The sequence below is a fragment of the Streptomyces sp. SP18BB07 genome, from assembly GCF_036322545.1.
In the GTDB taxonomy this organism is placed as follows: Bacteria; Actinomycetota; Actinomycetes; order Streptomycetales; family Streptomycetaceae; genus Streptomyces; species Streptomyces deccanensis.
Genome location: NZ_JAQYWT010000275.1, coordinates 1 through 57,671, shown reverse-complemented (window position 1 = coordinate 57,671; position 57,671 = coordinate 1). Strand labels below are relative to the sequence as shown.

General features: G+C 71.3%; 48 protein-coding genes, 1 pseudogene and 1 riboswitch (1 of these 50 running past the window's edge). Of the genes and pseudogenes, 10 read left to right on the top strand and 39 right to left on the bottom strand.

Going from position 1 to position 57,671, the window contains the following annotated elements:
- The 3 genes from PUR53_RS13895 to PUR53_RS13885 form a co-directional block, all read left to right on the top strand.
- Positions 1-632: the final stretch of an ABC transporter permease subunit gene (locus tag PUR53_RS13895; protein WP_329908462.1), read on the top strand. It extends 1,135 nt beyond the left edge of the window; the window shows 632 of its 1,767 coding nt (coding positions 1,136-1,767); its start codon lies beyond the left edge, outside the window; the stop codon is at positions 630-632.
- A 121-nt stretch (positions 633-753) separates the two neighbouring features.
- Positions 754-1,842: an ABC transporter ATP-binding protein gene (locus PUR53_RS13890; RefSeq protein WP_329908452.1), complete on the top strand. Its 1,089-nt coding sequence runs from the start codon at positions 754-756 to the stop codon at positions 1,840-1,842.
- A complete protein-coding gene (locus PUR53_RS13885; protein ID WP_329908451.1) occupies positions 1,839-2,537 on the top strand; it encodes a dipeptide/oligopeptide/nickel ABC transporter ATP-binding protein in 699 nt (232 codons plus the stop codon). Before PUR53_RS13890 ends, PUR53_RS13885 begins: the two co-directional genes overlap by 4 nt.
- Here PUR53_RS13885 and PUR53_RS13880 read toward each other — a convergent pair.
- The 8 genes and pseudogenes from PUR53_RS13880 to PUR53_RS13845 form a co-directional block, all read right to left on the bottom strand.
- Positions 2,534-2,863, bottom strand: a pseudogene (locus PUR53_RS13880) (TetR/AcrR family transcriptional regulator); the annotation flags it as partial. The gene PUR53_RS13885 and the pseudogene PUR53_RS13880 overlap by 4 nt on opposite strands.
- Before the next feature lie 205 nt (positions 2,864-3,068).
- Positions 3,069-5,996 carry a helix-turn-helix transcriptional regulator gene (locus PUR53_RS13875; RefSeq protein WP_329908450.1) on the bottom strand — a complete coding sequence of 976 codons (2,928 nt, stop codon included), beginning with the start codon at positions 5,994-5,996 and terminating at the stop codon, positions 3,069-3,071.
- Between the two features lie 314 nt (positions 5,997-6,310).
- On the bottom strand, positions 6,311-7,900 hold the full coding sequence (serA, locus tag PUR53_RS13870; protein WP_045562451.1) for a phosphoglycerate dehydrogenase: 1,590 nt from the start codon (positions 7,898-7,900) through the stop codon (positions 6,311-6,313).
- Positions 7,901-8,129: 229 nt separating this feature from the next.
- Positions 8,130-9,131 (bottom strand): ketol-acid reductoisomerase, encoded by a 1,002-nt coding sequence (gene ilvC / locus PUR53_RS13865; RefSeq protein ID WP_033526863.1) that lies wholly within the window; start codon positions 9,129-9,131, stop codon positions 8,130-8,132.
- Between the two features lie 118 nt (positions 9,132-9,249).
- The gene (gene ilvN, locus PUR53_RS13860) at positions 9,250-9,777 is read right to left on the bottom strand and encodes an acetolactate synthase small subunit (protein ID WP_239757428.1); all 528 of its coding nucleotides are present in this window, start codon (positions 9,775-9,777) and stop codon (positions 9,250-9,252) included.
- A 25-nt stretch (positions 9,778-9,802) separates the two neighbouring features.
- Positions 9,803-11,650, bottom strand: a complete 1,848-nt coding sequence (locus PUR53_RS13855) for an acetolactate synthase large subunit (RefSeq protein ID WP_329897024.1) — start codon at positions 11,648-11,650, stop codon at positions 9,803-9,805.
- Between the two features lie 246 nt (positions 11,651-11,896).
- A complete protein-coding gene (locus tag PUR53_RS13850; protein WP_329908449.1) occupies positions 11,897-15,025 on the bottom strand; it encodes a putative bifunctional diguanylate cyclase/phosphodiesterase in 3,129 nt (1,042 codons plus the stop codon).
- A gap of 392 nt (positions 15,026-15,417) precedes the next feature.
- On the bottom strand, positions 15,418-16,419 hold the full coding sequence (locus PUR53_RS13845) for a 2-hydroxyacid dehydrogenase (RefSeq protein ID WP_329908448.1): 1,002 nt from the start codon (positions 16,417-16,419) through the stop codon (positions 15,418-15,420).
- Between the two features lie 76 nt (positions 16,420-16,495).
- Here PUR53_RS13845 and PUR53_RS13840 point away from each other — a divergent pair, with 76 nt between their 5' ends.
- Positions 16,496-17,494 carry an aldo/keto reductase gene (locus PUR53_RS13840; protein WP_329897021.1) on the top strand — a complete coding sequence of 333 codons (999 nt, stop codon included), beginning with the start codon at positions 16,496-16,498 and terminating at the stop codon, positions 17,492-17,494.
- 184 nt (positions 17,495-17,678) lie between these two features.
- Positions 17,679-18,845: a PQQ-dependent sugar dehydrogenase gene (locus PUR53_RS13835; RefSeq protein WP_329908447.1), complete on the top strand. Its 1,167-nt coding sequence runs from the start codon at positions 17,679-17,681 to the stop codon at positions 18,843-18,845.
- Positions 18,846-18,853: 8 nt separating this feature from the next.
- On the opposite strand, the gene PUR53_RS13830 is transcribed toward PUR53_RS13835, so the two are convergent.
- The 17 genes from PUR53_RS13830 to mnmA all read right to left on the bottom strand — a co-directional run bounded on the left by PUR53_RS13830 (position 18,854) and on the right by mnmA (position 39,855).
- A complete protein-coding gene (locus PUR53_RS13830) occupies positions 18,854-19,057 on the bottom strand; it encodes a DUF6191 domain-containing protein (RefSeq protein ID WP_329897019.1) in 204 nt (67 codons plus the stop codon).
- Positions 19,058-19,138: 81 nt separating this feature from the next.
- Positions 19,139-22,225, bottom strand: coding sequence for a helix-turn-helix transcriptional regulator (locus tag PUR53_RS13825; protein WP_329908461.1), 3,087 nt, complete (start codon positions 22,223-22,225; stop codon positions 19,139-19,141).
- A 110-nt stretch (positions 22,226-22,335) separates the two neighbouring features.
- Positions 22,336-22,551: a hypothetical protein gene (locus PUR53_RS13820; RefSeq protein ID WP_239757420.1), complete on the bottom strand. Its 216-nt coding sequence runs from the start codon at positions 22,549-22,551 to the stop codon at positions 22,336-22,338.
- 205 nt (positions 22,552-22,756) lie between these two features.
- Positions 22,757-23,353: a hypothetical protein gene (locus PUR53_RS13815; protein WP_329897018.1), complete on the bottom strand. Its 597-nt coding sequence runs from the start codon at positions 23,351-23,353 to the stop codon at positions 22,757-22,759.
- 35 nt (positions 23,354-23,388) lie between these two features.
- Positions 23,389-23,964, bottom strand: coding sequence for a GNAT family N-acetyltransferase (locus tag PUR53_RS13810; RefSeq protein ID WP_329897017.1), 576 nt, complete (start codon positions 23,962-23,964; stop codon positions 23,389-23,391).
- Entirely contained in the window at positions 23,942-26,215 is a 2,274-nt protein-coding gene (locus PUR53_RS13805) for an MMPL family transporter (RefSeq protein WP_329908446.1), read from the bottom strand. Before PUR53_RS13805 ends, PUR53_RS13810 begins: the two co-directional genes overlap by 23 nt.
- A 223-nt stretch (positions 26,216-26,438) precedes the next feature.
- Positions 26,439-27,953: an Asp-tRNA(Asn)/Glu-tRNA(Gln) amidotransferase subunit GatB gene (gatB, locus tag PUR53_RS13800; RefSeq protein WP_329897015.1), complete on the bottom strand. Its 1,515-nt coding sequence runs from the start codon at positions 27,951-27,953 to the stop codon at positions 26,439-26,441.
- A 16-nt stretch (positions 27,954-27,969) separates the two neighbouring features.
- Positions 27,970-28,212 (bottom strand): hypothetical protein, encoded by a 243-nt coding sequence (locus PUR53_RS13795; protein WP_239757415.1) that lies wholly within the window; start codon positions 28,210-28,212, stop codon positions 27,970-27,972.
- Positions 28,209-29,705: an Asp-tRNA(Asn)/Glu-tRNA(Gln) amidotransferase subunit GatA gene (gene gatA, locus PUR53_RS13790; RefSeq protein ID WP_239757414.1), complete on the bottom strand. Its 1,497-nt coding sequence runs from the start codon at positions 29,703-29,705 to the stop codon at positions 28,209-28,211. The genes PUR53_RS13795 and gatA overlap by 4 nt, the downstream gene beginning before the upstream one ends.
- 7 nt (positions 29,706-29,712) lie before the next feature.
- Positions 29,713-30,009 carry an Asp-tRNA(Asn)/Glu-tRNA(Gln) amidotransferase subunit GatC gene (gene gatC / locus PUR53_RS13785; RefSeq protein WP_005480000.1) on the bottom strand — a complete coding sequence of 99 codons (297 nt, stop codon included), beginning with the start codon at positions 30,007-30,009 and terminating at the stop codon, positions 29,713-29,715.
- Positions 30,010-30,285: 276 nt separating this feature from the next.
- Positions 30,286-32,703: a putative bifunctional diguanylate cyclase/phosphodiesterase gene (locus tag PUR53_RS13780; protein ID WP_329897014.1), complete on the bottom strand. Its 2,418-nt coding sequence runs from the start codon at positions 32,701-32,703 to the stop codon at positions 30,286-30,288.
- Between the two features lie 228 nt (positions 32,704-32,931).
- The gene (ligA, locus tag PUR53_RS13775) at positions 32,932-35,151 is read right to left on the bottom strand and encodes an NAD-dependent DNA ligase LigA (RefSeq protein ID WP_329908460.1); all 2,220 of its coding nucleotides are present in this window, start codon (positions 35,149-35,151) and stop codon (positions 32,932-32,934) included.
- Positions 35,152-35,165: 14 nt separating this feature from the next.
- Complete coding sequence (locus tag PUR53_RS13770; RefSeq protein ID WP_329908445.1) at positions 35,166-36,182, bottom strand: methionine synthase; 1,017 nt, start codon at positions 36,180-36,182, stop codon at positions 35,166-35,168.
- Between the two features lie 209 nt (positions 36,183-36,391).
- Positions 36,392-37,081: an SDR family oxidoreductase gene (locus PUR53_RS13765; RefSeq protein WP_329897012.1), complete on the bottom strand. Its 690-nt coding sequence runs from the start codon at positions 37,079-37,081 to the stop codon at positions 36,392-36,394.
- Positions 37,082-37,121: 40 nt separating this feature from the next.
- Entirely contained in the window at positions 37,122-37,661 is a 540-nt protein-coding gene (locus tag PUR53_RS13760; RefSeq protein WP_184899694.1) for a TIGR00730 family Rossman fold protein, read from the bottom strand.
- A 9-nt stretch (positions 37,662-37,670) separates the two neighbouring features.
- The gene (locus tag PUR53_RS13755; protein WP_329908444.1) at positions 37,671-38,600 is read right to left on the bottom strand and encodes a class I SAM-dependent methyltransferase; all 930 of its coding nucleotides are present in this window, start codon (positions 38,598-38,600) and stop codon (positions 37,671-37,673) included.
- Positions 38,601-38,724: 124 nt separating this feature from the next.
- Positions 38,725-39,855, bottom strand: a complete 1,131-nt coding sequence (gene mnmA / locus PUR53_RS13750) for a tRNA 2-thiouridine(34) synthase MnmA (RefSeq protein WP_329908443.1) — start codon at positions 39,853-39,855, stop codon at positions 38,725-38,727.
- Positions 39,856-39,915: 60 nt separating this feature from the next.
- On the opposite strand from mnmA, the gene PUR53_RS13745 reads away from it, so the two are divergent.
- On the top strand, positions 39,916-40,635 hold the full coding sequence (locus PUR53_RS13745; RefSeq protein ID WP_329897009.1) for an N-acetylmuramoyl-L-alanine amidase: 720 nt from the start codon (positions 39,916-39,918) through the stop codon (positions 40,633-40,635).
- 583 nt (positions 40,636-41,218) lie between these two features.
- On the opposite strand, the gene PUR53_RS13740 is transcribed toward PUR53_RS13745, so the two are convergent.
- From PUR53_RS13740 to PUR53_RS13730, 3 genes are all read right to left on the bottom strand, one after another.
- Positions 41,219-42,388, bottom strand: coding sequence for a cysteine desulfurase family protein (locus PUR53_RS13740; protein ID WP_329897008.1), 1,170 nt, complete (start codon positions 42,386-42,388; stop codon positions 41,219-41,221).
- Between the two features lie 72 nt (positions 42,389-42,460).
- The gene (locus PUR53_RS13735) at positions 42,461-42,745 is read right to left on the bottom strand and encodes a DUF4190 domain-containing protein (protein WP_329897007.1); all 285 of its coding nucleotides are present in this window, start codon (positions 42,743-42,745) and stop codon (positions 42,461-42,463) included.
- A gap of 106 nt (positions 42,746-42,851) precedes the next feature.
- Positions 42,852-43,016 (bottom strand): hypothetical protein, encoded by a 165-nt coding sequence (locus PUR53_RS13730; RefSeq protein WP_184899684.1) that lies wholly within the window; start codon positions 43,014-43,016, stop codon positions 42,852-42,854.
- A 120-nt stretch (positions 43,017-43,136) separates the two neighbouring features.
- On the opposite strand from PUR53_RS13730, the gene PUR53_RS13725 reads away from it, so the two are divergent.
- Positions 43,137-43,763 carry a TetR family transcriptional regulator gene (locus PUR53_RS13725; protein ID WP_329897006.1) on the top strand — a complete coding sequence of 209 codons (627 nt, stop codon included), beginning with the start codon at positions 43,137-43,139 and terminating at the stop codon, positions 43,761-43,763.
- Positions 43,764-43,835: 72 nt separating this feature from the next.
- On the opposite strand, the gene PUR53_RS13720 is transcribed toward PUR53_RS13725, so the two are convergent.
- From PUR53_RS13720 to PUR53_RS13670, 11 genes are all read right to left on the bottom strand, one after another.
- Positions 43,836-44,225 (bottom strand): hypothetical protein, encoded by a 390-nt coding sequence (locus tag PUR53_RS13720; protein ID WP_329897005.1) that lies wholly within the window; start codon positions 44,223-44,225, stop codon positions 43,836-43,838.
- Positions 44,226-44,392: 167 nt separating this feature from the next.
- Positions 44,393-45,247, bottom strand: a complete 855-nt coding sequence (locus PUR53_RS13715; protein WP_329897004.1) for a thioesterase family protein — start codon at positions 45,245-45,247, stop codon at positions 44,393-44,395.
- Between the two features lie 77 nt (positions 45,248-45,324).
- On the bottom strand, positions 45,325-45,960 hold the full coding sequence (locus PUR53_RS13710; protein ID WP_329897003.1) for a trimeric intracellular cation channel family protein: 636 nt from the start codon (positions 45,958-45,960) through the stop codon (positions 45,325-45,327).
- 62 nt (positions 45,961-46,022) lie between these two features.
- Positions 46,023-47,294 carry an ABC transporter ATP-binding protein gene (locus PUR53_RS13705; RefSeq protein WP_329908442.1) on the bottom strand — a complete coding sequence of 424 codons (1,272 nt, stop codon included), beginning with the start codon at positions 47,292-47,294 and terminating at the stop codon, positions 46,023-46,025.
- Positions 47,291-48,385, bottom strand: coding sequence for an ABC transporter ATP-binding protein (locus PUR53_RS13700; RefSeq protein WP_192334432.1), 1,095 nt, complete (start codon positions 48,383-48,385; stop codon positions 47,291-47,293). The genes PUR53_RS13705 and PUR53_RS13700 overlap by 4 nt, the downstream gene beginning before the upstream one ends.
- A complete protein-coding gene (locus PUR53_RS13695) occupies positions 48,382-49,389 on the bottom strand; it encodes an ABC transporter permease (RefSeq protein WP_329897001.1) in 1,008 nt (335 codons plus the stop codon). Before PUR53_RS13695 ends, PUR53_RS13700 begins: the two co-directional genes overlap by 4 nt.
- Positions 49,390-49,458: 69 nt before the next feature.
- The gene (locus PUR53_RS13690) at positions 49,459-51,213 is read right to left on the bottom strand and encodes an ABC transporter substrate-binding protein (protein ID WP_329897000.1); all 1,755 of its coding nucleotides are present in this window, start codon (positions 51,211-51,213) and stop codon (positions 49,459-49,461) included.
- Between the two features lie 56 nt (positions 51,214-51,269).
- On the bottom strand, positions 51,270-52,268 hold the full coding sequence (locus tag PUR53_RS13685) for an ABC transporter permease (protein ID WP_329896999.1): 999 nt from the start codon (positions 52,266-52,268) through the stop codon (positions 51,270-51,272).
- 316 nt (positions 52,269-52,584) lie between these two features.
- Positions 52,585-53,334 carry an enhanced serine sensitivity protein SseB C-terminal domain-containing protein gene (locus PUR53_RS13680; protein ID WP_239760538.1) on the bottom strand — a complete coding sequence of 250 codons (750 nt, stop codon included), beginning with the start codon at positions 53,332-53,334 and terminating at the stop codon, positions 52,585-52,587.
- A gap of 251 nt (positions 53,335-53,585) precedes the next feature.
- Positions 53,586-54,362, bottom strand: a complete 777-nt coding sequence (locus PUR53_RS13675) for an enhanced serine sensitivity protein SseB (protein WP_329908441.1) — start codon at positions 54,360-54,362, stop codon at positions 53,586-53,588.
- Positions 54,363-54,436: 74 nt separating this feature from the next.
- Positions 54,437-55,114 (bottom strand): AAA family ATPase, encoded by a 678-nt coding sequence (locus tag PUR53_RS13670; RefSeq protein WP_329897044.1) that lies wholly within the window; start codon positions 55,112-55,114, stop codon positions 54,437-54,439.
- A gap of 190 nt (positions 55,115-55,304) precedes the next feature.
- Positions 55,305-55,403, top strand: a riboswitch (glycine riboswitch).
- A 168-nt stretch (positions 55,404-55,571) separates the two neighbouring features.
- Between PUR53_RS13670 and gcvT the strand changes: the two genes are divergently transcribed.
- The 3 genes from gcvT to PUR53_RS13655 all read left to right on the top strand — a co-directional run.
- On the top strand, positions 55,572-56,699 hold the full coding sequence (gcvT, locus tag PUR53_RS13665) for a glycine cleavage system aminomethyltransferase GcvT (protein WP_329908440.1): 1,128 nt from the start codon (positions 55,572-55,574) through the stop codon (positions 56,697-56,699).
- 120 nt (positions 56,700-56,819) lie between these two features.
- On the top strand, positions 56,820-57,197 hold the full coding sequence (gene gcvH, locus PUR53_RS13660; RefSeq protein WP_045562486.1) for a glycine cleavage system protein GcvH: 378 nt from the start codon (positions 56,820-56,822) through the stop codon (positions 57,195-57,197).
- Between the two features lie 18 nt (positions 57,198-57,215).
- On the top strand, positions 57,216-57,671 hold a 456-nt coding region (locus PUR53_RS13655; RefSeq protein WP_329896996.1), incomplete at its 3' end, for an aminotransferase class I/II-fold pyridoxal phosphate-dependent enzyme.

The following is a 57,671-nucleotide window of genomic DNA, read 5'->3' as shown; positions in this document are numbered from 1 at the left end:
TCGGCACGGCGATGGCGGTCTGCGCGCTGAGCCTCCTCGTCTCCCTGGCCCTCGGCTTCCTGCCCCGGGTCGCGGCGGGCGCGGCGGACATCGCCAACGCGCTGCCTCCGGTGATCGTCGGCATCCTCGTCGCCGCGGTGGCCGGCCCCGGCACGGGCGGCGCGGCCCTCGCCGTGGCCCTGATCTCCTGGCCCGCCCTGTCCGCACACGCGGCGGCGCTGGTGCAGGAGGTCCGCGCGTCAGGGTTCCTGACCGCGCAACGGGCGATAGGTGCGAGCCCGTGGTGGATCCTCACCCGTCACGTCCTCCCGTCGGTCGCCGCTCCCGTCGCCCGCCACGCCGTCCTGCGCCTCCCGGGCATCGCCCTGGCCCTCGCCTCCCTCGGCTTCCTGGGCCTCGGAGCCCAACCGCCCACCCCGGAGTGGGGGTTGCTCCTCGACGAGTCACGTGCCTACGTGGAACGCGCGCCGTGGGCGGCCCTGGCACCGGCGGTCGCCCTGGCCCTGCTGGCGGGCCTCGCGGTGTCGGGGGCGGCGTACGCGCAATCACGGACGGCCCGCCGCACGCGGAAACCCGGTCGGGCCCACAGTGCGAAGGGGAGGACGTCCGTTGAAGTCACAGCCGAGGTCTGACGTGCCACCGAAGTCTGAACCGCCCCCGAGGCCCGACGTGCCGCCTACGTCAGACGGCCCGCCGCCGGACGGGCCACCGCCGTCAGATGGGCCGACGTCAGACGTGTCGCCCAGGTCCGACGTGTCGCCGACCTCCGACCTGCCACCTGGGTCCGACGCAACGCCCGCGTCCGACGTCCTGCTCTCCGTGCGCGGGCTGCGGGTCGCGTTCGGTGGGGTCGAGGCCGTGCGGGGGCTGTCCTTCGATGTCCGGCCGCGCGAAGTGCTCGCCCTGGTGGGCGAGTCGGGCGCGGGCAAGTCCCTCACGGCCCGGGCACTGCTCGGGATGCTGCCCGAGGGCGCGACGAGCAGCGGAACCGTACGGCTGCGCGGGGACGCGAACCTCGCCGCCCAGCGGGGCCGACGTATCGCCCTGGTCCCCCAGGACGCGTTGTCGGCGCTCTCCCCCGTGCACCCCGTGGGCGACCAACTCGCCGCGGCCGTACGGTCGGTGGCGCGCGTCTCCCGCAAGGAGGCACGCGCCCGGGCGGTCGCCGCGCTCGACCGGGTGGGCATCCCCGATGCCGTACGCAGGGCGCGGGCGTATCCGCACGAGTACTCCGGCGGCATGCGCCAGCGGGCCGTGATCGCCATGGCGACGATCAACGAACCCGAGGTCGTCGTCGCGGACGAGCCCACGACCGCGCTCGACGCGGAACTCCAGGAACAGGTGCTGCGGGTCCTCGCCGCCCAGCGGGAGGCCGTCGGCGCCGCGCTCGTGCTGGTCACCCATGACCTGGGCGTGGTCCGGGAACACGCCGACCGTGTGCTGGTGATGTACGCCGGACGTCAGGTCGAACAGGGCCCGGCGGCGGCCGTGTGGGGCCGCCCCCGAGCGCCGTACACGGCGGGCCTGCTGGCGTCCCTGCCACCGGACGACGGCGACCTCGGCGGAGGCAACGACGGCTACCGCGACCACGCCGACGCCGGTGCCAGCCCCGCCGGTCGCCGTCGCGGTCGCCGTCGGCTGCCCGCCATCCCCGGATCCCCGCCCGCCCCCGACGCCCTCCCGCCGGGCTGCGCCTTCGCGCCGCGCTGCCCGCTCGTCGAGGACCGCTGCCGCCGCGAGGAACCGCGCCCGTGGACGGCCGGGGACGGCCATGAGGTCTCCTGCCACCGCTGGGACGAAGTCCCGCACCCCGCGACCGAGTTGTTCCTGGAGCCCGCGTGAACCCGAACGCCCCTCTGCTCGACGTGCGCGATCTGGTCGTCCGCTACGGCCCGGTCACCGCCGTCGATCGGGTCTCCTTCACGGTGGAGGCGGGCGAGACCCTGGCCCTGAACGGCCCGTCCGGCTGCGGTAAGTCCTCGACGGTCGCCGCCGTGCTCCGGCTGCGTCGCCCGGACAGCGGCGAAGTCCACTTCGAGGGGCGGGAGTTGACGTCCCTCACCGAACGCGAGCTACGCCCGCTCCGGCCCCGTATGCAGCCGGTCTTCCAGGACCCGTACGGCTCGCTCAGCCCTCGCCACCACGTCCGGGAGGCGGTGGCGGAACCCCTGCGCGTGCAGGGCCGCTGGGACGCCACGGGCCCCGCCCGGGTCGCCGCACTCCTGGACCGGGTCGGCCTGAGCCCGGCCCTCGGCGACCGCTTCCCGCACGAGTTGTCCGGCGGTCAGTGCCAACGGGTCGGCATCGCACGGGCGTTGGCGTCCGAGCCGCGCCTGCTGGTCCTCGACGAGCCGGTGTCCGCCCTGGACCCCTCCATCCGGGCGGGCGTCCTCAACCTGCTCGCCGACCTCCAGGACGAGCTGAACCTCGGGTACCTCTTCATCTGCCACGACCGCGCGGTCGTACGCCACTTCGCGGACCGCTCGATCGAGATGCGCGCCGGAAGACTCGTACCGGCCCGGACCGCGACGTCCTAGACGATGCCGTCCCGGTCCTTCGCCGCGACGCCACCCTGGTCCTTCGCCACCTCCATCACCTGGCGGAGCCCCTCGGTGAGGGCCTCGGCGTCGGGTGCGGTGTCGGGGTCGAAGGTCCACTGGGCGACGAGACCCAGCAGAAGGGTCAGATAGAAGCGCCCGAGCGTGTCCGCCACCGCGTCCGTGATCTCCTCGTCCCGGCCGCCCATGAACAGCGTCACGATCCCGCGCGCGGCCTCCCGCTGGGCCCGCGCCAGATGCTCGCGCACCTCCGGCAGCTGGTCCCCCATGGCCAGCACCTCCATGCTGAGCCGCCACATCGCCCCTTCTCCAGCAGACAGCGCTTGGCGCCTTCGAGCAGACGTGCGTTTTACACGCGTGTCCCACCCTCGCGATCCAAACGACCGCCGCGGCGGAACCGAAGCCGGTGACAGCGGCCGAAGCCAGGACGAAGCCGGGCGGCGGAGGGCGGAGCGGCGGCGGACGCGGCGGGGAGTGGAGCGGAGGCGGCCGTGGAAGGGGCCGGCCGGGTCAGGTCGGTGAGCCGGTGGTGATCAGTCCCTCCCGGTACGCGATGGCCACCGCCTCCGTGCGGCTCGCCGCCCCCAACTTGGCCAGGATGTTGGAGACATGGACGCTCGCGGTCTTCCCGGTGATGAACAGCTCGTCGCCGATCTGCCGGTTGGTCCGGCCGAGCGCGAGCAGCCGCAGGACATCGCTCTCCCGCGCGGTCAGCGCGGGCACCTCCCCGCCTCCCGGTGCCTCAGCCAACCGCCCCCGCCGGACCAGCGTGTCCAGGGCGGCGCGCAACGGCACGGCGCCCAGCCGGTCGGCGGTCTCCCCCACCGCCCGCGCCTCGGCCACCGCCTCCTCCCGCGCCCCCGCCGCCAGCAACGCCTCCGCCAGCCGCAGCCGGCACCGCGCCTGCTCGTAGGGATCACCGAACGCGTCCACCGCCCCGCGCCAGACGTCCACCTCGGGGCCGGTACGCACCCGCGTCCACTCCGCCTCGGCCCGCGCCAGCCAGGCCAGCCCCTCGGGGCCCTGCTCGCTCCCGTCCTCCCCCACGGCGGCCGTGTCCCGCGCGGCCCGCACCAACTCCTCGGCCGTGGCGGCCCAGCGCCGCACCGCCTCCTCGTCCCCGGCCGACCGCCGCTCCGCCACCGCGTCCGCGATCGCCCCGAGCGTGAGCGCGGCGAGCCGGACGGTCGCGTCGGGCCGGGCCCCGACCTGCTCGGTGAGGGTGGCGACACTCGTACGGAACTGCGCGACCGCCGCCTGGGGATCGTGCCGCAGGACGGCCGCCTCGACGAGCGTGATGCCCGCGACCAGGGCCGCCATGAAGTCGTACTGCCCTTCCAGGAGCGCCCGCGCCCGGTCGACGGCGCTCTCGTCGCCCCGGGCGAGGGCGACGTACAGGGCGGGGCCCACCGCGTAGCCGGCGTCCGCGGGCAGCCGGTCGGCGTCGGCGGCCGAGCGGAGGCACTCGTCCCAGCGGCCCAGTGTGTAGAGGCAGAGGGAGTGGACGTACCGCATCTCCACCGGGTACGGGGAGGAGAGCAGGCCGGCGCGGCCCGCACGGTCCAGCCCCTCGGAGAGCCAGGCGAGGCATTCGTCGAGGTCGCCGGATTCGAAACAGCCGACGGCCAGGTTGAACAGGGCCCGCATCTCCACCGGGACATTGCCCGCGCCACGGGCCAGCTCGCGGGCGTCGCGCAGCCGCGCCCGGCCCCGCGCCGTACGCCGGTTGCTCCGGGGGTCGAGGCCCACCGCGGAGATGACCAGATCGGCCTGTGCGTCGGCCAGTTCGAGCCGCTCGGCCACGGCGAGCGCCTCCCTCGCCACCCGCCCGGCCTCCTCGTCCTCCCCCACGTACCGCGCCGCCATCACATGCGTGGCCGCCGCCCACACCCAGGTACGGGACGGCGGCTCGGCGGGGATCATCGCCAGCGCCTCGCTGCTGTACCGGAACGCGGCCTGAAGGTGGTCCACGCGCATCAGGTCGCCGGCGAGGGTGTAGCGCACCCGGGCGGCCAGCTCGGAGTCCGCGTCCGGGCCGGCTCCGGCGAGCGCCGAACGGGAGAGGGAGACCGCGCGGTGGTTCTCCCCGGCGCGCGCGGCGGCGGCCGAGGCGCGCAGGGTCAGGGTCACCGGGTCCAGGTCCCGGGGCCGGGCCCCGGCGTCCACGGACGACCACAGGTCCAGGGCGCCCTCCAGCTGCCGCAGTTCCTCGGCGGGCGCCCCGATGCCGTGCGCGTGGTCGGCGGCCTCGACGGACGCCGTCAGCGCGTCGGCGAGGTCGTGGCTCTCACGCGAGTGGTGGGCACGCTCGGCGCTCTCCCCCGCCCGCCCCCGACGGGCCAGCAGCTTGGCGAACACCCCGTGCAGCCGGACCCGTTCGCCCGGCAGCAGATCCGCGTAGACGGCCTCCCGGGTGAGGGCGTGCCGGAACTCGTACGTCGATCCCTCGCCCGGCAGCAGCAGTTGTCGGCCGACCGCCTCGCGCAGCGCCGACTCCAGTTCGTCGTCGGGCAGTTGTACGGCGTCCCGCAGCAGCTCGTGCTCGACCCTGCGGCCCGCGACCGCGGCCGTGCGCAGCACCTGCTGGGCGGCGGCGGGCAGTTGCTCGATCCGGATCAGCAGCACGTCGGCCAGCCCGCTCGGCAGCACCGCGCCGGGCTCCTCCGCCGTCGCGGCCAGCAACTCCTCGGCGTAGAACGCGTTGCCCTCCGCCCGCTCGACAATCCGGCCCACGGTGGCCTCGGGCAGCGGCTCGGCGCGCAGCGAGCGCACCAGCCGGGCCACCTCCGTGTCCGGCATCGGCCTCAGCTCCAGCCGTTCCACGGCGGGCAGCCGCACCAGTTCGGCGAGCAGGGGGCGCAGCGGGTGGCGCCGGTGCAGATCGTCCGCGCGGTACGAGGCGAAGACGGCGAGCCGGTGGGCGGGGGCGCCGGGGGTGGGCCGCTGGAGCACGGGCCGGCTGAGCAGGAAGCGCAGCAGGTCCCGCGAGGACTGGTCGGCCCAGTGCAGGTCCTCCAGCACCAGCAGGACGGGCGTCGTGCCGGCGAGGTCCGTCAGCAGCGCGGCGACGCCCTCGAAGAGCTGGAGCCGGTCGCCGCCGTCCGCTCCGCCGCCGAGGAGGCGTGCGGTGGCCGGGTGCGCTTCCAGGAGCGGTGCGAAGCGCTCGTCGGCGGCGAGGGCGCCGAGGATCTCGGTGAACGGGAGATAGGGCAGACCGACGTCGCCGAGGTCGACGCAGTGGCCGGTGAAGACGACGGTGCCGTTGCGCGCCGCGTACGCCGCGGCCTCCGCCAGGGTCCGGCTCTTGCCGACCCCCGCGTCCCCCGCGACCAGCACGGCCCGGGGCTCCCCGGCGCCGGCCCGGTCAAGCACGTCCCGCAGCCGGGCCATCTCGGTGTCCCGCCCGACGAACGGCGCGTGAACGATGCTCTGAGCCACGCCGCCATCCTGACACGCCCGCGCACGCCCCCCGAGGTGCGGTGCGTTGTCGGGTGCGGCCCGGTGGGGACTTCTCGCACAGTTCCCCGCGCCCCTGAAAAAGCGGGGCTGCGCCCCTGCTTTTTCGCCCCGAAATGGCCGTAGGCCTTTCAGGGGCGCGGGGAACTGCGCGACCAGCCCCCACCGGACGGACGTCTGGGGGTCAAAGGGGCGCAGCCCCTTAAGGATGGGACGGGTAGGGGCGGCGGGGGCGCAAAAAGGCGGGACCCAGCCACCCACAGGTGACCAGGCCCCGCCCCGGCGGAACAGCAACCTCAGACCAGGTTGACCGACCGCGCCGACGTCGCCCCGATCTCCTCGGCAACCTCGGCAAGCACCGCCGGCGGAACCGTGTCGTCCACCGTCAACACCGCCAGCGCCTCCCCACCGGCCGCGGAGCGGGCGACCTGCATCCCGGCGATGTTGATACCGGCCTCACCGAAGACCCGACCCACGGTGCCGACGACACCGGGCCGGTCCACGTAGCTGAGGACGACCATGTGGTCGGCGAGGGCGAGATCCACGTCGTACTCGCCGACCGCGACGATCTTCTGGTGGTGCTTCGGCCCGGCCAACGTGCCGGACACCGACACCTCCTCGCCGCTGCCGAGCGTGCCGCGCACGGTGACGACATTGCGGTGGTCCGGCGACTCGGACGAAGTCGTCAGCCGCACCTCGACGCCCCGCTCCTGCGCGAACAGCGGAGCGTTCACGTACGACACCGTCTCGTCGACGACGTCCTCGAAGACACCCTTGAGCGCGGACAGCTCCAGCACCTTCACATCGTGCTGGGTGATCTCGCCGTACACCTCGACGTCGAGGCGGACCGCGACCTCACCGGCGAGCGCGGTGAAGATCCGGCCGAGCCGCTCGGCGAGCGGCAGACCCGGCTTGACGTCCTCGGCGATGACTCCGCCCTGGACGTTCACCGCGTCCGGGACCAGCTCGCCGGCGAGGGCGAGGCGCACGGAGCGGGCCACCGCGATACCGGCCTTCTCCTGGGCCTCGTCGGTGGAGGCGCCGAGGTGCGGGGTGCAGACGACCTCGTCCAGCTCGAACAGCGGCGAGTCGGTGCAGGGCTCCTTGGCGTACACGTCGAGGCCGGCGCCGGCGACGCGGCCCTCCTTGAGCGCCGAGTACAGCGCGGCCTCGTCGACGATCCCGCCGCGCGCGGCGTTGACGATGCGCACCGACGGCTTGACCTTCTGCAGCGCCTCGGCGCCGATCAGGCCGACCGTCTCGGGGGTCTTCGGCAGGTGGACGGTGATGAAGTCGGAGACCTCGAGCAGCTCGTCCAGCGACAGGACCTTCACGCCCATCTGCGCGGCCCGCGCGGGCTGCACGTAGGGGTCGTAGGCGACGACCTTCATGCCGAAGGCGGACATGCGCTGGGCCACCAGGGCGCCGATGCGGCCGAGGCCGACGACACCGAGGGTCTTCTCGGCCAGCTCCACGCCCGTGTACTTGCTGCGCTTCCACTCGCCGTTCTTCAGCGCCGTGTTCGCCTGCGGGATGTGGCGGGCGGTGGCGAGGAGCAGACCGCAGGCCAGCTCGGCGGCGGTCACGATGTTCGAGGTGGGGGCGTTGACGACCATCACGCCGGCCTTGGTGGCGGCGGAGACGTCCACGTTGTCCAGGCCGACGCCGGCGCGCGCGACGACCTTCAGCTTCTTCGCGGCGGCGATCGCCTCGGCGTCGACCTTGGTGGCCGAGCGGATCAGGATCGCGTCGACGTCTGCGATGGCGGGGAGCAGTTCGGCTCGGTCCGCTCCGTTGACGTTCCGGATCTCGAAGTCCGGGCCCAGCGCGTCGACGGTGGCGGGCGACAGCTCTTCAGCGATCAGTACGACTGGTTTCGAGCTCACGTGAGTCCTCACAAGTCCAATGCTGCGGACGGCCGTCCCGACGGCCGCAGGCGGTGGAGGGTGGTGTCCGCGTGGAAGACGCACGACGCTGTGGGCCCGACGCGTTTGTAGTGCAGCAGTGTAGTGGCGCCGGGGGCGTCGTCCCACGCCACCGCGGAAAGGTCACCCGGACGTGAAAACGAGGCCGGTCACGGCGCCGGGTGAACCCCGCCGTGACCGGCCCCTCGGATCACGCCTCTTCGTCGTTGACCCAGCTCATGAGCTTGCGCAGCTCCTTGCCCGTGGTCTCCAGCAGGTGCTCGGAGTCCTGGGTCTTGTACTCGTTGTACTTCTTCAGACCGCCGTGGTACTCGTCCATCCACTGCTGGGCGAAGGTGCCGTCCTGGATCTCGGCGAGGACCTTCTTCATCTCGGCCTTGGTGGCGTCCGTGATGATGCGGGGACCGGTGACGTAGTCGCCCCACTCGGCGGTCTCGGAGATCGACCAGCGCATCTTCTCCAGGCCGCCCTCGTACATGAGGTCGACGATCAGCTTCAGCTCGTGCAGGCACTCGAAGTACGCGATCTCCGGCTGGTAACCGGCCTCGGTCAGCGTCTCGAAACCGGCCTTGACCAGCGCGGCCGTACCACCGCAGAGAACGGCCTGCTCGCCGAAGAGGTCGGTCTCGGTCTCCTCGGTGAAGGTCGTCTTGATGACGCCGGCGCGGGTGCCGCCGATGCCCTTGGCGTACGACAGCGCCAGCGCGAACGCGTTGCCCGTGGCGTCCTGCTCGACGGCGGCGATACACGGAACGCCGCGGCCCTCCTCGTACTGGCGGCGGACCAGGTGGCCCGGGCCCTTGGGGGCGACCATGCAGACGTCGACGCCGGCCGGGGGCTTGATGAAGCCGAAGCGGATGTTCAGGCCGTGACCGAAGAACAGCGCGTCGCCGTCCTTGAGGTTGTCCTTGATGTGGTCCTCGTAGACCTGGGCCTGGATCGGGTCCGGGACGAGGATCATGATGACGTCGGCCTCGGCGGCGGCCTCCGACGGGGTCACCACGCGCAGGCCCTGCTCCTCGGCCTTCGCCTTGGACTTGGAGCCCTCGTGCAGACCGACGCGGACGTCCGCGCCCGAGTCGCGCAGGGACAGCGCGTGGGCGTGGCCCTGGCTGCCGTAGCCGATGACCGCGACCTTGCGGCCCTGGATGATGGACAGGTCGGCGTCAGCGTCGTAGAACAGCTCGGCCACTTTGGGTTCTCTCCTTGAGTGCAGGTGTTGCGTCCCACCGTATGACGGCAGGCGGAATGAAGGTCTGCGGGTCTCGGCATACGGGCGGCCGCGCGTCGTCGGCCGCCCGTTCGACGCGTCAGGCCGATCGGTCCAGGGCGCGCAGCGAGCGGTCCGTGATCGAACGGGCGCCGCGGCCGATCGCGATCGTGCCGGACTGGACGAGTTCCTTGATACCGAACGGCTCCAGCATCTTCAGCATCGCGGACAGCTTGTCGCTGGACCCGGTGGCCTCGATGGTGACGGCCTCCGGGGAGACGTCGACGGTCTTGGCGCGGAACAGCTGGACGATCTCGACGATCTGGGAGCGCGTCTCGTTGTCGGCGCGCACCTTCACCAGAACGAGTTCCCGCTGAACGGCGGAGCCCGGCTCCAGTTCGACGATCTTCAGGACGTTGACGAGCTTGTTGAGCTGCTTCGTCACCTGCTCCAGGGGCAGTTCGTCGACCACCGTCACCACGATGGTGATCCGGGAGATCTCGGGGTGCTCGGTGACACCGACCGCGAGCGAGTCGATGTTGAAGCCGCGGCGGGAGAACAGGGCGGCGATCCGGGCGAGGATGCCGGGGGTGTTCTCCACCAGGACGGAGAGCGTGTGCTTGGACATGGTCGGGTTCCTTTACCTACGGCTCTCAGTCGTCTTCGTTGTCGCCGAAGTCGGGGCGGACGTCCCGGGCGGCCATGATCGTGTCGTTGGAGGTGCCGGCGGCGACCATCGGCCACACCATCGCGTCCTCGTGGACGACGAAGTCGACGACGACCGGGCGGTCGTTGATCGAGTTCGCCTCCTCGATGACCTTGTCGAGGTCGTCGGGGGACTCGCAGCGGATGGCGTAACAGCCCATGGCCTCCGACAGCTTGACGAAGTCGGGGACGCGGGTGCCGCGGGCGTTGGGGTTCACGTCGTCCGGGCCGCTGTGCAGGACGGTGTTGGAGTAGCGCTGGTTGTAGAACAGCGTCTGCCACTGGCGGACCATGCCGAGGGCGCCGTTGTTGATGATGGCGACCTTGATCGGGATGTTGTTCAGGGCGCAGGTGGTCAGTTCCTGGTTGGTCATCTGGAAGCAGCCGTCGCCGTCGATCGCCCAGACGGGCCGGTCCGGGGCGCCGGCCTTGGCGCCCATGGCGGCCGGGACCGCGTACCCCATCGTTCCGGCGCCGCCGGAGTTCAGCCAGGTGGCGGGCTTCTCGTACTGGATGAAGTGGGCGGCCCACATCTGGTGCTGGCCGACACCCGCCGTGAAGATCGTGCCTTCGGGGGCGAGCTGTCCGATGCGCTCGATGACCGCCTGCGGGGAGAGCGAACCGTCGGCCGGCTGGTCGTAGCCGAGCGGGTAGGTCTCGCGCCAGCGGTTGAGGTCCTTCCACCAGGCGCTGTAGTCGCCCTGCGCGCCCTCGCTGTGCTCCTTCTGCACCGCCTGGATCAGGTCGGCGATGACCTCGCGGGCGTCACCCACGATCGGCACGTCGGCGGCGCGGTTCTTGCCGATCTCGGCCGGGTCGATGTCCGCGTGGACGATCTTGGCGAACGGCGCGAAGCTGTCCAGCTTGCCGGTGACCCGGTCGTCGAAGCGGGCGCCGAGCGCGACGATCAGGTCGGCCTTCTGCAGGCCGGTGACGGCGGCCACCGAGCCGTGCATACCGGGCATGCCCAGGTGCTGCGGGTGGCTGTCGGGGAACGCGCCGAGCGCCATCAGGGTGGTGGTGACGGGGGCGCCGGTCAGCTCGGCCAGCACCTTCAGCTCGGCCGTGGCCCGCGCCTTGAGGACACCGCCGCCGACGTACAGCACGGGCCGCTTGGCGGCGGTGATCAGCTTGGCGGCCTCACGGATCTGCTTGGCGTGCGGCTTGGTGACGGGCCGGTAGCCGGGCAGGTCCATGGCGGGCGGCCAACTGAAGGTGGTCTTCGCCTGGAGGACGTCCTTGGGGATGTCGACCAGGACCGGTCCCGGGCGGCCGGTGGAGGCGATGTGGAACGCCTGCGCGATCGCCCGGGGGATGTCCTCCGCCTTGGTCACCAGGAAGCTGTGCTTGGTGATCGGCATGGTGATGCCGACGATGTCCGCCTCTTGGAAGGCGTCCGTGCCGATCGCCTTGACCGCGACCTGCCCGGTGATCGCGACCAGCGGCACGGAGTCCATGTGGGCGTCCGCGATCGGGGTGACCAGGTTGGTGGCGCCCGGCCCCGACGTCGCCATGCACACCCCGACCTTGCCGGTGGCCTGCGCGTAGCCGGTGGCCGCGTGGCCGGCGCCCTGCTCGTGGCGGACCAGCACGTGGCGCACCCGCTTGGAGTCCATCATCGGGTCGTACGCCGGCAGGATGGTGCCGCCGGGGATGCCGAACACCGTGTCGGCCCCGACCTCCTCGAGAGAGCGGATGAGGGACTGCGCACCCGTGACGTGCTCGACGGGGGTGGTCGGTCCTCCGGATCGGGGCCGCGGCTGCGGATGGTGGGCCCCGGTGGCCTGCTCGGTCATCGGCATTCTCTTCTCGATGCTGAGGGTGTTTTGCGAGGTTCGTGCGGTGTGCGGCTAACGCCGACTGGTGCCCGTGCAACAAAAAACCCCTCCTTGCCACAAGGCAAGCGAGGGGAGCGCGCCGGGAACGGTCGCTGGGGATTCCGGAACGTGGTCCGGTGGGTCCCAGCTTCAGCCGACGCGCTTTCCAAGTACGAGGATTCGGGTGCGCATGGCACTGACCCTCCCCCTCGCGCGCACCGCGTGTCAAGCGGGTGGGACGGGAGTCTCATTATGTGAGCGAAGGGCACTTCCGCCTCCGTAAACAGCGGGTACACCACTTGTGTACACCCCCGCGCCCCGCCACGCCCGCTCACCCCCGACACGTCCCTCGGGCTCTCTCGCGCCACCCGCGAACGCGGGTTCCGCGGACCCTCCGGGCACCGGGTAGTGCCCGAGGGACAGGGCCCGGCGGAGCCGGTACTCGTCCAGTGGTCCGGAGAAGGCCGCGCCCTGCCCGTGGGTGCAGCCCATCGCGCGCAGGACGACCACCTGCTCGGGCAGGTCCACGCCGTCGGCGACGGACTGGAGCCCCAGGTCGTCGGCGATGCGCAGCAACCCCCGGGTGATCTTGTGCAGCCGGGTGGACTCCACGATGCCCTCGACGAGGCTCCGGTCGAGCTTCAGCACGTCGACGGGGAGACGGCGCAGGGCCGTGATGGCCGCGTGGCCGCTGCCGAGGCCGTCCAGGGCGATCCGGACACCGAGCCGCCGCAGGTGGTGCAACCGGCGCTCCAGCTCGTCGAGCGGGCCCTTGAGCTGGGTGTCGGAGAGCTCCACGACCAGCGAGCCGGAGGGCAGCCCGTGGCGGCTCAAGAGCGCCTCCAGCGAGCCCGGGGGCAGTGAGCGGTCCAGCAGGCGCCGGGCGCTCATCCGGACGGACACCGGCACGTTCAGCCCGTTGGTGAGGCGGTCGGCGGCCTGCTCGACCGCCTGTTCCAGCATCCAGCGGCCCAGCTCGGCGGTCTTGTCGCTGTCCTCGGAGACCCGCAGGAACTCCGCGGGCGTGAACAGCACCCCCTGGGACGAACGCCAGCGGGCGGCCGTGGCGACGGACGAGACCCGGCCGGTCTCCAGCTCCACCACGGGCTGGTTCAGCAGCATGAACTCGCCGTCGTGCAGCGCGGCCCGCAGCCGGGTGGCCAGCTCGGCCTTGCGTACGACGTCCTGCTGCATCTGGGGCTTGTACAGCTCGACGCGGCCCTTGCCGGACGCCTTGGCGCGGTACATGGCGAGGTCGGCGTTGCGCAGCAGCTCGCCCGCGCCGAGGCCGGGCTCGGCGAAGGAGACCCCGATGGAGGCGGCCACCCGGACGTCGTTGCCGTCGATGGTGTACGGCTGCGAGAGGGCGATCCTGAGGCGGTCGGCGAGCTCCAGGATGTGCTGTTCGCGGGCGGTACGGTCGCGGGAGCCGTCGCCGACGATGAGGGCGGCGAACTCGTCGCCGCCGAGGCGGGAGGCGGTGTCCCCCTGCCGGACGGCGTCCTGGAGCCTGCGGGCGGCCTGGACGAGCAACTCGTCCCCGGCCTGGTGCCCGATGGTGTCGTTGACGGCCTTGAAGCCGTCGAGGTCGATGAAGAGGACCGCCGTGTTGCGCAGGGCGGCGCCCCGGTCGGAGGCGCGGCGGCCGGAGAGCGCCTGCTGGACGCGCTTGGTGAACAGGGCGCGGTTGGGCAGGTCGGTGAGCGGGTCGTGCTCGGCGTTGTGTTGCAGCTGGGCCTGCAGGCGCACTCTTTCGGTCACGTCCCGGCTGTTGAAGATCAGGCCGCCGTGGTGGCGGTTGACCGTGGACTCCACGTTCAGCCAGCCTCCCCCGCCTGCCTTGAAGCGGCACTCGATGCGGGTGGTGGGCTCCTCGGCGGGGCTGGCGGCGAGGAAGCGGCGCACCTCGTGGACGACGCAGCCGAGGTCCTCGGGGTGGATGATCGAGGCCAGCTCCTTGCCGACGAGGTCCTCCGCGGGGCGTCCGTAGACGCCGGCGGCGGCCGGGCTGACGTAGCGGAGGATGCCGTTCGGCGCGGCGATCATGATGACGTCGCTGGAGCCCTGGACCAGGGAGCGGAAGTGGTTCTCCTTCTGGGCCAGTTCCTGGGTGAGGGTGATGTTGTCCAGGAGCATGATGCCCTGGCGGACGACCAGCGCGAGCACGACGGTGCAGGCGGTGATCAGCACGACGCGGTCGACGCTGCGGCCGTTGAGGACGTTGTAGAGGATGCCCAGGGTGCAGACGGCCGCGGCCAGGTACGGAGTGAGTGCGGCCAGGGATCCGGCGATGGGGCGGTTGGCCGGATACCGACTGTGACCTCCTCCCTGGAGGAGCACATGGACGTGTCCTCCCGGAGAACCGTCGTGCCGGTGGCCCGGGTGCGCCTCGTGACGGTGGCCCGCGTGCACGTCGTGCCGGTGGCCCGCGTACACGTCGTGCCGCTGGCCGGGGATGTGTTCGTGCACCACGCGCCCGTGCCCGCCCTCGTCCGTCTGTCCGCCGCGCTGGCCGGCCCAGGGGGCGTAGGCGAGGAGCAGGGAGCCCGCGAACCAGCCGGCGTCCAGGAGCTGACCGGACTGGTAGCTGGTGCGCAGCAGGGGCGAGGTGAACAGGGCGTCGCACATCACGGTGAGCGCGAGGGCGCCGATCGCCGTGTTGACCGCGGAGCGGTGCATCGAGGAGCGGCGGAAGTGCAGCGCGAGCACCATGCTGACCAGCGCGATGTCGAGCAGCGGGTAGGCCAGCGAGAGCGCGGTGTGCGCGGTGTTGGAGTCCTCGAGCTGGGCGTTCTGGGCGAGCGCCAGGCTCCAGGAGAGGGTGACGAGGGAACCGCCGATGAGCCAGGAGTCCAGGGCGAGGCAGACCCAGCCGGCCTTGGTCACGGGCCTCTTGGCCAGCACCAGCAGGCCGACGATGGCGGGTGGCGCGAAGCAGAGGAAGAACAGGTCCGCGTAGCTCGGTTCGGGCACGGGCCGCTCCAGGACGACCTCGTACCACCCCCAGACGCCGTTGCCCAGGGCCGCCATGGCGGAGGAGAGGGCGAACAGCAGCCAGGCGGGTCGAAAGCGGCTGCGGCGGCTGCGCGCGTAGCGGAAGCAGGAGACGGCCGCGGCCGCCGCGGCGGCGCTGAGCCCGAAGTCGCCCATGACGAGAGCGACTTGCTCATGGCCCCAGCCGAACGCGGCGCCGACGGCGTAGGCCGCGCAGAGCAGGGCGAGGACGAGCTGGGCCCGTAGGCTTCCCCCACCGCGGCCGGACGCCTGTCCGCCGGGCGACTGCGGCCCGGACAACGGCTTGGCGGCCCGGAGCGTGGGGTCCAGCGTGGAGGCGGAGGACGGGCGGGTGCTCACGGGGTCTCCCCGGTGAACGCCGCTCCCGTGTCCCGCCGGTCCCGCTGCGTCGGGTGGGTGTGCTTTCTGCGGCTGCTGTGCCTGCGGTACTGACCGTGACCGCCGCGGCCGCCGTGGCTCCCGTGCGGGTGCCTCCGCGTCGCAGTTCGCCAGGGTCGCCGTCGCCGGCTCCGCCGCGTCGGATCGTTCGTCCATAGGCCGTGCATCGCCCGTCGCCCCCCTCGCTGTCTCAAGTCCGTCCCCGGCGCCGAACGGTGCGCGGCGCAGCCCCTGTCGGGGACGATACACCAGTCTCGTCACTCAGGGACATAGTGTCTCTACGCTCAGTGACCACCTGCGGCCACACGAGCACGTTCCGCTTCCGAAGGAATGCGGAGGGTGCCCGAAGTGGATTACGCGTCGTCCGTCTCGCCTGTCGTAAGGACCACGTTGCGCAGTGGCTCCCGGTTCACGAAACGCCCCAACTGGTCCACCAACAGCCTTTTGGCACGCGGCAGGAAGGCCGACGTGGGGCCGCCGACGTGCGGGCTGATGAGCACCCCGGGCGCGCGCCAGAGCGGGTGCCCCGGCGGCAGCGGCTCGGGATCGGTGACGTCGAGCGCCGCGGTGATGCGGCCGTTGTCCAGTTCCGTCAGCAGAGCCTTGGTGTCGACGACGCCTCCGCGGGCAACATTCACCAAGAGGGCCCCGTTCTTCATACGGGCCAGGAAATCGGCGTTGACCAGGCCTTTCGTCTGTTCCGTGAGGGGCGTGGACAGGATCACGACATCCGCCTGCGGCAGCAGGGAGGGCAGTTCGGTGAACGAATGCACCGGTCCGCGCGCCGTGGTGCGCTCAGAGCGCGCGACGCGCGCCACCCGCGCCACCTCGAAGGGTACGAGCCGGTCCTCGATGGCGGCGCCGATCGCGCCGTAACCGACGATCAGCACCGTCCTGTCGGCGAGCGCGGGGCGGAAGTCGCCCTGCCAGCGCTCCTGTTGCTGGGCCCGGACGAAGTCGGGGACACCGCGCAGCGAGGCGAGGGTCAGGGTGAGCGCGAGTTCGGCCGTGCTGGCCTCGTGCACTCCGCGGGCGTTGCACAGCTGGACACCGGGAGCGACCACCGACAGCCGGGCCGTGATGTCGTCGACCCCCGCCGTGAGCGTCTGGACGACGCGCAGGTTCCGCATGGCCGCCAGCGGGTTGGCCGCCACCCCCCGGCGCTTCATATAGGGGACCACGTACAGGACGCAGTCGGCGGGGTCGCCCGGATAAGGCTGCGTGCCGTCCTCGCCCCCGTCCCAGAAGAGGTAGTTGGGGCCCTTCGGGAGCCCCTCGATCTCGTCCGGCGGGATGGAGAGCCACACGTCGGTTGTCACGTCCGGGGCCGGGTCGGCAGTCGCGTCAGCAGTCATGCTCCGGAGGCTATGTCAGGTACCCGCTACGGCAGAGGTTAGGTTGGGGGTTCGGGAGAGGGAGGGTCACGACCAGGTGGAGCGCAGGACGATCGGCGCGGCGACGCTCGAGGTGGGGGCCGTAGGACTCGGGTGCATGCCGATGAGCTGGGCGTACACCGGGTCGCGGCAACGGGGCGACGAGTCGATGCGGACGGTGCACCGGGCCCTCGACCTCGGCGTCACGCTGCTGGACACGGCCGACATGTACGGCCCCTTCACCAACGAGCTGCTGGTGGGCCGGGTGCTGAAGGAGCGCCGCGCGGAGGCCTTCGTCTCCACCAAGGTCGGCCTGCTGGTGGGCGAGCAGCACATCGTGGCCAACGGCCGCCCCGGCTATGTGAAACGTGCCTGTGACGCCTCGCTGCGCCGGCTCCAGACCGATGTCATCGACCTCTATCAGCTCCATCGCGCGGACCCCGAGGTCCCCGTGGAGGAGACGTGGGGCGCGATGGCGGAACTCGTCCAGGCCGGGAAGGTGCGGGCGTTGGGCCTGTGCGCGGTGGGGGCGCGGGCGGGGCGCCGGTCGGGAGCGGGGGTGCACGACATCACGCTCCGCCAGCTCCAGCGGGTCCAGCAGATCTTCCCGGTGAGCGCGGTGCAGGCGGAGTTGTCGGTCTGGTCGCGGGAGGCGCTGGACGCCCTCCTCCCGTGGTGTGTGGCCCGTGGCATCGGTTTTCTCGCCGCCATGCCTCTGGGGAATGGTTTCCTCACCGGCACCCTGACGCCCGGCGGGGGCTTCGAGCCGGACGACCTCCGGGCCCGCCACCCCCGCTTCACCGCCGAGATGATGGCGGCCAACCAGCCCCTCGTCGTCGGCCTGCGCCGGGTCGCGGCCCGCCACGGGGCGACGGTGACGCCGGCCCAGGTCGCCCTCGCCTGGATCCTGTCCCTCGGCCCCCACGTGGTCCCGGTGCCGGGGACGAAGCAGGCCCGGTGGGTGACGGAGAACGCGGCCGCCCACGCGCTGCGCCTGACGCCGCAGGACCTGGCCGAGGTGGCGGCCCTTCCGCCCGCGCGGGGATCCTGGGACTGAGGGAGCGACCGGCTTCGGCCCGCCGTCGGCATCGGCGTCGGCATCGGCATCGGCATCGGCATCGGCATCGGCATCGGCATCGGCATCGGCATCGGGCGAAAGATCCGCTGGTTCGGGCGGAGGTGGAACTTGTGGGGCACTCGCGGTGTAAGACAAGTAGAAGTTCCACGCCGAAGGGATCGTGATGGTGCAACGTCGAGTGGTGACGGCCGCGTTGGCCGCAGCCCTGCTCCTGGTGACGACCGGCTGCTCCTCCGACGACGGAGAGAAGACGGACGCGGCAGGCAGCTCACCCCCGAGCAGCAGCGGTGCCGGTTCGTCCCCGCCCGGCAAGGCGGCGGACGAGACACCTCCGGCGAAGGGCTCGGTGAAGGTGGTCCGCACCGTCGCCGAGGACCTCGACTCCCCCTGGGGCCTCGCGCCCCTCCCCGAGGGCGGCCTCCTCGTCTCCTCCCGTGACGAGGCCACGATCAGCAGAGTCGACGAGAAGACCGGCAAGCGGACCGAGCTCGGCGAGGTCCCCGGCGTCGCCCCGGCGGGCGAGGGCGGCCTCATGGGCATCGCCGTCTCCCCGGAGTACGCCTCCGACCACATGATCTACGCGTACTTCACCTCGGAGTCCGACAACCGGATCGTGCGGATGCTCTACGACCCCGAGAAGCCGGCCGGCGAACAGCTCGGCGCCCCCGACACCATCCTCCGGGGCATCCCCAAGGGCACCAACCACAACGGCGGCCGGCTCGCCTTCGGCCCCGACCGGATGCTGTACGCGAGCACGGGCGAGCGGTACGAGGGCCCGCTGGCCCAGGACAAGGACTCCCTCGGCGGCAAGATCCTCCGCATGACCCCGGAGGGCCAGCCCGCCCCCGGCAACCCCTTCGACGACTCCGTCGTCTACTCGTACGGCCACCGCAACGTCCAGGGCCTCGCCTGGGACCCCGAACAGCGCCTGTGGGCCTCGGAGTTCGGCCAGAACACCTGGGACGAGCTGAACCACATCCGCCCCGGCGGGAACTACGGCTGGCCGGAGGTGGAGGGCAAGGGCGGCGAGTCCGGCTACGTCGACCCGGTGGCCGTGTGGAGCACGGAGGAGGCCTCCCCGAGCGGCATCGCCGTCGCGGAGGGTTCGGTCTGGATGGCGGGCCTGCGCGGCCAGCGCCTGTGGCGCGTCCCCCTCGACGGCACGAAGACCGCCGCCGCCCCCCAGCCCTTCCTGGAGGGCGACTACGGCCGCCTCCGCACGGTCGTCTCCGCCGGCGGCGACAAACTCTGGCTGGTGACCAGCGAGACGGACGGCCGGGGCTCCCCGGAGAACGGCGACGACAAGATCCTTGAGCTGGAGGTGACGTAGGCCGCCGGTTACTCGTCGGCCGCCGTGGCCGACTCGGCCTCCTTCTCCACGGGCTCGGGCGGGCGTACGACGACCTTCCCGGACGCGAGGTCTATCGGTCCGCGTCCTGGATCGTTGTCCCCGACGTCCTCGCGGGTCAGTGCCAGCCGGTTCTCCTCGTCACGGGTGTGCTTGCGGCCAGGTGCGAACAGTTCCTCGAAGGCGTTGAACACGGTGTTCCCTCCCCCAGGGCCACGAGGCGGCGGGCGGTCGGTCCCGGTCGAACAGCGGAGCCTCGGTGGTCCTCCCTTCCATCATCCCGCTGCCAGCCGTTCTCCGGCCCCCGTCGGGGCCAGTCCCACCCGGTGGGCCACCGCCGCCGCCTCACCGCGGCTGGAGACGCCGAGCTTGGCGAGGATGTTGGAGACGTGGACGCTCGCCGTCTTGGGGGAGATGAAGAGTTCCTCGGCTATCTGGCGGTTGGTGCGGCCGGCGGCGACCAGGCGGAGGACGTCGTCCTCCCGGTCGGTGAGGCCGAGCGCGGCCACGGGATCGGCGGGCGTGAGCGCCGGCTCGGGGGCGCGGCTCAGGGTGAGCCGGGCTCGGCGGGCGAGGAGGGCGACCTCGTCGGCGAGGGGGCGGGCGCCGAGGTGGTCGGCGACGGCGGCGGCCAGCCGCAGCAGTTCCGTCGCCCGGTCGCGGGCCTCGTCGCCCGTGCCGTCGGCCAGCAGCGCCTCGGCGAGGCGGTGCCGGACGCGGGCCAGGTCGTAGGGCCGTTCCAGGGGCTCGAAGGCGGTGACGACGTCGGACCAGGTGTCCGGGGCCATGGTCCCCTCGGCGCGTTGGAGTTCGGCGCGCACCCAGCGTTCGTGGGCGAGCCAGATCGGTGAGCCGGTGGTGAGCTTCTTGGCCACGGTGAAGATCCGGTCGAGGCTCTCGGCACGGCCGGACTCGGCGGCCGGGAGTGCGCGGGCGTCGGCCTCGGCGGTGGCGGAGGCGAGGAGCAGGGGCCAGGCGTAACGCTGGGTTCCGACGGAGAAGCCGGTCTCCAGGACGCGGGCCAGTTCCGCGCGGGCGTCCGTGAGGCGGTCCTCGGCGGCGGCGATGCCGAGGACGAGACTGGAGAGCGGCAGATCGTTCTGGGGCGTGGGGTTGTGGTGGCCGTAGTGGCCGCGGGCGGCGGCCAGATGACCGCGGGCCTCGGCGATGTCGCCGCGGGCGAGGGCGATGAAGGCGTGGATGAGGGTGCTGAGGCCTCGGGGTTTCTGGCTGGAGACGACGTTCTGGGCCATGGTCACGGCTTCCAGTGCCTCGTCCCAGCGGCCCAGGGAGAGCAGGGATTCGGCGAGGTTCCCCCACACCCAGGCCTCGGACTCCAGCAGGCCCCGGCGTTGGGTGACGTCGATGCCTTCCTTCAGCAGGCGCACGGCTTCCTGGGAGCGTCCGATGCCCTCCAGGCAGGACGGGATGTTGATATAGGAGCGGCCCACGACGGCGGCGGGGCCGCGTTCGAGGGAACGGCGGCGGACGTCCTCCATCACGGCGATGCCCGTCTCGACGTCGCCGGCGTCGACCATCAGGCCGCCGAGGGTGAGGCGGGCGTTGAGTTCGATGTCCTCGGCGCCGACCATGCGCGCGTAGTCGACGGCGCGCTGGGCGTCGGAGAGCGCGTCGGGGCCGGGGGCGTGGAGCATGGACCAGCCGGCCACCCGGGAGAGCACTTCGGCGTGCACCTCGGAGGGCGGAAGGCCCCGTACGAGGTCCTGGGCGGTGGCGAGTTCCTTCCAGCCGTCGCCCCGGGCGAGGCCCTCGGTCAGCATGGAGCGCTGGACCCAGAACCAGGCGGTGCGCAGCGGGTCGCCCCCGTCCGCGAGCAGGTCCAGTGCGCGCCGGGTGATCCGCATGGCCCGCTCCCGCTCTCCGCAGAGTCGTCCGGCGACGGCGGCCTCGGCCATCAGGTCGAGGTAGCGCAGCGGGGTGGTGGCCGGGTCGCAGCCGCAGGGCGGGTAGACCTCGGTGTAGTCGATGGGGCGCAGAGCGGCGCGTACGGGCTCGGGGGCGGCGTCCCACAGCTCCATCGCCCGCTCCAGGAGGCGGAGTTGTTCGGCGTGGGCGTGCCGGGAGCGGGCCTCGGCGGAGGCGTCGAGGACGGCGGGCAGGGCCTTGGCGGCGTCGTGGGCGTGGTACCAGTAGCTGGCCAGGCGGGTGGCGCGGCCGTCGGTGGGGACGAGGGCGGGGTCGGCCTCCAGGGCTTCGGCGTAGCGGCGGTTGAGGCGGGAGCGTTCGCCGGGCAGCAGGTCGTCGCTGACGGCCTCGCGGACCAGGGAGTGCCGGAAGCGGTAGCCGTCGCCGCCGGGGGCGGCGAGCAGGAGGTTGGCGCCGACGGCGGCCCGCAGGGCTTCGATGAGGTCGTCCTCGGGGAGCCGGGCCACTGCGGCGAGCAGGGCGTACTCCACGGTGGAGCCGCCCTCGGCGACGATGCGGGCGATCCGCTGGGCGTCCTCGGGAAGCCGTTCGACGCGGACGAGGAGCAGGTCGCGCAGGGAGTCGGTGAGGCCGGGGCAGCCGCCGTCGTGAGCGGCGGCGGCGAGTTCCTCGACGAAGAAGGCGTTGCCGTCGGAGCGGTCGAAGATCTCGTCGACGCGCTCCGGCTCGGGTTCGGTGGCGAGGATGCCGGCGAGTTGGTGGCCGACCTCGGCGCGATTGAAGCGGGGCAGTTCGAGGCGGCGGACCGTGCGGAGGCGGTCGAGTTCGGCGAGGAGGGGGCGCAGGGGGTGGCGGCGGTGGATGTCGTCGGAGCGGTAGGTGGCGAGGACGACGAGGCGGCCGGTGCGCAGCGTGCGCAGGAGGTAGGACAGGAGGTGGCGGGTGGAGGCGTCGGCCCAGTGCAGGTCCTCCAGGACGAGGACGACCGTGCGGTCGGCGGCGAGGCGTTCCAGCAGGCGGGCGGTGAGTTCGAAGAGGCGTGCGGTGCCCTCCTCGTCGTGCCGGGCGCGTGAGGTCTCGCCGAGTTCGGGCAGGAGCCGGGCCAGTTCCTGTTCCTGTCCGGCGGCCGCGGCGGCGAGTTCGTCGGGCAGTCGGCGGCGCAGGGCACGCAGGGCGGTGGAGAAGGGTGCGTAGGGCAGGCCGTCGGCACCGATCTCGACACAGCCGCCGAGGGCGACGACCGCGCCCCCGCGCGCGGCCTCGCCGGTGAACTCCTCGACGAGGCGGGTCTTGCCGACCCCTGCCTCGCCGCCGAGCAGCAGCGCCTGTGGGTCGCCGCCTCCGTCTCCCTCGTTCCCCGCCGCGCGTGTGGCGTCGCCATCGGCGCGGGCCAACGCCTCGCGCAACACGTTCAGTTCGTCGACACGACCCACGAACACCGGACTGACGGACCTGGTCTCCACATCGCCGAGCATCGCACGGCCCGCGGACACTTCGGCACCGATTATCCGCAGCCCCCGGGCAGCCGGACGGCGACCGTCCGCCCCGGGGAGGGGGCCCGCGCCGGCGCGGCCGACGGTCCCCGTCACGCGGCGCGCGGGAAGCGGAGCCGGCGCGGGCGGTGGCTCGGCACGCTCCCCTCCGCGTCCTGTTCCCCCTCCCCCGTGGCGGACCTCGTCGCGGTCGTGGAGTCGTGTGCGGCCGCGCGGCGGGCGCGGCGGGCCTCGCGTACCTGGCGGTAGTGCTCGGCCTCGCGGATCAGCTCGGCGGAACGGATCTGCTGGAGCTCGTACTCGAACATCTCGTACCCCTCGTGAAGAGTCGGTCTCGGCTCGCTTGCTGCGATGCCTCAACCTTCGTCCGTGAGGGGGGTGCGCCACATCGGGAGAGTTCCGCATCTTGAAAGGCGGGAGGGGCCTTAGGACCGCCGTAGGCATCCCTACGGCGGGTCTAAGGCCCCTCAGAAGCCGCTCGGTCCGCCCTGTCCGGGCGGGCGTGCGCCCGGGTCAGGTCTTCGGCAGTGCCAGCAGGATGTCGGAGTACTTCAGGGCGGCCAGCACCAGCCCGATGAAGCCGACCGAGACACCGGCCCAGGCCACCGACTTGATCCACGGCGTCTGCACCTGGTCGGGGTCGCCGAACGCGGGCCGCACCAGCACGGCGACGCCGACGATCAGGCCGACGAGTGCGAAGATGCCGCCCCACAGGGCGGAGGCGTGCCAGGCGTCGCCGTAGACGGCCTGGAGCTGGGTGGCGACGGTCGCGTTCGTCGCGGCCTGCATCTCCAGCTGTCCGGTGATCTCCTCACGCGCGGAGGCGACGCTGCCGACCCAGCCCCCGGTCAGCGAGACGAGGCCCAGCACCACGGACACGATGCCGGCGGCACCCTGGCCGACGCCCGGCGTCGCCTTCGCGGTGGCCGGCGGGAACTCCTCGTCGAACTCCGCGGCCTCCTCGGAGTCGTCGGCCGGGGTCTGGCCCTCGGCCTCCGTCGCGGCATCCTCCTTCGCCGCGTCCTCCTTGGTGATGTTCACCGCCTCGTCGTCGTTCCTGGCCTCGGCGCCCGTGTCGGCCCCGGTCTCGTCCACTGTCTTGGTTCCCATACCTCGCACCGTACGAATGTTGTCTGAGAGGTTTCTTAACGATCCTTGTGAGCGCTGCGGGCGCGTGCCGCACGCCATTCGGGCGCCAGGACGGACCATATCTCCAAGTCGTGCCGGACACCCCGGTGGGGATATCTCTCGCGCTGCACACCGTCCCTGACCATGCCGAGCCGTCGTGCCACATCGAGGCTCGGCGTGTTGCCGGAGGCCGCGATCCACTCGACCCGGTGGACGGCGCGGACGTCGACGGCCCAGTCGATGAGGATCCGCATGGCGCGGGTGACGAGCCCTCGCCCGGTGCCGGCGGGCTCCAGCCAGCAGCCGACCTCGCAGTTGGCGTTCTCCGCGTCGAAGTTGAGGAAGAGGACCCCGCCGACGAGTGTGCCGTCGAGCCAGATGCCGTGCAGGGAGCCGGTGTCGGCGGCGCGCATGTCGGCGTACCGCTGGAGGACGTCGCGTGCCCCGTCGACGTCCGTGGCGCTCTGGCCGAAGGGGACGTACTGGTTGATGAAGTCCCGTCCCCGTTCCAGGTGGGCGAGGAACTCCTCGGCGTGCCAGGGTTCCAGGGGCCGCAGTTGGGCTCCGTCGTCACCCAGGGATATCGCGTACATCCTTCGGCCGCTCCTTCTCCAGATCGTCCACCACGACGTCCGCGAGCCTCTCATGGGCGGCGCGGGTCTCGGGCGGTTCGATGCTGATGCGGGGCATGCGCCGGTCGAGCCAGCGGGGCAGCCACCAGTTGGCGCCGCCGAGCATGTGCATGAGGGCGGGGACGAGGAGCGTACGCAGGACGAAGGCGTCCAGGGCGACGGCGGCGGCGAGCGCGATGCCGAACATGGCGATGACGCGGTCGCCGCTGAGCACGAAGGCGAGGAAGACGGAGATCATGATGACCGCCGCGGAGTTGATCACTCGGCTGGTCTCGGCGAGGCCGACGCGGACCGCGCGCCGGTTGTCGCCGGTCTCCAGCCACTCCTCGTACATCCGGCTGACCAGGAAGACCTGGTAGTCCATGGAGAGCCCGAAGAGGACCGAGACCATGATCACGGGGAGGAAGGGTTCGATCGGCCCGGCCCGGCCGAGGCCCAGCAGCTCGCTCCCCCAGCCCCACTGGAAGATCGCGACAACCACGCCGAACGCGGCGGCGACGGCGGCGACGTTCATCGCGGCGGCCTTGAGCGGGATCCCGACGGACCGGAAGGCGAGCAGGAGGAGCAGACAGCCGAGGCCGATGACGACGCCGACGAACAGCGGGAGCTTGCCGACGATGACGTCCGCGAAGTCGTCGTAACCGGCGGTCACCCCGCCGACGTGCAGCTCCAGCGAGGTACCGGTCTCGGCGCGCGGCAGTACCTCGTCGCGCAGCCGTTCGACCAGCTCGCTGGTCCTCGCGGACTGCGGGGAGGAGTCGGGGACGACGGTGAGATACGCGGTGTCGCCGCCGGTGTTGTACGTCACCGGGGTCACCGCCGAGACGCCCTCGGTGGCCCTGAGCGTGGTGTCGAGGTTGTCGAGGGCGACCTCGTCGGCGGCGCCGTCGACCTCGGTGACCAGGGTCAGGGGGCCGTTCACCCCGGGCCCGAAGCCTCCCCCACTCTCGGCTGCGCTTGAGCGGGAGGTGCCCCCAGCGAGGAGGTCGTAGGCCTGGCGGGTGGTGGTCGTCTGCGGGTCGTTGCCCTGGTCGGAGGTGCCGAGGCGCAGTCCGAGCGTGGGCAGGGCGAGCAGGGTCATGACGACGAGGGCGAGCGCGCCGAGCTTCTTGGGGTGCCGCTCGACGAAGGCAGACCAGCGGGCGGCGAAGCCGGTGGGCAGCTCGGGCTCGGGGCCGTGTTCGGCGAGGCGGCGGCGCTCGCGGCGGCTCAGCGCCCGCATGCCGATGAACGACAGCAGAGCCGGCAGCAGCGTCACGGACGCGGCGACGGTGAGGACCACGGTGAGGGAGGCGGCGATCGCGACGCCGTTGAGGAAGCCGAGCCGCAGGATCAGCATGCCCAGCAGGGCTATGCAGACCGTGGCGCCGGCGAAGACCACGGCCCGTCCGGTGGTCGCGACGGCGCTCCGCGCGGCCTCCTCGACGGACAGGCCCCGCTTCAGCCCCCGGCGGTGCCGGGTCACGATGAACAGCGCGTAGTCGATGCCGACGCCGAGGCCGATGAGGGTGCCCAGCATGGGCGCGAAGTCGGCGACCGTCATGGCGTGCCCGAGCAGGGTGATCCCCGCGTAGGCGGTGCCCACGCTGACGAGCGCGGTGGCGATCGGCAGCAGCGAGGCGGCGAGCGAGCCGAAGGCGAGGAAGAGGACGACGGCGGCGACGAGCACACCGACGATCTCCGCGAGGTGCCCGCCGGAGGTTTCGGTGAGGCCGATCGAGGTGCCGCCCAGCTCCACCTGGAGCCCGTCGCCCTCGGCGGCCTTCGCCGTGTCGACGACGGCCTCGGCCTGCGCCTTGTCCACGTCCTCGGCGGGCTGGTCGAAGGTGACGGTGGCGTACGCCGTACGGCCGTCCTCGCTGATCCGGCCGCCGTCGGCGCCGTCGTAGGGGTCGGTCACGGCGGCGACGCCCGGCAGGTCGGCGATCTCGTCGAGGGTCCGCGTCATGGTCTGCTCGACGGCGGCGGCCCGCACGCTCGCGGTCCCGTCGCTCGTGTGCCAGACGACGGTGGCGCTGTCACCGCTGACGCCCGGGAAGCCCTCGCTCAGCAGTTCGGTGGCGCGGCTGGACTCGGTTCCGGGGGTCTTGTAGTCGTTCGAGTACGCGGCTCCCGCGACGGCGGCGCCGGCGGCCGTGCCGGCGAAGGCGAGAAGCCACAGAAGGACTGCGACAAGACGGTGCCGGACACACCAGCGCGCGAGGGCTGCCACGGGTCGTGCTCCTGAGGGGGGAGGCATGAGGGATTCCCGCAACTCTCGCACCACAATGTGATCGTTTGGCCCCTTTGAGGGTCTCCTCACACGGGATGGGAGGCACCTCACAGGACAGACAGCGGCACTCTGTCACCCCGCGTCACGGCCGTACGCACGCCTGAGGGCGGCACATCGCAGTGATGCGCCGCCCTCAGGGATACGCGACGGAACCGCCGGCCGTTCAGCCCTCGTCGACGCCCAGCTTCTCCAGGATCAGCTCCTTGACGCGGGCCGCGTCCGCCTGACCGCGGGTGGCCTTCATGACGGCGCCGACCAGGGCACCGGCCGCGGCCACCTTGCCGCCGCGGATCTTGTCCGCGATGGCCGGGTTGCCCGCGATGGCCTCCTCGACGGCCGTGGTCAGGGCGCCCTCGTCGGAGACGACCTTCAGACCGCGCTGGTCGACGACCTCGTCCGGGGTGCCTTCGCCCGCGAGGACGCCCTCGATGACCTGACGGGCGAGCTTGTCGTTCAGGTCGCCCTTCGAGACCAGCTCGGTGACCCGGGCGACCTGCTCCGGCGTGATGGCCAGCTCGTCCAGCGCCTTGCCCGACTCGTTGGCGCTGCGGGCCAGCTCGCCCATCCACCACTTGCGGGCGGAGGCGGCGTCCGCCCCGGCCTCGATGGTGGCGACGATGAGGTCCAGCGCACCGGCGTTGAGGATCGCCTGCATCTCGGTACCCGAGATGCCCCACTCCGCGAGGAGCCGGTTGCGGCGGACCAGCGGCAGCTCGGGCAGCGCGGCCCGCAGTTCCTCGACCCACTCGCGCGAGGGGGCCACCGGCACGAGGTCCGGCTCGGGGAAGTACCGGTAGTCCTCGGCCTCCTCCTTCACGCGGCCCGAGGTCGTGGACCCCGTGTCCTCGTGGAAGTGCCGGGTCTCCTGGATGATCGTCCCGCCGCCGCTCAGCACGGCCGCGTGCCGCTGGATCTCGAAGCGGGCGGCCCGCTCGACGGACCGCAGCGAGTTGACGTTCTTCGTCTCCGAACGCGTACCGAACTTCTCGCGGCCGTGCGGGCGCAGCGACAGGTTCACGTCGCAGCGCATCTGGCCCATCTCCATCCGGGCCTCGGAGACGCCGAGTGCCTTGATGACCTCGCGCAGCTCACGGACGTACGCCTTGGCGACCTCGGGAGCCCGCTCGCCCGCGCCCTCGATCGGCTTGGTGACGATCTCGATGAGCGGGATGCCCGCGCGGTTGTAGTCGAGCAGCGAGTGCGAGGCGCCGTGGATACGGCCCGTCGCGCCACCGACGTGCGTCGACTTGCCGGTGTCCTCCTCCATGTGGGCGCGCTCGATCTCCACGCGGAAGGTCTCGCCGTCCTCCAGCTGGACGTCGAGGTAGCCGTTGAAGGCGATCGGCTCGTCGTACTGGGAGGTCTGGAAGTTCTTCGGCATGTCCGGATAGAAGTAGTTCTTCCGGGCGAAGCGGCACCACTCGGCGATCTCGCAGTTCAGCGCGAGACCGATCTTGATCGCCGACTCGACGCCGATCGCGTTGACGACCGGAAGCGCGCCGGGCAGGCCGAGGCAGGTGGGGCAGGTCTGCGTGTTGGCGTCCTGGCCGAGTTCGGTCGAACAGCCGCAGAACATCTTGGTCTTGGTGCCGAGTTCGACATGAACCTCGAGGCCCATGACGGGGTCGTAGGACGCCAGGGCGTCCTCGTACGACACCAGGTCGGTCGTGGTGGTCACGGTGGAAACTTCCCTCTCAGCCCAGCAGGACGTCGTCGTCGCCCAGCCGCTTCAGTTCGCGGTACAGGATGGCGAGGCCGGTGACGATGCCGACGGCGGCCACGGACGCGTCGATCAGCCGCAGTGTGTCCTGATCGGCGCGGGCCTTCTTGATCCGCTTGGCGATGCCCCACGCGCCGAAGGCGGTGGTGGCGATGGACACGTACGTACCGGACTTGGACTTCTGGAAGTCCTTGGCCTTGGACAGTGCGTTGCTCACAGCGACGGAGCCTCCTCGAGAAGCGGGTGGCCCCACTTTTCCACGAAGGCGGCCTCGACGGCGGCGCCGACCTTGTAAAGACGGTCGTCCTTGAGCGCCGGGGCGATGATCTGCAGTCCGACCGGCAGCCCGTCCTCCGGCGCGAGGCCGCAGGGCAGGGACATCGCGGCGTTGCCCGCGAGGTTGGTCGGGATGGTGCAGAGGTCCGCCAGGTACATCGCCATCGGGTCGTCGGCGCGCTCGCCGATCGGGAAGGCGGTGGTGGGCGTGGTCGGCGACACGATGACGTCGACCTTCTCGAACGACTTCTCGAAGTCCCGGGTGATGAGCGTACGGACCTTCTGGGCGCTGCCGTAGTACGCGTCGTAGTAGCCGGAGCTGAGTGCGTACGTGCCGAGCATGATGCGGCGCTTCACCTCGGGGCCGAAGCCCGCCTCACGGGTGAGGGAGGTGACGGCCTCGGCCGAGTTCGTGCCGTCGTCGCCGGTCCGCAGGCCGTAGCGCAGTCCGTCGAAGCGGGCGAGGTTGCTCGAACACTCGCTCGGCGCGATCAGGTAGTACGCGGCCAGCGCCAGGTCGAACGACGGGCAGTCCAGCTCGACGATCTCGGCGCCCAGCTCCTTCAGCAGCTCGACGGACTCGTCGAACCGCTGGACCACACCGGCCTGGTAGCCCTCGCCGCGGAACTGCTTGACGACACCGACGCGCATCCCGGCGACGCTGCCGTTGCGGGCGGCCTCGACGACCGGCGGGACCGGGGCGTCGATGGAGGTGGAGTCGAGCGGGTCGTGCCCGGCGATCACCTCGTGCAGCAGGGCCGCGTCCAGGACCGTACGGGCGCAGGGGCCGCCCTGGTCGAGGGAGGAGGAGAAGGCGACCATGCCGTAGCGGGAGACCGCGCCGTACGTCGGCTTGACGCCGACCGTGCCGGTGACGGCGGCCGGCTGGCGGATCGAGCCGCCGGTGTCGGTGCCGATGGCGAGGGGCGCCTGGTAGGAGGCGAGCGAGGCGGAGGAACCGCCGCCGGAGCCGCCCGGGATACGGGTGAGGTCCCAGGGGTTGCCGGTGGGCCCGTAGGCGCTGTTCTCGGTGCTGGACCCCATGGCGAACTCGTCCATGTTGGTCTTGCCGAGGATGACGACGTCCGCGTCCTTGAGGCGCTTGGTGAGCGTGGCGTCGTACGGCGGGATCCAGCCCTCCAGGATCTTCGACCCGACGGTGGTGGGAATGCCGACCGTGGTGAAGATGTCCTTGAGCGCGAGCGGGACACCGGCGAGCGGGCCGAGCTTCTCGCCCCGGGCCTTCTTCTCGTCGACGGCGCGGGCCTGGGCGAGGGCGCCCTCGCGGTCGACGTGCAGGAAGGCGTGCACCTTCTCGTCGACGGCCTCGATCCGGGCCAGGTGGGCCTCGGTGACCTGCACTGCGGTGAGTTCACCGGAGGCGATCTTCGCGGCGATCTCCGCCGCGGTGAGCTTGATGATGCTGTCGGTCATGACGTGATCAGTCCTCCCCCAGGATCTGCGGCACCTTGAAACGCTGCTGCTCCTGGGCCGGGGCGGCGGAAAGCGCCTGCTCGGGGGTGAGCGACGGACGGACCTCGTCCGCGCGCATGACGTTCGTCAGCGGCAGCGGGTGCGAGGTCGGCGGTACATCTTGGTCGGCGACCTCGCTGACGCGGGCGACCGCGCCGATGATGTCGTCCAGCTGGCCCGCGAAGTGTTCGAGTTCTTCGGGCTTCAGCTCCAGACGCGCCAGCCGGGCGAGGTGGGCGACCTCCTCGCGCGTGATGCCAGGCATGCAGCGATCCTCTGGGGTGAGTGAGTGTGGTTTGGCGCCAATCCTATGGGGCGCGGGGCGTTGGCTGCGCCGCTGGGCCGGGCGCCTAGTAACTCGGGTGCACTGTAATCGGGCGAATGCGGGTGCGTGGGGCTTCTCGCGCAGTTCCCCGCGCCCCTGAAAAAGCGGGGCTGCGCCCCTGCTTTTTCCAGGCCGCAGGGCCTGGAGCCTTTAGGGGCGCGGGGAACTGCGCGAGAAGCCCCACGCACCCGCCAAAGAGCCCGCACCCCCGAGCCCTCAGGCGCCCGGCTGCACATCCGCGGCAGCGGGCGGCAACGCCGCCGTCGGCCGCTGCCACCCCCGAGACCCCCGCGCCCGCAGCCAAGCAGTCGCCTCCTCGGGAGGCATCGCCGCGGCGACCAGCCACCCCTGCACCGCGTCGCACCCCAGGTCCCGCAACCGCTCCCACGTCTCGTCGTCCTCGACGCCCTCCGCCACGACGAGCAGCCCCAGCGAGTGCGCGAGATCGACCGTGCAGCGCACGATCTCCGCGTCCTCGTTGTCGATCGCCAGCCGCGCGACGAAGGACCGGTCGATCTTCAGCTCGCTGACCGGCAGCCGCCGCAGATGGACCAGTGACGAGTACCCCGTCCCGAAGTCGTCGAGCGACATCTTCACCCCGTGCCCGGTCAGCCCGGCGAGCGTGTCCGCGGCCCGCTGCGGGTCCTCGAGGAGCACGTGTTCCGTTATCTCCAGCTGCAACGCGCCCGCCGGCACCCCGTGCCGGGCCAGTCGCGCGGCGACCGCCCCCGCGAACCCGGGCGTGTGGACGTCGCGCGGGGACACGTTCACCGCGACCGGTACGTGCAGGCCCTGTGCCCGCCACCGCGCCACCTGCGCGAGCGCGGTCTCCAGGACGTACTCCGTCAGATGCGGCATCAGCCCGGAGGACTCGGCGATCGCTATGAACTCGTCCGGCGGCACCTTCCCCCGTTCGGGATGCACCCACCGCACCAGCGCCTCGAGGCCGGCGACCTGGCCGTCGAACTGGACCTTCGGCTGGTAGTGCAGCTCGACCTCCTGCGCGTCGAGCGCGCGCCGCAGATCGCCCAGCAGACCGAGCCGGTCCGGGGTGTTCGAGTCCCGCTTGGACTCGTAGACCTCGACGCCCGTACGGTCGCGCTTGGCCTGGTACATCGCCACGTCCGCCCGCCGCAGCAGCCCCTCCGCGTCGAGCGCGTGGTCGGGGAAGACGGCGAGCCCGGCGCTGGCCTCCAGGACGAGGGTGAGCCCGTCGAGGTCGAGCGGTGAGCCGAGCGCGGCGACGAGGTTGCGGGCGACGCGCGACGCGGACGTGGTGGAGTCGGCGACGGGCAGCAGGACGGCGAACTCGTCGCCGCCGAGCCGCGCGGCCTCCGCTCCGCGGGGCAGGGCGACCCTCAGCCGGTCGGCTATCTGCAACAGCAGCCGGTCCCCCGCGAGGTGCCCGAGCGTGTCGTTGACGGAACGGAAGCGGTCGAGGTCGATCAGCATCAGCGCCGACCTCGCCCCGATGCGTTCGGCGTCGTCCAGGGCGGTCCAGGTGCGTTCCAGCAGCCACTGGCGGTTCGGCAGTCCGGTGAGCGGGTCGCGCAGCTGCTCCTCGGCCCGGGCGCGGGCGATCCACAGGGTGGAGTCGAGCGCGATGAGGGGGATGGCGAAGAGCGGCAGCAGCAGCGGCTGGGCGAGGGCGACGACGCAGACCAGCGGGGCGATACCGAGCAGCGCGACGGCGACGAGGCCCTGTCTGACCAGGGCGGTGCGCGCGACGGTCGGCAGACCGCCGCGCGGTGCGGCCAGATGCCAGAGCAGAACGCGGCTGACGACGAGATAGGCGATGGCGACCAGGGCGACCTGGGGCGCCGAGTAGAGGTTCCAGCTGTTCGGGTCCCAGGGTTGCTCCACCGAGGGGACACGGCCGAAGACCCTGAGGACGAGCGCGGCGGCGCCGATGCCGAGGATGTCGACCGCGCCGTGCAGCACGCCCTGCCGCCAGCGCCCTCGGCGGGCGACGCCGACGAGGACGACGACCGTGAGGCTGACCATCCCGGCGGCCACCCAGCCGTAGAGCAGCAGGACGGCGAGGGTGAGGGCGGCGCCGGAGCCGGTGCCGCCCCACCAGCGGGCGCGGCCCATGGCGACGAGGTGGCCGACGATGATGCCGGTGAGCAGGGCGAGGGACCAGCCGACCGCCCCGGCCGGGAAGAGGGCGTGCTGTCCGACGAACGCCCGGTAGAAACCGGCGCCCAGGATGGCCCCGGCGAGGCCCACGATCACGGCGGGCAGAGCGGGCCAGGACAGGTGACGCTCGGCGTCGTGGCCCGGCAGTTCGTGGCCGCGGCTTTCAGCGAGCGCGCCGGTGAGGGAGGGCGCCCCGCCCGTGCCGGCCCCGGTGCCGGAGGTGAGCTGTGCCGGGCCCGGTACGAGCGGGCGTGCGTTCGCGCCCGCACGGCCCGGCGGCCAGGCGGCCCCTGCCCTGGACTCCGCCGCAGTCGTCCGGCCGGGGTCACGCTCCCAGCCTCCCGGCTCCCGACTTCCGGACTCCCCGTTCCGCGGCTCCCGGTGTCCCTCGAACGGGCGTTTTCCCATGAGCAGGGAGCGTCCCCGTCGCCAGGCCCCGGAGACCCGGCGCAGGCGCAGCCGCGAGTCCGGGGCGACGCTCTCGGTCGGTTCCATTCCCGTCCCTCTCACAGCCGGCGGTGCCCACGCCACGCGGCCCGTTGCTCCCGAACAACCCGGGGCGGCACCGCGTCCGAGAACCCGCCACGCGTCCGGGCACGGCAGGCGCACACCTCAACAGTAGGCCGCACAAGGCTTCCACGGGCAGCGGTCGGTGTCGGTTGCCCGAATGCGACCGGCCACCCGTATGCATCTGGTATGCGCCGAACGGGTGGCCTTCAACCCCTACTCCTCGATCGGGAGCGCGACTTCCGCGGCCGCGTCCGGCCCCTGTTCGAGCAGGACGGCGAAGCCGTCCTCGTTCAGGACGGGCACCTTGAGCTGCATCGCCTTGTCGAACTTGGAGCCCGGATTCTCGCCGACCACGACGAAGGAGGTCTTCTTGGACACCGACCCGGTGACCTTGGCGCCCCGGCTCTGCAGCGCCTCCTTGGCCCCGTCCCGTGTGTGGTGTTCGAGTGTTCCGGTCACCACGACCGTCAGCCCTTCGAGGGGCCTGGGGCCTTCGTCCTCGCCGGAGCGCTCGTCCTCCAGGCGGACGCCGGCCGCCTTCCACTTGCGGAGGATCTCCTGGTGCCACTCCACCGCGAACCACTCCTTCAGGGAAGCGGCGATGATCGATCCGACACCGTCGGTGGCGGCGAGCTGCTCCTCGCTCGCCTCCCTGATGGCGTCGATGGAGCGGAACTCGCGCGCGAGCGCCTCGGCGGCCACCGGGCCGACGTGCCGGATCGACAGACCGGTGAGGATGCGGGCGAGCGGCCGGTTCTTGGCCGCCTGGATGTTCTCCAGCATCGCGACCGCGTTCTTCTTGGGCCCGCCCTCCTTGTTGGCGAAGACCATGGCGTGCTTCTCCTCGCCGGTCTCCGGGTCCCGCTTGGGCAGGCCGCTGTCCTGGTCGAGGACGTACGCCTTGATGGGCAGCAACTGCTCGATGGTGAGGTCGAACAGGTCGCCCTCGTCGAGGAGCGGCGGCTCGGACGGCTCCAGCGGCTTGGTGAGCGCGGCGGCCGCGACGTAGCCGAAGTGCTCGATGTCGAGGCACTTGCGGCCGGCGAGGTAGAAGAGACGCTCGCGCAACTGGGCGGGGCAGCTACGGGAGTTGAGGCACCGCACGTCGATGTCGCCCTCCTTGGCCGGTGCCAGGGGCTCGCCGCACTCCGGGCACTCGGTCGGCATCTCGAACGCGCGCGTCTTCTTCTCGTCTCGCAGCGCCACGACCGGTCCGAGGATCTCGGGGATGACGTCACCGGCCTTGCGGATGACGACCGTGTCGCCGATGAGGACGTTCTTGGCCTTGACGACCTCCTGGTTGTGCAGGGTGGCGAACTCGACCTCGGAGCCCGCCACCGTGACCGGTTCGACCTGGGCGTACGGGGTGACGCGGCCGGTGCGGCCGACGCCCACCTTGATGTCGATGAGCTTGGTGTTGACTTCTTCCGGCGCGTACTTGTAGGCGATCGCCCAGCGGGGTGCGCGGGCCGTCGATCCGAGGCGGCCCTGCAGCCGGATCTCGTCGAGCTTGACGACGGCGCCGTCGATCTCGTGCGCCACGGAGTGGCGGTGCTCGCCGTAGTAGGCGATGAACTCCCGTACGCCGTCGAGGTCGTCGACCACCCTGTTGTGCTCGGCGGTGGGCAGGCCCCACGACTTGAGGAGGTCGTAGGCCTCGGAGAGGCGGGTGAAGCCGCCGTCGAAGCCCTCCAGGGCGCCGATGCCGTGGACGACCATGTGCAGCGGCAGGGTGGCGGTGACCTTGGGGTCCTTCTGGCGCAGTGAACCCGAGGCGGAGTTGCGGGGGTTGGCGTACGGCTTCTCGCCGGCCGCCACCCGGCGTTCGTTGAGGCCCTGGAAGGCCTCCATCGGGAAGTAGACCTCGCCCCGGATCTCGACGAGCCGGGGGACGCGGTCGCCCTTCAGCCGGTGCGGGATCTCGGCGATCGTCATGACGTTGGGCGTGATGTCCTCGCCGGTCCGCCCGGTGCCGCGGGTGGCGGCCCGGGTGAGCCTGCCGTCCTCGTACGTCAGGTTGACCGCGAGGCCGTCGATCTTGAGCTCACACAGCAGGTGGTAGTCGGAGGTGCCGACGTCCTTGGCGACGCGCTCGGCCCAGGCGGCGAGGCCCTCGTCGTCGAAGACGTTGTCGAGGGAGAGCATGCGCTCGCGGTGCTCCACCTCGGCGAGGTCGGTCTCGTACTCGACGGCGACCTTCTGCGTCGGCGAGTCCGGCGTGCGCAGCTCGCTGTACTCGTCCTCCAACGCCTCCAGCGTGCGCAGGAGTTCGTCGAACTCCGCGTCGCTGACGATCGGGTCGTCCTTCACGTAGTACCGGAAGCGGTGCTCCTCGATCTGTTCGGCGAGCCGCGCGTGCTGCTCCCGGGCCTCGGCGGGCACCGCTGCCTCGGCGGGTACCGCTGTGGGCTGTGCGTCCTTGTCGCCGGCCACCGTGTTGTCCTCCGTCACTCTGGGTTGTCCGCGAGGGATCTCGCCGCCTTGACGCAGTGGGCGAGCGCCCGGCGTGCGTACGCCGGGGAGACCCCCGCGAGCCCGCACGTCGGCGTGACCGTGACCGCCTCCGCGAGCAGCCCCGGATGCAGCCCCAGCCTGCGCCACAGCGACCTGACCCCCATGACGCTACCGGCAGGGTCTGACAACGCCCCCTCGGTGGTCGGCACGACACCGACGAGTAGCTTCGTGCCCCCTTCCACCGCTTCCCCGATCATGTCGTCGTCACGCTCAGTGAGCAAGGTGAAGTCGAACGAGATACCGGTGGCACCGGCGCGGCGCAGGAGCGCGAAAGGTACGTCGGGGGCGCAGGAGTGCACGACGACCGCCCCCTGCTCCGCGTGCACGCCGATGACGTCCCTGAGGGTGGCCTCGACGAGCTGGCGGTCCACGGCGCGGTGGGTGCGGTAGCCGCTGGCGCTCTTGACCTGGCCGCGCAGGACGGCGATCAGGGACGGCTCGTCCAGCTGGAGCACGATCGTGGCGCCCGGGACGCGCCGCTGGACCTCGGCGAGGTGCTGGCGCAGGCCCTCGGCGAGCGAGCCGGCGAGGTCGCGGCAGGCTCCGGGGTCGGAGAGGACGGCCTCGCCGTTCTTCAGCTCCAGCGCGGTCGCGAGGGTCCAGGGGCCGACGGCCTGGACCTTCAGCGGGCCCTCGTACCCCTCGGTGAACTCCTCCAGCGCGTCCAGGTCCTCGCCGAGCCACGACCTGGCCCGCTTGGTGTCCCGGCCAGGGCGGTCGCCGATGCGCCAGCCGCTGGGCTCCACGCGGGCGTACAGCTCGACGAGCATGCCCGCGGTTCTGCCGATCATGTCGGCGCCGGGGCCTCTGGCGGGGAGTTCGGGGAGGTACGCCATGCCTGTCTCCGGCCACTCGAAGGTGCCGGTGACGGTCTTGGCGGCCTCTCGGGCGTCTCCGCCCGGCAGGGAACCCACGCCGGTGGCCGGGCCGAAACTGAAGTCTTCGCTCACGACCTGAAGCGTACGGCTCCGCTGGGGGCGCGTTGTCGGGTGCGGGTGGGTGGGGGCTGGTCGCGCAGTTCCCCGCGCCCCTGAAAAGCAGGGGCTGCGCCCCGTGCTTTTCGGGCCCGAAAGGGCCGTAGGCCCTTCAGGGGCGCGGGGAACTGCGCGAGAAGCCCCTCCGGAGCCGCACCCGCCAACGCACCCGCACCCCCGAACTGTCAGGCGCCCGGCCGGACCGTGAGGTCGTTCACTTCCGCGTCCCGGGGCAGGTCCAGGGCCATCACAATCGTCGTGGCGACCGACTCCGGCGCGATCCACCGCGACGCGTCGTACTCCTTGCCCTCCTGCTGGTGCACCTTCGCCTGCATGGGACTGGCCGTGCGCCCGGGGTAGACCGTGGTCACCCGGACCCCGTTGCCGTGCTCCTCCCAGCGCAGGGAGTCCGCCAGCGCCTTCAACCCGTGCTTCGACGCCGCGTACGCCGACCAGTCGGCGTGCGCGTTGAGCCCCGCACCGGAGTTGACGAACACCACATGCCCCCGCGCGGCCCGCAGTTGGGGCAGGAAGTGCCGGGTCAGCTCGGCGGGAGAGACGAGGTTGACGTTGAGCTGGTGCCGCCACGTCTTCGGTGTCAGGTCGCCCACCGCGCCGAGGTCCACCACGCCCGCGATGTGCAGCAGCGAGTCCACCCGGTCGGGCAGCGTCTGGTGGGAGAAGGCCCAGGACAGCTTGTCCGGGTCCGCCAGGTCGCCGACCAGGGTCCTCGCCCCCGGGAACTCCGCCGCCAGTTCCTTCGCCCGCCCCGCGTCGCGCGCGTGCAGCACGAGGTCGTCCCCGCGCTCGTGCAGCCGGCGGGCGACGGCCGCGCCGATGCCGGAACCCGCTCCGGTGATCACATGAGTAGCCATGCGGTCATGCTCGCATCACCGGGGCGGGACGAAGAACGGCTCAGGCGACGCCCCGGCTCTCCTCCAGATACGCCATCGCCCCCACCGGCTCCTCCGCGAAGAAGACCAGGTCGGTCAGCGGGCGGGGCAGGAAGCCCTCGTCCTCCATGCGCCGGAACTGTTCCTTCAGCCCGTCGTAGAAGCCGGCGGTGTTCAGCAGGACCACCGGCATCTCGGTGTGGCCGTGCTTCTTCAGCTCCAGGATCTCGGTCGCCTCGTCGAGCGTGCCGGTGCCGCCGACCATGATGACGACCGCGTCGGCCTTCTCCAGGAGCAGCCGCTTGCGCTCGGCGAGGTCCCTGGCGACCACCATCTCGTCGGTGCCCGGCCGTGCCTTCGCCGAAAGGAACTCGACGGAGACGCCCAGCAGTCTGCCGCCCGCCTCCTGCACACCGTCGGCGACCACCTTCATCAGCCCGACGTCGGAGCCTCCCCACACCAGGGTGTGCCCGCCCTTGCCGATCAGCTTGGCGAACTCCTTCGCGGGGCCCGTGTAGCGGTCGGCGAGGTCGGCGGCGGAGAGGAAGACACAGATGTTCATGGGTCCACGTTAGGGGGCGGCACCGACATCGGGGGCCGCTCGTCCACCGGCTTCCTCCGCGACCGTCGCGCGGATCTTCGACTGGCGGTGCGGCAGGTCCTCCCAGTCGTCCATGAGACGGGCGGACAGGCCGTGTTTCCGGGCGAGTTCGACCAGGGTCTCGGTCCGGTAGTAGAAGTCCTCGTGCAGCACCTGGTGTTCGGGGCCGTCGGTGCGGCCGAAGGTGAAGTCGAAGTAGCCGCCGGGGGCGAGGACGCGGCCGACGTGGGCGAGGCACTGCTCGATGACGTGCGGCGGCGAGTGGGAGAACACGCTGTGTGCGTGGACGACGTCGAAGTACCCGGCGGGCAGGAAGGAGAAGGTGAGGTCGGCGACGAGCGCCAGATGCGGGAGCTTGGCCTGCAGGCCCTCGCGGGCGAGGGTGCGCTGGGCCTCCATGAGGATGGCGGGCGAGATGTCGATGCCGTAGTAGTTCCCGGTGTCCAGGTGGTCGATGAACAGCCGCCCGGCCCGCAGGTTCCCGCAGCCGATCTCCAGCATCCGGTGCCGTGGCTCCAGGCCGTGCCGCAGGAGGTACTCGAACTGCATCCGGCCCATGCGTTCCCACTTCTCGACCGACGGGTTGTGCCCCACGGCGGCCTCCGGGCTGCGCGCCGTGTCGGCGGCCATGACGGCGCGGTAGTAGGAGATGTGGTCACGGTGCTTGAGCTGCAGCCAGGTGTCCCGCGCCACCCGCCGGGCGTGCGCGGGCACCCGCCGGGGATGGCGCAGCGCGTAACGGACCCGATGGGTGAGACTCCGCCGATCCCTGGACACGAATCCGGCTTCCCTCCGGACCCGCTTCTCGCCCTTTCCGGACGCGCTCCCGCCCTGCGCGGGCGGGCCCGCGGCCTGCTCGGATGCCTTTCCGGGCTGCTCGGACGGGTCTATGGCTGTCATCACGGCCTCCTACGTCCCCCTGCGGCCCGTCTGGGCCTCCGGCTGGGCTCAAAGAGCCCACCAAGCAGCGTGCGCCGCGCACGCGCGGACGGCTACCCGGGGAGGGACGATCGTGGCCGTGGGCCTACGCCACGCCGGCCTTCGCGCGCGTGGTCGACGCGATCGTCGCCGACCCCACGACGCGCGAGCCGTCGTACAGGACGATCGCCTGGCCGGGGGCCACGCCCCGGACCGGCTCGGTGAAGCGGACCTGGAGGGTGTCGTCGACCAGTTCCGCGCGGACCTCGGTCTCGCCGCCGTGGGCGCGCAGCTGGGCCGTGTAGGTGCCGGGGCCGGTGGGCGCCGCGCCGCACCAGCGGGGGCGGATCGCGGTCAGGGCGTCGACGTCGAGGGCGGCCGCCGGGCCGACCGTCACCGTGTTGTCCACCGGCGAGATGTCGAGGACGTAGCGCGGCTTGCCGTCGGGTGCGGGCGTACCGATGCGCAGGCCCTTGCGCTGGCCGATGGTGTAGCCGTAGGCGCCCTCGTGGGTGCCGAGGACGTTGCCGGACTCGTCGAGGATGTCGCCCTCGGAGCGGCCCAGCCGGTGGGCGAGGAAGCCCTGGGTGTCGCCGTCGGCGATGAAGCAGATGTCGTGGGAGTCGGGCTTCTTCGCGACGGCCAGCCCCCTGCGCTCGGCCTCCGCGCGGATCTCGTCCTTCGTCGTCACCGTGTCGCCCAGCGGGAACATCGCGTGCGCGAGCTGCCTGTCGTCCAGGACGCCCAGGACGTACGACTGGTCCTTGGCCATGTCGGAGGCGCGGTGCAGTTCTCGGGTGCCGTCCTCGCGCACGATCACCTGGGCGTAGTGGCCGGTGCAGACCGCGTCGAAGCCCAGGGCGAGGGCCTTGTCGAGCAGGGCCGCGAACTTGATCTTCTCGTTGCAGCGGAGGCAGGGGTTGGGGGTGCGCCCGGCCTCGTACTCGGCGATGAAGTCCTCGACGACGTCCTCACGGAAGCGCTCGGCGAGGTCCCAGACGTAGAAGGGGATGCCGATGACGTCCGCGGCGCGGCGGGCGTCCCGGGAGTCCTCGATCGTGCAGCAGCCGCGCGCGCCGGTCCGGAACGACTGCGGGTTCGCGGACAGCGCCAGATGGACGCCCGTCACGTCGTGCCCGGCTTCCGCCGCGCGGGCGGCGGCCACGGCGGAGTCGACCCCGCCGGACATGGCGGCGAGGACACGGAGGGGGCGGGTGCGCTGCGAGATCTCAGTCATAACCCTTCAAGGGTAAGGGGCGCCGGGAACCGGAGCCCCCGAGTATCCGTTGACGGTCTCGTGGGAACGAGAAGGGCTTCGAGGAACGGGTCCGGGGCCGGCGGCGCGAACGCCTCCGGCGGCAAGGACGCCGACCGCCGCGTCGGCCGCCGCGCGCTGCTCATCGGCACGGCCGTGGCCGCCGTCGGTACGGCCGTGGTGGCGCGGGACGAGCTGACGCGCGCGTGGTGGCGGGTGCCGGGGGTCACCAAGCCGCGCAAGGACGGCGAGGTCGACTACACGGGCGCGAAGTGGGTCGCGGCGTCCGACGCGAACTGGCGACTGGCGGACCGGCCGGACGACTTCGGCATAGACATGGTGATCATCCATGTCACCCAGGGCAGCTTCGACAGCGCGGTGAAGGTCTTCCAGGACCCGGAGCACGGCGCGGCGGCGCACTACATCGTCCGCAAGGACGGCCATGTCACGCAGATGATCCGCGAGTTGGACGTGGCGTACCACGCGGGCAACCGCGACTACAACGAGCGCAGTGTCGGCATCGAGCATGAGGGTTTCGTCGAGAAGCCCGAGGACTTCACCGACGAGATGTACGAGGCCTCCGCGCGGCTGACGGCCCGGATCTGCGCGCGGTACGACATTCCTCTCGACCGCGAGCACATCCTCGGCCATGTCGAGGTCCCGGGGACGGACCACACGGACCCCGGCGAGGGCTGGGACTGGGACCGCTACATGAAGCTGGTGCGCGCGGCGGCGAAGGCCGGGACGACGGCTCCCGCCTGACCCTCGACAGCGGGGCCACAGGGGTGCGAGGGGCCGGGGACAGCGCCGCCACAGACCGCCACATCTGTGACGGGCATCACATACGCGCGTGCCGATGCCGCCCCTCCGTCCGGCGGCCGTCCGATACGTCCCGCACCCCGAACCCGACCTGCGAATCCCTCAACTCCCCTTCCACACACAGCAGTTGAGGAGGGCCGGCGCGCACGGGCAGCTCACAGCGCACTCGGCCCGCTCCTCATTTCGTCCCAGTGCTCCCACAGCCCCCCGGTCGAGCATCCCGGCTCATGACGAACAACACGGAGCGCAAGGCCGGCCACCGAGGCAAGGGCAAGGCAAGGGCTACAAGGCGGGCGCGGCGACCAACGCCTCCCACGCTGAACATCCCCGACCTGCTGGAGGCACCACCTCCGACGGCACGACCACGATCACGCTCAACGCCGACACCAGCGTCCACTTCCACGGCGCGCACATCCCGCCGGACATGGACGGCGGTCAGCAGAACGCCTACGCCGCCAGGGAGAGGACGAGACCGAGGCGTCCACCGCGCTGCCCGTCGACCCGACTGCCAGACGGGCAGCGCTCTTCAGGTCAGGCCGGCGTTGCGGGCGCGTTCCACCGCCGGGCCGATCGCCTTCGCGAGCGCCTCGACGTCCGCCTCCGTGGAGGTGTGGCCGAGGGAGAAGCGGAGGGTGCCGCGGGCCAGGTCGGGGTCGGTGCCGGTGGCGAGGAGGACATGGCTGGGCTGGGCGACGCCGGCCGTGCAGGCGGAACCCGTGGAGCACTCGATGCCCTGGGCGTCGAGGAGGAGCAGCAGCGAGTCGCCCTCGCAGCCGGGGAAGGTGAAGTGGGCGTTGGCCGGGAGGCGTCCCGCCGGGGAGGGGTCACCGCCGAGGACGGCATCCGGCACGGCCGTACGGACCGCTTCGACGAGGGCGTCGCGCAGGTCGCCGATCTCCCGGGCGAACCACTCGCGTTGCTCGGCGGCGAGCCGGCCGGCGACGGCGAAGGAGGCGACGGCGGGGACGTCGAGGGTGCCGGAGCGGACATGACGCTCCTGGCCGCCGCCGTGCAGCACGGGTACGGGGCTGTACTCGCGGCCCAGCAGCAGCGCGCCGATGCCGTAGGGGCCGCCGATCTTGTGGCCGGAAACGGTCATCGCGGCGAGGCCCGAGGCGTCGAAGTCGACCGGAACCTGACCGAAGGCCTGGACCGCGTCGGCGTGCAGCGGGACGTCGAACTCGGCTGCCACGTCGGCGAGTTCACGGACCGGCATGATCGTGCCGATCTCGTTGTTGGCCCACATCACGGTGGCCAGGGCGACATCGTCGGGGTCGCGGGCGATGGCCTCGCGGAGGGCTTCGGGGTGGACTCGGCCGTACGGGTCGACCGGGAGGTACTCGACGGTGGCGCCCTCGTGTTCGCCGAGCCAGTGCACGGCGTCGAGGACCGCGTGGTGCTCGACGGGGCTCGCGAGGACCCGGGTGCGGGCCGGGTCCGCGTCGCGGCGGGACCAGTACAGCCCCTTCACGGCGAGGTTGTCGGCCTCGGTGCCGCCGGAGGTGAGGACCACCTCGCTGGGGCGGGCCCCGAGGGCCTCGCCGAGGGTTTCGCGGGCCTCCTCGACGGTGCGCCGCGCTCGGCGGCCGGAGGCGTGCAGCGAGGAGGCGTTGCCGGTGACGCTCAGCTGGGCGGTCAGGGCCTCTGCCGCCTCGGGGAGCATCGGGGTGGTCGCCGCGTGGTCGAGGTAAGCCATGGTGAGCCGATTCTACGGGGCCGTGTCCGGGCGACCTCGGGGTGCTCCGGGGTGGACCGGGGGTTTCCGGCCTCAGATGCTCCAGGACACCGTGTTCGTCGTCTGCATCAGGGTGGCGAGGACGACCAGGTCGGCGATGCCCAGGCCGAGGCCCAGGAAGGCGCGGCCCCGTCGTGTCGTGCCGCGCTTGAGGGCCACCGCCGCGAGGACGATCGCGATCGGGCCGAGGAAGAGGTTCAGGACGAGGAGGCCCAGGAGGCCGAGGACGAAGGAGGCGACGGCCATGCCGTCGGCGTCACGGCCTCGGGGGCGGGCGGTGGTGCTTCCGGTCTGCTGGCGCGGGGCGGTGAGCTGCATGGTCGGTCTGCTCCCAACGGGTTTCCGGGGGACGGTCGTCAGTCGATGGCGTCGGAGTCAGTGGCGGGATCGGTGGCGGTGGCGGTGGCGGTGGCGCGGTGAACGGTCAGTGCGTGCCGCGGCCGCGGCGGGCGTGGCGCTCGCGGTACGCGAAGATCGCCAGCCAGAGGGCGATACCGACGGCCAGGACGGTCGAGACGGCCGGCGGCACATGCGCCACGGTGCCCAGGACGACACCCAGCAGCAGAAGTGCGGCGACGAGGAACAACATCGTGGGAACGCCTCTCGTTACAGTTGGGTGAACGGTTGTAGTTACACTTGTTCACTGACTGCCAAGCCTAGCGCGCCTCCCGGCTTTGCAATTACGGAGAACAGTTGTTAACTGCATGGCATGAGTCACACTTTCGGCGTCCGGCAGGTGCAGAAGCAGAAGACGCGGCGGGCGCTCATGGACGCCGCCCTCGCCCTGCTGGAGGAGCAGAGCCTCAGCAGCCTGGGACTTCGCGAGGTCACCCGGGCCGTGGGGGTCGCCCCCACCGCGTTCTACCGACACTTCCGGTCGACCGCGGACCTCGGTGTCGCGCTGGTCGAGGAGGCGCTCGGCAGTCTGCACCCCGTGCTGGCGGATCTGATGTCGGCGGTGGGCGACAGTGACGAACTCATCGAGCGCGCCGTGGATCTGATCGCCCGCCACGTCGACGGGTACCCCGCACACGTCCGGTTCATCGCGCGGGAACGGCACAGCGGGGTCCAGCCGGTACGGGACGCGATCCAGGGGCAACTGGCCCGGTTCGCCGAGGAGGTGCGCGGCGAGCTGGCCAAGCGGCCGGAGACCGCGGGGTGGACCGACGACGACCGGCTGATGCTCGCGGGCCTGTACGTCGATCAGATGCTGATGACCGCCTCACTGTTCCTGGAGGCCCAGCGCGAACCGGAGGAAGAACGCCGGCGGGTGACCCGCCTGGCGAGCCGCCGGATGCGACTGATCAGCATCGGCTGTCGCCACTGGCTGGACTGACCTCCGCGCACACGACAGGGAGGGCGCGCCCGAACACATCGGGCGCGCCCTCCCTGTGATCCACCGCGCCGGTCAGCTGCCCTCGGCCGCCGACGCCGACGCCTCCTGGCTCGGCGCGCCGCTCGGCGCCCCGCTCGGCGGCTGGCCGCCCTGGCCGCCCCCGGGGCCGCCGCAGCCGCCACCGCCACCGGGGCCGCCGCTCTGGCCGCCACCGCCCGGGGCACCGCTGGGCGCGCCGGACGGCTGCCCGGAAGGGGCGCCCGAGGGAGCACCGGACGGCTCCTGCCCGTCGGCCGATGGCGCACCCGAGGGAGCGCCCGACGGAGGCGCACAGCTCTGCTGCTGACCCGAGTTGCCGTTGTTCGAGGTGGACGACGACGAGTCGCCGGAGCCGCACGCCACCAGGAAGAGGGGTGCGGCCGCCAGCAGGGCGACGGCGGGGACGAGACGTGCACGCTTCATGAGAGACAACTCCAAGAACGATGAGGGAGTTCGTGAGCGGCATCGAATCAACTCAGCTTGGGGCTCCCTTGAGTTCGCGCTGTGCCATCCCTGTGCGAACGGCAAAGCGATCACCAACGTCCCCTCGGCACCCGGCACCCGGCACCCGGCACCCGGCACCCGGCGCCTCAGTCCGACAGCCTGGCCCTCGCCAGCTGGCGCGACTGGGCGACCAGGCGGTCGGCGCTGTCCCAGACCTCGGCGTCCTCCTCCAGGAAGCCCCCGGCGAGATTGCGGGTGGTGATGGCGACCCGCAGCGGTCCCGGCGCCGGACGGCACCGGATGTGCACGGTCAGCTCGACCGTCGGGACCCAGCCCTTCAGGCCCATCTCGAAGGCGGTCGGCGGCAGCGCGTCCACCGCGAGGAGCAGGGAGAACGGGTCGGCGTCACGGCCGTCGGCGAGCCCGAACCACGACCGCATCTCGCCCTTGCCGGAGGGCGCGCCGAGGGCCCAGCCCAGGGTCGCGGGGTCGAGCTTCAGGAACAGCCGATCGGCGATGGCGGAGCCACCGGGCACGGGGCCGGGGGCGTCCTGCGGGCCGAAGCACTGCTCGATCGGCGGGATCGCGGGCGGCTTCGCCGTCGTCCGGACGTCGTCCGGGAGGGAGTCCAGGTCGCCGTAGGAGGCGAGGACGCGTATCCGCTCGATCTCGCGGCCCTCGTCGTCGTACTGGAAGAGGGACGCCTGGCCGGTCGAGAGGGTCCGGCCGGTGCGGACGACGTCCGTGCGGACGACCGCGGGGCCGGGCTGGGACGCGGTCAGGTAGTACGCGGAGATCGTGAACGGGTCGCCGTGCGGGAGCGCGTCGGCGAGGGCGCGGCCCAGGACGGCCAGGAGGTAGCCGCCGTTGACGGCGCCGATGATCGTCCAGCCGGCGGAGAGGTCGATGTCGTAGACGCCGGGCGCCCGCCGGGTGAGCGCGGTGTCCCGGTCGAACTCGCTGTCGCCGACGGTGGCCTGTACGGAAGCTGCTTCGGGCATGGATGAACCGTACAACAGGTCGTTACTAAGCGGTAGCTTTATGCCCCGCACCTCCTATGCCCCGCATCTCCTATGCCTCACGCCTCCTCGACGGCGGCGGACCTCCTGTTCCACGCGCGCGGCGCCCGCCAGTGGTAGCGCATCGCCAGCAGCCGCAGGACGAAGGCCGTGATCGCGGCGAGGGCCGAGGTGACGGGGTTCAGGGCGTCCTGGCTGATGCACAGGACGACCAGGCCGGCGCCGACCATCGCGGGCACCGCGTACAGGTCGCGGTCCCAGCGCAGCAGCGAGGGGACCTCGTTGGCGAGGACGTCCCGCAGCACACCTCCGCCGACCGCCGTGGCGAGGCCGAGAGTTGCGGAGGCGGTCAGGCCGAGCCCGTAGTCGTACGCCTTCGTCGTGCCCGCGACACAGAAGAGGCCGAGGCCGGCGGCGTCGAAGACGTTCACCCCGGTCTGGATGCGCTCCACGTGCGGGTGGAGGAAGAAGACGAGGAGGGCGGCGAGCAGCGGAGTGAGGAAGTAGCCGAGGTCGGTGAAGGCGGCCGGCGGTACGGCGCCGATGATCAGGTCTCGGAACAGGCCGCCGCCGAGCGCGGTGACCTCGGCGAGGACGGCGATGCCGAAGATGTCGAAGTTCTTGCGGACGGCCAGGAGCGCACCGGAGATGGCGAAGACGAAGATGCCGATCAGGTCGAGCGGGTAGGGGGACACCCGTACATTCTGCCCCGTAAACAAGTGTGCGCCTTGCAATGCAAGGCGCACACCGTCTGGCATCAGTCTTTACCGGGCTCCTCGGGGCCCTCGGGCTCCTTGGCCGCCTCGGGCTCCTTGGCCGCCTCGGGCTTCTCGGCCGCCTCGGGCTTCTCGGGGGCCTCGGGCTTCTCGGGGGCCCCCGGCTTCTCGGGGGCTTCAGGCGCCTCCGGCTCCGCCGCCTTCTTCACCGTGTCCGGCACCAGTTCGCCCGCTTCCTTCGCGGCCGTCAGCAGGACGACGTCCTGCGGCTGCTGGTCCTCGAAGTTCTCCGGGTGGTGGCAGGCGACCCGCTGGCCCGGCTTCAGCTCGGCGAGCGGCGGCTCGGTGGTCTTGCAGACCTGGGTGGCCTTCCAGCACCGGGTGTGGAAGCGGCAACCGCTCGGCGGCGCGATCGGCGAGGGCACGTCGCCCTTGAGCAGGATGCGCTCGCTCTTGGCGCCCCGGCGCGACGGGTCCGGGATCGGCACGGCCGACAGCAGCGCCTTGGTGTACGGGTGCATCGGCGCCGCGTACAGCGAGTCCCGGTCGGCCAGCTCGACGATCTTGCCGAGGTACATCACCGCGATGCGGTCGGAGACGTGGCGGACCACGGACAGGTCGTGCGCGATGATCACGTACGTCAGGCCGAGCTCGTCCTGGAGGTCGTCCATCAGGTTGACGACCTGGGCCTGGATCGACACGTCGAGCGCGGAGACCGGCTCGTCCGCGACGACCATCCGGGGCTTGAGGGCGAGCGCGCGGGCGATGCCGATGCGCTGGCGCTGACCGCCGGAGAATTCGTGCGGGTAGCGGTTGTAGTGCTCGGGGCTCAGGCCCACCAGCTCCAGCAGGCGCTGGACCTCCTTCTTCACCCCACCCTCGGGCTCCACGCCCTGGAGCTTGAAGGGCGCCGAGACGATGGTGCCGATGGTGTGCCGGGGGTTCAGCGAACCGTACGGGTCCTGGAAGATCATCTGGATGTCGCGGCGCAGCGGGCGCATGCCGGCGGTCTTCAGGTGCGTGATGTCCGTACCGTCGAACTCGACCTTCCCGCCGGAGGGTTCGAGGAGGCGGGTGATGAGCCGGCCCATGGTCGACTTGCCGCAGCCGGACTCGCCGACGACGCCGAGAGTCTCGCCCCGGCGGACCTCGAAGTCGATGCCGTCGACGGCCTTGACCGCCCCGACCTGCCGCTGGAGCAGGCCCTTCTTGATGGGGAAGTGCTTGACCAGGCCCTCGACCCTGAGCAGCGGTTTCTCGTCGGCGTCGGCGCGCGGGGCCGGCACGGCGGCCCGGGTCTCAGTCTCGCTCACAGCTTCGGCGCAATCTCTTCGGTCCAGATCCGCGTACGGTCCTCCTGCGACAGGTGGCAGGCGGTGAAGTGCCGGCCGCCGACCTCGCGCAGGTCGGGGCGCTCGGTGCGGGTGATGTTGTCCTTGGGGACGTCCGCGTAGGGGCAGCGCGGGTTGAAGGCGCAGCCCGAGGGGACGTTGATAAGGCTCGGCGGCTGGCCCTTGACCGGGATGAGCCGGTCGGTCTGGGCGCGGTCGATACGCGGCATCGAACCGAGCAGGCCCCAGGTGTAGGGGTGCTGCGGCTGGTGGAAGATGTCGTCGACCGGGCCGCGCTCCACACAGCGGCCGCCGTACATCACCAGGATGTCGTCGGCGATCTCGGCGACCACACCGAGGTCGTGCGTGATGATGATGACCGCCGATCCGAACTCCTTCTGCAGGTCCCGGATCAGGTCGAGGATCTGCGCCTGCACGGTCACGTCGAGCGCGGTGGTGGGCTCGTCGGCGATCAGCAGTTCGGGGTTGTTGACCAGGGCCATGGCGATCATGGCGCGCTGGCGCATACCGCCGGAGAACTCGTGCGGGTAGCCGTCGACCCGCTTGTGGGGCTCCGGGATGCCGACGCGGTCGAGGAGTTCGATCGCGCGCTTGCGGGCGACCTTCTTGCTGACGTCGTGGTGGACCCGGTAGGCCTCCACGATCTGGCTGCCGACCTTGTAGTACGGGTGCATCGCGGACAGCGGGTCCTGGAAGATCATCGCCATGTCGCGGCCGCGCAGCCGGCGTACCTCGTCGGGGCTCGCCCCGACGAGTTCCTTGCCGTCGAGCCAGATCTCGCCGGACATCTGGACGTTCTTGCCGCGTGCCCCGAGCCGGTGCAGGCCCATGATCGCCAGCGAAGTGACCGACTTGCCGGAACCGGACTCGCCCACGATGCCGAGGGTCTTGCCCTTCTCCAGCTGGAAGGAGAGACCGTCGACGGACTTGACCAGACCGTCGTCGGTGGGGAAGTGGACCTTGAGGTCGCGCACTTCGAGGAACGCCTCGGGGGTGTCCCCCGCGCGTGCGGGCTCGCCGACGGCGGCCCCGGTCTTGGACAGTTCGGTCACGAGAGCCTCACCCGCGGGTCGATCGTGGCGTACAGCAGGTCCACCACAAGGTTCATGAAGACGACGAAGAACGCCGCGAGCAGGGTCACCCCGAGGATCGGGGGCAGGTCGTTGGCGCTGATCGACTGGACCGCGTACTCACCGATGCCGTGCAGGGAGAACACGGTCTCGGTGATGAGGGCACCGCCGAGGAGCAGTCCGACGTCCATGCCGAAGACCGTCACCAGCGGGGTCAGCGCGGCCCGCAGACCGTGCTTGACGACCACGTTGCGCTCGCGCAGGCCCTTGGCCCGTGCGGTGCGGATGTAGTCCTCGTTCATCGTCTCCAGCATGCCCGAGCGGGTGAGCCGGGCGTAGATGGCGGAGTAGAGGAGCGCCAGCGAGCACCACGGCAGGAAGAGGGTGTTGGCCCACTGCGAGGGGTTCTCGGTGAAGGGGACGTACGTCCTGCCGAAGATCTCCAGCTGGTAGCTGAACAACAGCAGGGCCAGCTGACCGGTGAAGAACATGGGCAGGGAGACGCCGGCGAGGGCCACGCCCATGGCGGCCCGGTCGAAGAACGAGCCGGGCTTCAGGGCCGAGATGACACCGGCGATGATGCCGCCCAGCAGCCACAGCACAGCGGCACCGGCTGCGAGCGAGATCGTCACGGGGAGCCGGCTGGTGAGCTGCGGCCAGACCTCCAGGTGGTCCTTGAAGGAGTAGCCGAAACAGGGCGCGTCGCAGCGGACCGTGGTGGGACCGAGGTCGTACGTGGCACCGGAGACGATCCCCTTGAGGAAGTTCCAGTACTGCTCGTAGACCGGCTGGTCCAGGCCGAGGTTCCGCTTGACCGCCGCGATGTCCTCGGGTGTGGGGTTCTTGCCGATGTACTGCTGTGCCAGCTGGTCGACGGACTGCCCGGCGAGCTTCGGCAGGATGAAGAAGATGCCGAAGGTGACCGCGGTGACGACGAGCAGCAGGATCACCGCCGCGATCGTCCGGCGGATGATGTACGAGATCACGAGGACCGGCGCCGGCGCCCGCGGGTGTGTTCACCCGCGGGCGCCAATGCCTTCACCTGCCTTCCGGGGCTACTTCTTTTCCTTGGCACCGATGTTGAGGTAGTCGTACTGACCGCTGAAGGCCGCGGACGACACCAGGTTGGTGGCGTACGGCGAGCGGTACAGCAGGACCTTGAAGTAGGTCAGCGGCACGATGGCGGCCTGCTCCATGACCTTCTTGTCGACCTCGGTGTACGCGGCGGTGCGGGCGGCCTCATCGGTGTTGCCGATCGCGTCGTCGAGCAGCTTGTTGATCGCCGGGTCGTCCAGCTCCGACAGGTTGGTGTTGCCGGACTGGCCGATGGCCTTGCCGTGCACGATCTGCTGCAGGAAGCCGTAGCCGGTCGGCCAGTCGGCGCCCCACTGCATCATGATCAGGCCGATGTTGTTCTTCTTGTTGAACGCGGGCACGCCCGCGTAGTCCGAGAAGTACTTGCCCGACGGGTACTGCTTGATGTCGGCCTCGATGCCGACCTTCTTCAGCGCCTCGACGATCGCGGTGGCCGCGTCGACCTCGCCCTGCCGGTCGGTGCGGGCGGAGATGGAGGTCTTGAAGCCGCCCTCCTTGCCACAGGCCTTCAGGTGCTCCTTGGCCTTGGCGACGTCACCCTTGCTGTCCGGGGTGGCGTACGTGTCGGCCTTCTCGTAGCCCGAGACATCGGTGGGCAGGACGGTGGAGGCGATGTCACCGCGGTACGGACCACCCATCGCGGTCTGCACGGCGGTCTTGTCGATCGCGTACTGGACGGCCTTGCGGCACTCGACGTTGTCGAACGGCGCCACCTTGGTGTTGATCGCCGTGTAGACGAGACGGCCGCCGGGCGTGTTGTCCGTGTTGGCGAGCTGGTCCTTGTCCTTCAGGATCTGCGCCTGCGTCTGCTGGTCGACACCGGTGCCCTGAATGTCGATCATGGTGTCGCCGGCCATCACGTCCTTGTCGATGGTGGCCTTGTTGACCTTCAGGTTCACCACGATCTTGTCCGGGTACTGCTTGCGCAGCGGGTCCGTCTTGGCGTCCCACTGGTCATTGCGCACCAGGACGATCTGCTTGCCCTCCTCGTACTTCTCGAACTTGTACGAGCCGGAGGAGACGACCTTCTTGGTGTAGTCGACGCCGGTGTCCTTGGCCTTCGGCACCGGAGCCGTCTGCGGCATGGTGGCCAGGTAGTCGAACTCGGAGAACGGCTTGTTCAGCTTGAAGACGATGGTGTGGTCGTCCGGGGTCTCTATGGACGAGATGCCCTTGTCGCTCTTGTCCTCGTAGGGGCCCTTGTACTTGTCCGGGTCGTCCAGCATCTGCTGGAAGTAGTTCGGACCGAGGGACAGCACGTCACGCGCGAAGTTCGAACGCTCCACGGCGTACTTGACGTCCTTGGAGGTAACCGCGGTGCCGTCCTCGTACTTGACGCCCTGGCGGATCTTGTACGTCCAGGTCTTGCCGCCGTCGCTGGGCGTGCCCTTGCTCTCGGCGAGGTCCGGGACGATCTCGTTGCCCGCCTCACCGGCGGCCGGCTTGAACGTCATCAGCGGACGCGCGTAGAGGCGGCTGAAGTTGAAGCCGTACGCGTAGTACATGTTGCCCGGGTCGAGGGACTCGGGGGCGTCGGAGCTGGCGTAGGTGACCGTGCCGCCCTTCGCCGTGGACTCGTTGACGACACCCTTGGTCGCGGCGTTGGCGCCGGCGCCCTTGGGGGTGTCCGTACCGTCTTCCGCCTTGCTGCAGGCGGACAGGAGCAGGCCGGCGCTGCTCACAACCGCGACAGCGGCCATTGCTGACCTTCGCATGATGGTCGGTTTCCCCTTCGTAGTTGGACAGTTGTGTGGGACGACGGCCGCAGACGTCAGCGGCTGCGGGGGTCGAGGGCGTCCCGGAGGCCGTCACCGAGGAGGTTGAAGGCCAGCACCGTGATGAAGATCGCGAGGCCGGGAACGATCATGTACTGCGGATCGACCTCGAAGAAGTCGACCGCCTGGTTGAGCATTCCGCCCCAGGAGGCCTGCGGCGGCTGGATCCCGACCCCGAGGAAGCTGAGCGACGCCTCGAAGATGATGTTGGTCGGGATGAGCAGGGTCGAGTAGACGATGATCGGCGCGACGAGGTTGGGCAGCAGTTCCTTGAACAGGACGTACGGGCCGCCCGCGCCCATCCCGCGCGAGGCGTCGATGAACTCCCGCTCGCGCAGCGCCAGGGTCTGACCGCGCACGATGCGTCCCATGTACGGCCAGTTGAAGAAGCCGATGACGAAGATCAGCACCGAGATGTGCAGCGGCAGTCCCTCGAGGCCGAAGGCGCCGCCCTGGAGCGTCGCGGAGATGGCGATGGCGAACAGCAGCAGCGGGAACGCCAGGAAGGTGTCCATCAGCCGGCTCACGACCGTGTCGACCCGGCCGCCGTAGTAGCCGGCGACCAGGCCGAGCACCACGCCGATGGCGTTGGACAGGATCGTCGCGCCGAAGGCCACCACCAGGGAGACCCAGGAGCCCTCCAGGATGCGGGCGAGGATGTCGCGGCCGAACTTCGGCTCGACACCGAGCGGGTGGTCCCAGCTCATCCCGCCGAAGTCACCCTTCGGCAGGGAGGTGTTGGGGTCGATCAGGTCCTGGTTGAAGGCGTTGGGGTCGAGCCCCAGCATCGACTGCAGCGGCCGGGAGAGGGCCGCGATCAGGATCAGCAGGACGACGATGATGCCGCCGGCGACCGCCACCTTGTCGCGCTTGAAGCGGGTCCAGGCGATCTGGCCGAGCGAACGGCCCTCGATCTTCTTGGCCTCGACACCTGCCAGCACGGCCTCGGGCTGTGCCTCGGCCTGCGATCCGGTCGTCTCAATGGGTGCGGTCATCGTCCCTCGTGCTTGCCCGTGCCGGTGGTTGCCGACTGTGCCTGGCGGCCGCCCGGGTCTGCGGTGCGGTCCGTCACCACTGCTTCTCTTGCTCTGTGACTACTGATGGGTACGAGAGGGAGGTACGGCACCGAACTTCACCGCATGAACAGCGTGTTCGCCGGATCCCCCCATCGCTCTGGGGGAGTCTTCAACGGCCGCGCGATCAGGCACCAGACTTGGCGGCGAATGTATGCGCAACCGTGATGTGGCCAGCAGGGTTCCGCTATGCGGACGTGACGCTCTGTTGAGCGGTGGACACCACGCTCACCCCGGCTCAGTAGCCGCTCGGGTAGCCGTATCCGCCCGCCGCCGGGGCCTGAGCGGGCGCCGCGTGGGCCTCTCGGTCGTAGAAGGGGCGGGCGCCCGCGCGCAGCCACATGGCGACCGGGTCGTACTCGTCGGACATGGCGACGGTGGAGACGGGCAGCCCGTCCGGGACCGCGCCGATGGACTGCTGCATCATGGCCCGCACCGAGTCGACGGCCGGCGGCGAGGTGTCGTACACGTCGAGGCCGATGGCGAGGTACGGCGCGCCGAGCGCGGGCTGCACCCAGGCGCGGCGCAGGGAGCGCACGGCGGGCGTGCGGTGGGCGTTCTGCGTCAACAGGGCGTAGAACTGCGGGATCTCGATGGCAGGCTCGGACAGCCTGAGCGGGCCGGCCGGCTGTCGCTCCAGGCCCGTGGCGATCCGGCGCAGGTCGAGCCAGGGGATGCCGACGCCGCCGCCGGGCGCGTGCGGGTTGAGCCAGAGGCCGTAGTGGTCGGGGTAGAGGGTGCGGGCCACGTCGAGGCCGTCGACCACCTCGTAACTGCGGTTCCAGCCACTGGCGGAGAGCTCCTGGGCGGAGGTCACGCAGGGGGCGTAGTTGAACCCGTCGACCTCCATGTTCCCGTACTGGGCGTCCGGGGAGCCGGCCTGGCCGTGCCAGAGCAGCATCCAGATCTGGCCGGAGGACGGGGTGGCGAGGGCACGCAGCAGCGCCTCGTAGGCGTCGTAACGCCCGGGCGTCACCTGCCGCAGCATGTGCTCGACCTGCCCGGTGGCGATGCTGCCGCTCACGTTGGCCGTCCTTCGTGTTGGACCCTGGTTATAGGAGACAGCTTAGGTGGTGCGCTGGTTGAGCCGGTGAGGGCTCGGGGGGTGCGGTGATCTGCGGACTACGGGTCGTGTGTGGTTGATCGCTCCCCCACGCTCGACTGCGCTCGAGCGGGAGGGACCCCCATCGCGGCGGAGCCGCATGGGAACACAGCCCCGCGCCCCTGACGGGGCGCCGATCAGTACCCCTGCTGGAAGAACGGCCGTACCTTTTCGCGGAGCCAGTCGCCGACCGGGTCCTGCGCCACGTCCAGGAAGACCATGTTGACCGGCCAGGGGACGGGGGTCTTGGCGAGGGCCCGGCCGAGGGCGGCGAGGGGGAGGGAGCGGTCGGCCTCCCAGGAGGCCAGTTCGACGCCGATGAACATCACGGGGTCGGCGGTCTCGATGGTGGCGAGGCAGCGGCGGGCGGAGAGGACGACCCCGGTGCCGGCGAACTCGGCGGAGGCCGCGGCCAGGAAGTCCACCGGGTCGTCCTGCCAGTCCGGTTCGTAGAGGCGGACGCGGGCGCCGCTCGCCGATCCGTCCAGCGGGGTCCGCCCGGCCCGGCACAGCTCGGCCACGGCGGGCGGCGGCAGCGGGATGCCCACGACGCCGTCGGGGTTGAGGGCGAGCCCGATCTGCGGGGGCAGGCCCCGCGCGAACTCGACGGCCGGGGCGATCGTGTACGACATGTGGTTGCCGACGACCTGGCGGAACTGCTCCTCGGAGCTGAAGACCGGCACGTACGCCTGCCCGTCGAACTCCATCGTCGGCAGGTCGAGCTGACCGCTCTGCGGGCCGCCGCCCTCCGGCAGCGGCACCCAGACGAAGCTGCGGGCCAGCACCTCCACGATCCGCGCCCCGGCCTGGGGCACCCCGAGCGAGGCGGACAGCACCTCCTCCAGCTCGTTGCCGGGCCATCCGCCGTGCCCATGGGGATACGCCTGTGCCGGAAAGTCCGCCGGGAAGTCCATCTGCTGCCTACCGCTTTGCTCCGTGATGCTGTTGTCCCTGCACCTTAATTGCTTCCGGGGCGGGGGCGCGCCCTTCAGGAGCGCGGGAAGTGGATCCGCTTCAGGACATCGGCGGCGGCCCGGTCGATGAGGACGGCCGCCCCGCAGCCCTCCGGCAGCCTCCCCTTCTCCACCGCCCGCAGCAGCCGGGTCATCGCCCCCCTGTGCCGCGCGAAGGCGTACCGGGAGACGCCCCGTCCCCGCTCCCGCTGTCCGTCCCGGGCCTCACCGGGAGTGACGTCCAGCAACAGCAGGTGAAGCGTGCCGCCCCGGCGGCGGGCCTCGCGCGCGAGCCAACTGCGCACCCACGCCTGCGCCCCGCAGTCGTGCACGACGACGCCCTCCCCCGAGCGGAGGGCGCGTCGCAGCGCGGCGTAGTGCGCGAGGCGCACGAAGGGGCGGTAGACCGCGTACGGCAGATGACGGCCGAAGCGGGCGTCGAAGCGGTCGCGGGTGTCCTGGGAGTCGATGCGGACGCCGGGCACCGCCCGCCGCATCAGGGTCGACTTGCCGCTGCCGGGGAGCCCGGTGACCACCACCAGGTCGTCAGGGCCGAAGGTCAGCTCGTGGGGGCTGCGCCCGGAACGCGCCCGGAGGTCGCGGACGACCGCCCTCGGGAACGGGCCGCACGCCGCGCCGGACGGTGCGACGGGCTGCTTGGGCATCGCGATGCCCGACGTCGTCGCGTACGCCGTGGTCCTGTTCACCGTGATCGTCCTCTCCGGGGGTATGGAGGTCCCATCCCCACAGACTGTAAAGAGAAGGTAATGCCCGATCCCTCCTGGTTCAGTCCTCGTATTGCCACAAGAGTGCTACGGGCCGCTGTGTCTGCCTTGAAAGCTCCCCCTGCCGCACCACGTCGATGCGTGCGATGATGTCCGCGCCAACTGCATACCGGCCGCTTGAATCCGCGCGGGAGAGTCCCCGGCAGCACATCGCTGGGGCGCCGAAGGAGCAAGTCCCTCCCTTGAATCTCTCAGGCCCAGATACCGCGCGGGCGAGGCACATCTGAAAAGCGGGCCGTACCTCCCTTCCGCGGGGGGCGGCTCCACCCACGGTGCAAGTCACGACCACCGGTACGTACGGTCGTGGTGAACCTCTCAGGTTCCGATGACAGATGGGGAGGAATGTCCTCACCTGTCGCCTGTCATGCCCTGGGAGCGGAAACCGATGAGCAGCAGCCCCACCACTGGACCGCGCCGTACCGCGCTCGATGCCCTGCACCGCTCGCTCGGTGCGACGATGACCGACTTCGCGGGCTGGGACATGCCGCTGCGCTACGGCTCCGAGCGGGACGAGCACCTCGCCGTCCGCACGAAGGCCGGACTCTTCGACCTGTCCCACATGGGCGAGATCACCGTCACCGGACCGCGGGCCGCCGCCCTGTTGGACTACGCCCTCGTGGGCAACATCGGGAGCGTCGGCGTCGGCCGTGCCCGCTACACCATGATCTGCCGCGAGGACGGCGGCATCCTCGACGACCTGATCGTCTACCGGCTGGCCGAGACCGAGTACCTGGTCGTCGCGAACGCCTCCAACGCCCAGGTGGTGCTGGACGCGCTCGTCGAACGTTCCGCCGGGTTCGACGCCGAGGTGCGCGACGACCGGGACGCGTACGCGCTGCTGGCCGTGCAGGGCCCCGAGTCGCCCGGGATCCTGGCCTCCCTCACCGACGCCGACCTCGACGGGCTGAAGTACTACGCGGGGCTGCCGGGCACGGTCGCCGGGGTCCCCGCGCTGATCGCGCGCACCGGGTACACCGGCGAGGACGGCTTCGAGCTGTTCGTGAAGCCGGAGCACGCGGTCGAGCTGTGGCAGGCGCTGACCAAGGCGGGCGAGGGCGTCGGCCTGGTCCCCTGCGGACTGTCCTGCCGGGACACCCTCCGCCTGGAGGCGGGCATGCCGCTGTACGGGCATGAGCTGACCGAGGAGCTGACGCCGTTCGACGCCGGTCTCGGCCGGGTCGTGAAGTTCGAGAAGGAGGGCGACTTCGTGGGCCGCCAGGCTCTGCGCGAGGCCCTCGAGAACCTCCACCACGACGAGCCGCGCGTCCTCGTCGGTCTGGTCGCCGAGGGCCGCCGGGTGCCGCGCGCCGGGTACCCGGTGGTCGCCGGCGGCGAGGTGATCGGCGAGGTCACCTCCGGCGCCCCCTCCCCCACCCTGGGCAAGCCGATCGCCATGGCCTACGTCGACGCCGCGCACTCCGCGCCGGGCACGGCCGGTGTGGGCGTGGACATCCGGGGCAGCCACGAGCCGTACGAGGTCGTGGCGCTGCCGTTCTACAAGCGGCAGAAGTAGACACTGGGCGCGATGTCGCCCGCCCCCGAGCGTGACACTGGGCACATTCGCGCTGCTCAACAGCGGTTTCAGCAGTCCCCCCTTCATCACCACTCCCTCGCGTACAGGAGAATTCAGGCCATGAGCAACCCCCAGCAGCTGCGCTACAGCAAGGAGCACGAGTGGCTGTCGGTCGCCGAGGACGGCGTCTCGACGGTCGGCATCACGGAGTTCGCGGCGAACGCGCTCGGCGATGTCGTCTACGCCCAGCTCCCCGAGGTGGGCTCCACGGTGACCGCGGGCGAGACCTGTGGCGAACTGGAGTCCACGAAGTCGGTCAGCGACCTGTACTCGCCGGTCTCCGGTGAGATCACCGAGATCAACGAGGACGTCGTGAGCGACCCGTCGCTGGTGAACACCGCCCCGTTCGAGGGCGGGTGGCTGTTCAAGGTACGCGTCGCGGAGGAGCCGGACGATCTGCTCTCCGCCGACGAGTACGTCGCCCACACCGCCGGCTGAGAAGACGAGGTCGTACGCATGTCGCTTCTGAACACGCCCCTGCACGAGCTGGACCCGGACGTCGCCGCCGCCGTCGACGCCGAGCTGCACCGCCAGCAGTCCACCCTGGAGATGATCGCCTCGGAGAACTTCGCTCCGACCGCCGTCATGGAGGCGCAGGGCTCGGTCCTCACCAACAAGTACGCCGAGGGCTACCCGGGCCGCCGCTACTACGGCGGCTGCGAGCACGTCGACGTCGCCGAGCAGATCGCCATCGACCGGGTGAAGGACCTGTTCGGCGCCGAGTACGCCAACGTGCAGCCGCACTCCGGCGCCTCCGCCAACCAGGCCGCCCTCTTCGCCCTGGCCCAGCCCGGCGACACCATCCTCGGCCTGGACCTGGCGCACGGCGGTCACCTCACCCACGGGATGCGGCTGAACTTCTCGGGCAAGCAGTTCGAGGTCGTCGCCTACCACGTGGACACCGCGACCGGT

What these genes read in the sequence shown, in the direction of transcription:
- PUR53_RS13780 (WP_329897014.1), bottom strand. Translation starts at nt 32,703, where the DNA reads ATGGAACCGACCGAGAGCGTCGCCCCGGACTCGCGGCTGCGCCTGCGC.
- PUR53_RS13690 (WP_329897000.1), bottom strand. Translation starts at nt 51,213, where the DNA reads ATGCGAAGGTCAGCAATGGCCGCTGTCGCGGTTGTGAGCAGCGCCGGC.
- PUR53_RS13815 (WP_329897018.1), bottom strand. Translation starts at nt 23,353, where the DNA reads ATGGGAACCAAGACAGTGGACGAGACCGGGGCCGACACGGGCGCCGAG.
- PUR53_RS13680 (WP_239760538.1), bottom strand. Translation starts at nt 53,334, where the DNA reads ATGCTGCGGCAGGTGACGCCCGGGCGTTACGACGCCTACGAGGCGCTG.
- PUR53_RS13685 (WP_329896999.1), bottom strand. Translation starts at nt 52,268, where the DNA reads ATGACCGCACCCATTGAGACGACCGGATCGCAGGCCGAGGCACAGCCC.
- PUR53_RS13735 (WP_329897007.1), bottom strand. Translation starts at nt 42,745, where the DNA reads ATGCAGCTCACCGCCCCGCGCCAGCAGACCGGAAGCACCACCGCCCGC.
- ilvN (WP_239757428.1), bottom strand. Translation starts at nt 9,777, where the DNA reads ATGTCCAAGCACACGCTCTCCGTCCTGGTGGAGAACACCCCCGGCATC.
- PUR53_RS13725 (WP_329897006.1), top strand. Translation starts at nt 43,137, where the DNA reads ATGAGTCACACTTTCGGCGTCCGGCAGGTGCAGAAGCAGAAGACGCGG.
- PUR53_RS13715 (WP_329897004.1), bottom strand. Translation starts at nt 45,247, where the DNA reads ATGCCCGAAGCAGCTTCCGTACAGGCCACCGTCGGCGACAGCGAGTTC.
- gatA (WP_239757414.1), bottom strand. Translation starts at nt 29,705, where the DNA reads ATGACCGACAGCATCATCAAGCTCACCGCGGCGGAGATCGCCGCGAAG.
- PUR53_RS13730 (WP_184899684.1), bottom strand. Translation starts at nt 43,016, where the DNA reads ATGTTGTTCCTCGTCGCCGCACTTCTGCTGCTGGGTGTCGTCCTGGGC.
- gcvT (WP_329908440.1), top strand. Translation starts at nt 55,572, where the DNA reads ATGAGCAGCAGCCCCACCACTGGACCGCGCCGTACCGCGCTCGATGCC.
- mnmA (WP_329908443.1), bottom strand. Translation starts at nt 39,855, where the DNA reads ATGACTGAGATCTCGCAGCGCACCCGCCCCCTCCGTGTCCTCGCCGCC.
- PUR53_RS13760 (WP_184899694.1), bottom strand. Translation starts at nt 37,661, where the DNA reads ATGAACATCTGTGTCTTCCTCTCCGCCGCCGACCTCGCCGACCGCTAC.
- PUR53_RS13755 (WP_329908444.1), bottom strand. Translation starts at nt 38,600, where the DNA reads ATGACAGCCATAGACCCGTCCGAGCAGCCCGGAAAGGCATCCGAGCAG.
- gcvH (WP_045562486.1), top strand. Translation starts at nt 56,820, where the DNA reads ATGAGCAACCCCCAGCAGCTGCGCTACAGCAAGGAGCACGAGTGGCTG.
- PUR53_RS13740 (WP_329897008.1), bottom strand. Translation starts at nt 42,388, where the DNA reads ATGGCTTACCTCGACCACGCGGCGACCACCCCGATGCTCCCCGAGGCG.
- PUR53_RS13810 (WP_329897017.1), bottom strand. Translation starts at nt 23,964, where the DNA reads ATGTACGCGATATCCCTGGGTGACGACGGAGCCCAACTGCGGCCCCTG.
- gatC (WP_005480000.1), bottom strand. Translation starts at nt 30,009, where the DNA reads ATGCCTGGCATCACGCGCGAGGAGGTCGCCCACCTCGCCCGGCTGGCG.
- PUR53_RS13675 (WP_329908441.1), bottom strand. Translation starts at nt 54,362, where the DNA reads ATGGACTTCCCGGCGGACTTTCCGGCACAGGCGTATCCCCATGGGCAC.
- PUR53_RS13825 (WP_329908461.1), bottom strand. Translation starts at nt 22,225, where the DNA reads ATGCTCGGCGATGTGGAGACCAGGTCCGTCAGTCCGGTGTTCGTGGGT.
- PUR53_RS13835 (WP_329908447.1), top strand. Translation starts at nt 17,679, where the DNA reads ATGGTGCAACGTCGAGTGGTGACGGCCGCGTTGGCCGCAGCCCTGCTC.
- PUR53_RS13845 (WP_329908448.1), bottom strand. Translation starts at nt 16,419, where the DNA reads ATGACTGCTGACGCGACTGCCGACCCGGCCCCGGACGTGACAACCGAC.
- PUR53_RS13855 (WP_329897024.1), bottom strand. Translation starts at nt 11,650, where the DNA reads ATGACCGAGCAGGCCACCGGGGCCCACCATCCGCAGCCGCGGCCCCGA.
- PUR53_RS13720 (WP_329897005.1), bottom strand. Translation starts at nt 44,225, where the DNA reads ATGAAGCGTGCACGTCTCGTCCCCGCCGTCGCCCTGCTGGCGGCCGCA.
- PUR53_RS13765 (WP_329897012.1), bottom strand. Translation starts at nt 37,081, where the DNA reads ATGGCTACTCATGTGATCACCGGAGCGGGTTCCGGCATCGGCGCGGCC.
- PUR53_RS13820 (WP_239757420.1), bottom strand. Translation starts at nt 22,551, where the DNA reads ATGTTCGAGTACGAGCTCCAGCAGATCCGTTCCGCCGAGCTGATCCGC.